Annotated in this window: 56 protein-coding genes and 1 other RNA gene (1 of these 57 running past the window's edge); 11 read left to right on the forward strand and 46 right to left on the reverse strand. The window is 38.3% G+C overall.

What is annotated here, in order from left to right; genetic code table 11:
- The 15 genes from dnaI to citZ all read right to left on the reverse strand — a co-directional run.
- A protein-coding gene (dnaI, locus tag IE222_RS03980; RefSeq protein WP_191269899.1) for a primosomal protein DnaI crosses the window boundary here: on the reverse strand, nt 1–262 show its beginning. The gene continues 668 nt to the left of window position 1, outside the view; only the first 262 of its 930 coding nucleotides appear in the window; it begins with the start codon at nt 260–262; its stop codon lies beyond the left edge, outside the window.
- A 13-nt stretch (nt 263–275) separates the two neighbouring features.
- Nucleotides 276–1661: a replication initiation and membrane attachment family protein gene (locus IE222_RS03985; protein WP_191269901.1), complete on the reverse strand. Its 1386-nt coding sequence runs from the start codon at nt 1659–1661 to the stop codon at nt 276–278.
- Between the two features lie 54 nt (nt 1662–1715).
- Nucleotides 1716–2177, reverse strand: a complete 462-nt coding sequence (gene nrdR / locus IE222_RS03990) for a transcriptional regulator NrdR (RefSeq protein WP_191269903.1) — start codon at nt 2175–2177, stop codon at nt 1716–1718.
- A gap of 107 nt (nt 2178–2284) precedes the next feature.
- Nucleotides 2285–2680, reverse strand: a complete 396-nt coding sequence (locus IE222_RS03995; protein WP_191269905.1) for a hypothetical protein — start codon at nt 2678–2680, stop codon at nt 2285–2287.
- Nucleotides 2681–2787: 107 nt separating this feature from the next.
- A complete protein-coding gene (locus IE222_RS04000) occupies nt 2788–3819 on the reverse strand; it encodes a glyceraldehyde-3-phosphate dehydrogenase (RefSeq protein ID WP_191269907.1) in 1032 nt (343 codons plus the stop codon).
- Nucleotides 3820–4003: 184 nt separating this feature from the next.
- On the reverse strand, nt 4004–4609 hold the full coding sequence (gene coaE, locus IE222_RS04005) for a dephospho-CoA kinase (RefSeq protein WP_191269908.1): 606 nt from the start codon (nt 4607–4609) through the stop codon (nt 4004–4006).
- Between the two features lie 21 nt (nt 4610–4630).
- A complete protein-coding gene (ytaF, locus tag IE222_RS04010) occupies nt 4631–5266 on the reverse strand; it encodes a sporulation membrane protein YtaF (RefSeq protein ID WP_191269910.1) in 636 nt (211 codons plus the stop codon).
- Nucleotides 5267–5362: 96 nt separating this feature from the next.
- A complete protein-coding gene (mutM, locus tag IE222_RS04015) occupies nt 5363–6196 on the reverse strand; it encodes a DNA-formamidopyrimidine glycosylase (protein ID WP_191269912.1) in 834 nt (277 codons plus the stop codon).
- Between the two features lie 14 nt (nt 6197–6210).
- Nucleotides 6211–8847, reverse strand: a complete 2637-nt coding sequence (gene polA / locus IE222_RS04020) for a DNA polymerase I (protein WP_223282571.1) — start codon at nt 8845–8847, stop codon at nt 6211–6213.
- Nucleotides 8837–10627: a two-component system histidine kinase PnpS gene (gene pnpS / locus IE222_RS04025; RefSeq protein ID WP_191269914.1), complete on the reverse strand. Its 1791-nt coding sequence runs from the start codon at nt 10625–10627 to the stop codon at nt 8837–8839. The genes polA and pnpS overlap by 11 nt, the downstream gene beginning before the upstream one ends.
- The gene (locus tag IE222_RS04030; protein WP_191269916.1) at nt 10624–11340 is read right to left on the reverse strand and encodes a response regulator transcription factor; all 717 of its coding nucleotides are present in this window, start codon (nt 11338–11340) and stop codon (nt 10624–10626) included. The genes pnpS and IE222_RS04030 overlap by 4 nt, the downstream gene beginning before the upstream one ends.
- Before the next feature lie 154 nt (nt 11341–11494).
- Nucleotides 11495–11971, reverse strand: coding sequence for a MaoC/PaaZ C-terminal domain-containing protein (locus IE222_RS04035; protein ID WP_191269918.1), 477 nt, complete (start codon nt 11969–11971; stop codon nt 11495–11497).
- A gap of 94 nt (nt 11972–12065) precedes the next feature.
- Entirely contained in the window at nt 12066–13004 is a 939-nt protein-coding gene (gene mdh, locus IE222_RS04040) for a malate dehydrogenase (protein WP_191269920.1), read from the reverse strand.
- 73 nt (nt 13005–13077) lie between these two features.
- Complete coding sequence (gene icd, locus IE222_RS04045) at nt 13078–14346, reverse strand: NADP-dependent isocitrate dehydrogenase (protein ID WP_191269922.1); 1269 nt, start codon at nt 14344–14346, stop codon at nt 13078–13080.
- Between the two features lie 132 nt (nt 14347–14478).
- Nucleotides 14479–15597: a citrate synthase gene (citZ, locus tag IE222_RS04050; RefSeq protein ID WP_191269923.1), complete on the reverse strand. Its 1119-nt coding sequence runs from the start codon at nt 15595–15597 to the stop codon at nt 14479–14481.
- Between the two features lie 532 nt (nt 15598–16129).
- On the opposite strand from citZ, the gene ytvI reads away from it, so the two are divergent.
- Nucleotides 16130–17245, forward strand: coding sequence for a sporulation integral membrane protein YtvI (ytvI, locus tag IE222_RS04055; RefSeq protein WP_191269925.1), 1116 nt, complete (start codon nt 16130–16132; stop codon nt 17243–17245).
- A 69-nt stretch (nt 17246–17314) separates the two neighbouring features.
- On the opposite strand, the gene pyk is transcribed toward ytvI, so the two are convergent.
- The 7 genes from pyk to dnaE all read right to left on the reverse strand — a co-directional run bounded on the left by pyk (nt 17315) and on the right by dnaE (nt 27832).
- Entirely contained in the window at nt 17315–19078 is a 1764-nt protein-coding gene (gene pyk / locus IE222_RS04060) for a pyruvate kinase (protein WP_191269927.1), read from the reverse strand.
- A gap of 68 nt (nt 19079–19146) precedes the next feature.
- Complete coding sequence (gene pfkA, locus IE222_RS04065; RefSeq protein WP_191269929.1) at nt 19147–20109, reverse strand: 6-phosphofructokinase; 963 nt, start codon at nt 20107–20109, stop codon at nt 19147–19149.
- A 310-nt stretch (nt 20110–20419) separates the two neighbouring features.
- Entirely contained in the window at nt 20420–21397 is a 978-nt protein-coding gene (gene accA, locus IE222_RS04070; protein WP_191269931.1) for an acetyl-CoA carboxylase carboxyl transferase subunit alpha, read from the reverse strand.
- Entirely contained in the window at nt 21391–22269 is an 879-nt protein-coding gene (gene accD, locus IE222_RS04075) for an acetyl-CoA carboxylase, carboxyltransferase subunit beta (RefSeq protein WP_191269933.1), read from the reverse strand. Before accD ends, accA begins: the two co-directional genes overlap by 7 nt.
- A 210-nt stretch (nt 22270–22479) precedes the next feature.
- Nucleotides 22480–23043: a FadR/GntR family transcriptional regulator gene (locus tag IE222_RS04080; protein ID WP_191270219.1), complete on the reverse strand. Its 564-nt coding sequence runs from the start codon at nt 23041–23043 to the stop codon at nt 22480–22482.
- Between the two features lie 56 nt (nt 23044–23099).
- A complete protein-coding gene (ystJ, locus tag IE222_RS04085; RefSeq protein ID WP_191269935.1) occupies nt 23100–24338 on the reverse strand; it encodes an NADP-dependent malic enzyme in 1239 nt (412 codons plus the stop codon).
- 128 nt (nt 24339–24466) lie between these two features.
- Nucleotides 24467–27832, reverse strand: coding sequence for a DNA polymerase III subunit alpha (dnaE, locus tag IE222_RS04090; RefSeq protein WP_191269936.1), 3366 nt, complete (start codon nt 27830–27832; stop codon nt 24467–24469).
- Between the two features lie 155 nt (nt 27833–27987).
- Between dnaE and ytrH the strand changes: the two genes are divergently transcribed.
- Nucleotides 27988–28326 carry a sporulation membrane protein YtrH gene (gene ytrH, locus IE222_RS04095; RefSeq protein ID WP_191269938.1) on the forward strand — a complete coding sequence of 113 codons (339 nt, stop codon included), beginning with the start codon at nt 27988–27990 and terminating at the stop codon, nt 28324–28326.
- Entirely contained in the window at nt 28323–28826 is a 504-nt protein-coding gene (gene ytrI, locus IE222_RS04100) for a sporulation membrane protein YtrI (protein WP_191269940.1), read from the forward strand. Before ytrH ends, ytrI begins: the two co-directional genes overlap by 4 nt.
- 67 nt (nt 28827–28893) lie before the next feature.
- Here the strand turns inward: ytrI and IE222_RS04105 are convergent, their stop codons facing one another.
- Nucleotides 28894–29826, reverse strand: a complete 933-nt coding sequence (locus IE222_RS04105; RefSeq protein WP_191269942.1) for a DHH family phosphoesterase — start codon at nt 29824–29826, stop codon at nt 28894–28896.
- A gap of 99 nt (nt 29827–29925) precedes the next feature.
- Here IE222_RS04105 and IE222_RS04110 point away from each other — a divergent pair, with 99 nt between their 5' ends.
- Nucleotides 29926–30231, forward strand: a complete 306-nt coding sequence (locus IE222_RS04110) for a YtpI family protein (RefSeq protein ID WP_191269944.1) — start codon at nt 29926–29928, stop codon at nt 30229–30231.
- Between the two features lie 224 nt (nt 30232–30455).
- Here the strand turns inward: IE222_RS04110 and IE222_RS04115 are convergent, their stop codons facing one another.
- The 3 genes from IE222_RS04115 to IE222_RS04125 form a co-directional block, all read right to left on the reverse strand.
- Complete coding sequence (locus tag IE222_RS04115; RefSeq protein ID WP_191269946.1) at nt 30456–31775, reverse strand: CBS domain-containing protein; 1320 nt, start codon at nt 31773–31775, stop codon at nt 30456–30458.
- Nucleotides 31776–31925: 150 nt separating this feature from the next.
- Nucleotides 31926–32159 (reverse strand): hypothetical protein, encoded by a 234-nt coding sequence (locus tag IE222_RS04120; protein WP_191269948.1) that lies wholly within the window; start codon nt 32157–32159, stop codon nt 31926–31928.
- 75 nt (nt 32160–32234) lie between these two features.
- Nucleotides 32235–32915 carry a metal-dependent hydrolase gene (locus IE222_RS04125; protein WP_191269950.1) on the reverse strand — a complete coding sequence of 227 codons (681 nt, stop codon included), beginning with the start codon at nt 32913–32915 and terminating at the stop codon, nt 32235–32237.
- A gap of 181 nt (nt 32916–33096) precedes the next feature.
- Here IE222_RS04125 and IE222_RS04130 point away from each other — a divergent pair, with 181 nt between their 5' ends.
- Nucleotides 33097–34194: a M24 family metallopeptidase gene (locus IE222_RS04130; protein WP_191269952.1), complete on the forward strand. Its 1098-nt coding sequence runs from the start codon at nt 33097–33099 to the stop codon at nt 34192–34194.
- A gap of 55 nt (nt 34195–34249) precedes the next feature.
- Nucleotides 34250–34446: non-coding RNA, 6S RNA (gene ssrS / locus IE222_RS04135), on the forward strand.
- Between the two features lie 58 nt (nt 34447–34504).
- Here ssrS and ald read toward each other — a convergent pair.
- A complete protein-coding gene (ald, locus tag IE222_RS04140) occupies nt 34505–35623 on the reverse strand; it encodes an alanine dehydrogenase (protein WP_191269954.1) in 1119 nt (372 codons plus the stop codon).
- Between the two features lie 128 nt (nt 35624–35751).
- A complete protein-coding gene (locus IE222_RS04145) occupies nt 35752–35910 on the reverse strand; it encodes a hypothetical protein (protein ID WP_191269956.1) in 159 nt (52 codons plus the stop codon).
- A gap of 104 nt (nt 35911–36014) precedes the next feature.
- Between IE222_RS04145 and IE222_RS04150 the strand changes: the two genes are divergently transcribed.
- Complete coding sequence (locus tag IE222_RS04150) at nt 36015–36467, forward strand: universal stress protein (RefSeq protein ID WP_191269958.1); 453 nt, start codon at nt 36015–36017, stop codon at nt 36465–36467.
- Nucleotides 36468–36575: 108 nt separating this feature from the next.
- On the forward strand, nt 36576–36890 hold the full coding sequence (locus IE222_RS04155; RefSeq protein ID WP_191269960.1) for a hypothetical protein: 315 nt from the start codon (nt 36576–36578) through the stop codon (nt 36888–36890).
- Nucleotides 36891–36923: 33 nt separating this feature from the next.
- Here the strand turns inward: IE222_RS04155 and IE222_RS04160 are convergent, their stop codons facing one another.
- The 9 genes from IE222_RS04160 to sppA all read right to left on the reverse strand — a co-directional run bounded on the left by IE222_RS04160 (nt 36924) and on the right by sppA (nt 44336).
- On the reverse strand, nt 36924–37436 hold the full coding sequence (locus IE222_RS04160; RefSeq protein ID WP_191269962.1) for a MogA/MoaB family molybdenum cofactor biosynthesis protein: 513 nt from the start codon (nt 37434–37436) through the stop codon (nt 36924–36926).
- Nucleotides 37433–38275 (reverse strand): EcsC family protein, encoded by an 843-nt coding sequence (locus IE222_RS04165; protein WP_191269964.1) that lies wholly within the window; start codon nt 38273–38275, stop codon nt 37433–37435. Before IE222_RS04165 ends, IE222_RS04160 begins: the two co-directional genes overlap by 4 nt.
- 191 nt (nt 38276–38466) lie before the next feature.
- Nucleotides 38467–39660 carry an acetate kinase gene (locus IE222_RS04170; RefSeq protein ID WP_191269966.1) on the reverse strand — a complete coding sequence of 398 codons (1194 nt, stop codon included), beginning with the start codon at nt 39658–39660 and terminating at the stop codon, nt 38467–38469.
- Nucleotides 39661–39879: 219 nt separating this feature from the next.
- On the reverse strand, nt 39880–40863 hold the full coding sequence (locus IE222_RS04175; protein WP_191269967.1) for a class I SAM-dependent methyltransferase: 984 nt from the start codon (nt 40861–40863) through the stop codon (nt 39880–39882).
- A 67-nt stretch (nt 40864–40930) separates the two neighbouring features.
- Entirely contained in the window at nt 40931–41431 is a 501-nt protein-coding gene (tpx, locus tag IE222_RS04180) for a thiol peroxidase (RefSeq protein ID WP_191269969.1), read from the reverse strand.
- Nucleotides 41432–41616: 185 nt separating this feature from the next.
- Entirely contained in the window at nt 41617–42096 is a 480-nt protein-coding gene (gene ytfJ / locus IE222_RS04185; protein WP_191269971.1) for a GerW family sporulation protein, read from the reverse strand.
- A gap of 17 nt (nt 42097–42113) precedes the next feature.
- Nucleotides 42114–42806, reverse strand: coding sequence for a DUF2953 domain-containing protein (locus tag IE222_RS04190; RefSeq protein ID WP_191269973.1), 693 nt, complete (start codon nt 42804–42806; stop codon nt 42114–42116).
- 84 nt (nt 42807–42890) lie between these two features.
- Nucleotides 42891–43313, reverse strand: coding sequence for an RDD family protein (locus IE222_RS04195; RefSeq protein ID WP_191269974.1), 423 nt, complete (start codon nt 43311–43313; stop codon nt 42891–42893).
- Nucleotides 43314–43325: 12 nt separating this feature from the next.
- The gene (gene sppA / locus IE222_RS04200) at nt 43326–44336 is read right to left on the reverse strand and encodes a signal peptide peptidase SppA (protein ID WP_191269976.1); all 1011 of its coding nucleotides are present in this window, start codon (nt 44334–44336) and stop codon (nt 43326–43328) included.
- A 166-nt stretch (nt 44337–44502) separates the two neighbouring features.
- On the opposite strand from sppA, the gene IE222_RS04205 reads away from it, so the two are divergent.
- Nucleotides 44503–45303 (forward strand): NAD kinase, encoded by an 801-nt coding sequence (locus IE222_RS04205; RefSeq protein ID WP_191269978.1) that lies wholly within the window; start codon nt 44503–44505, stop codon nt 45301–45303.
- A 43-nt stretch (nt 45304–45346) separates the two neighbouring features.
- Here IE222_RS04205 and rarD read toward each other — a convergent pair whose 3' ends face one another.
- The 7 genes from rarD to refZ form a co-directional block, all read right to left on the reverse strand.
- Nucleotides 45347–46267: an EamA family transporter RarD gene (gene rarD / locus IE222_RS04210; protein WP_191269980.1), complete on the reverse strand. Its 921-nt coding sequence runs from the start codon at nt 46265–46267 to the stop codon at nt 45347–45349.
- 172 nt (nt 46268–46439) lie between these two features.
- The gene (gene mbcS, locus IE222_RS04215; protein WP_191269981.1) at nt 46440–48023 is read right to left on the reverse strand and encodes an acyl-CoA synthetase MbcS; all 1584 of its coding nucleotides are present in this window, start codon (nt 48021–48023) and stop codon (nt 46440–46442) included.
- Between the two features lie 165 nt (nt 48024–48188).
- Nucleotides 48189–48392 (reverse strand): alpha/beta-type small acid-soluble spore protein, encoded by a 204-nt coding sequence (locus tag IE222_RS04220; RefSeq protein WP_191269983.1) that lies wholly within the window; start codon nt 48390–48392, stop codon nt 48189–48191.
- A gap of 100 nt (nt 48393–48492) precedes the next feature.
- A complete protein-coding gene (gene thiI, locus IE222_RS04225; protein WP_191269985.1) occupies nt 48493–49701 on the reverse strand; it encodes a tRNA uracil 4-sulfurtransferase ThiI in 1209 nt (402 codons plus the stop codon).
- Entirely contained in the window at nt 49702–50844 is a 1143-nt protein-coding gene (locus IE222_RS04230) for a cysteine desulfurase family protein (protein ID WP_191269987.1), read from the reverse strand.
- 112 nt (nt 50845–50956) lie between these two features.
- Complete coding sequence (gene ezrA / locus IE222_RS04235) at nt 50957–52645, reverse strand: septation ring formation regulator EzrA (RefSeq protein ID WP_191269989.1); 1689 nt, start codon at nt 52643–52645, stop codon at nt 50957–50959.
- Between the two features lie 158 nt (nt 52646–52803).
- A complete protein-coding gene (gene refZ, locus IE222_RS04240; protein ID WP_191269990.1) occupies nt 52804–53436 on the reverse strand; it encodes a forespore capture DNA-binding protein RefZ in 633 nt (210 codons plus the stop codon).
- A 156-nt stretch (nt 53437–53592) separates the two neighbouring features.
- On the opposite strand from refZ, the gene msrC reads away from it, so the two are divergent.
- Nucleotides 53593–54075 carry a free L-methionine (R)-S-oxide reductase MsrC gene (gene msrC / locus IE222_RS04245; RefSeq protein WP_191269992.1) on the forward strand — a complete coding sequence of 161 codons (483 nt, stop codon included), beginning with the start codon at nt 53593–53595 and terminating at the stop codon, nt 54073–54075.
- Between the two features lie 29 nt (nt 54076–54104).
- Here msrC and megL read toward each other — a convergent pair whose 3' ends face one another.
- On the reverse strand, nt 54105–55289 hold the full coding sequence (megL, locus tag IE222_RS04250) for a methionine gamma-lyase (protein WP_191269994.1): 1185 nt from the start codon (nt 55287–55289) through the stop codon (nt 54105–54107).
- Nucleotides 55290–55384: 95 nt separating this feature from the next.
- On the reverse strand, nt 55385–56377 hold the full coding sequence (locus IE222_RS04255) for a GGDEF domain-containing protein (protein WP_191269996.1): 993 nt from the start codon (nt 56375–56377) through the stop codon (nt 55385–55387).
- Between the two features lie 444 nt (nt 56378–56821).
- Between IE222_RS04255 and rpsD the strand changes: the two genes are divergently transcribed.
- Nucleotides 56822–57424 (forward strand): 30S ribosomal protein S4, encoded by a 603-nt coding sequence (gene rpsD, locus IE222_RS04260; RefSeq protein WP_191270002.1) that lies wholly within the window; start codon nt 56822–56824, stop codon nt 57422–57424.
- Nucleotides 57425–57671: the final 247 nt, after the last annotated feature.

Here is a 57671-nt window from a genome sequence, read left to right on the forward strand (position 1 = left end):
CCAATTCAGGATGGTAGCCCTTCATCATATTCACGCATCCCTCAAGACTCTCACATTTGCTGCATTCCTTGCTTTGATTGATATATTCATAAAGCTTATTTAAGCTTTTTTCTACCGTTTCCGCCGTGATATCACCTTGATTTTCTCTTATAAATGCTTTGATATCGGGATGTGTCAGGATTTCCTGACGCATTTTTTCATATCGCTTTTGAAAATTTTCATGAGAGGCTAGCCGTTTCAATGTTTGGTTTATTTTTTCCATGACAATTCACCACCTAGTCATCAAATGCCTTCAGCATTTCTTCAATTTCCCGTTTCTTTGCCTCTAAGTCAGTATTATTGGCCTTTGGCTGTTGATCCTGCTGCTTGGCTGGCTGTTCATCAAACCACTCTGGCAGGATTTCCGTTCGAATCGGTTTCTTTCTTGCGTTTTTACCACCGATTTTCCCTTCGTTTGTCCAGTTTTCATTTTTAGCCACTTCCATTGCTTCCTTAACCGTTTTTACTTGTTTTCTCGCCCAATGGCTGGCGATGGAATCAACTAATCCCTTTGTAAACTTCATATCTGCTTTTCTCATTACATAATCTATCAAGACATTTACCACACCTGGCGGAAGCTTATATTTAATCATCACTTCTTCTAATGTTTTCAAATCGGAATTTGCTGGCTCAACTCCGCCAGAAAGCTCTTTAAAAACAGTTAAAGGGGAGGTTGTTTCATAAAAACGAATTAATTTTTCCTTAGGTGTCTTCGGTTCTGTTAATTGAACATGATAAGCAGCCGGCTGTGTTCGACTAATAAGACTTGGAAGCTGATCATAATTAACAAATTGGTACCAATCACGGGCCCCTTTTCTCAATTCTTCTATGTCAATTTCGTCCTTTTCATCAAGGGCGCCTAAAATAAACTTTTTCATTTCTATTGGATCTATATTATATAGAAATGCCAAATTGCTAATAACATCTTTTACCTTTTGCGTTATGGCTTTTTTAGGTACAAGCGATTCATTTAATCCCGAAAGTAATAGGTCAAAATTAAAAGTATTGGTATCGATTTGAATTCCCTTTTGTTCATGTCTGCCAATAAATTGTTCATTAGCTTCTGACTCAAGCTCAGAAGAAATATCCTGCATGTATTGGAGACTTTCAGGAGAAGCAGCTGCAAAGACATCATGAAAAGCCCGTGTTACGTCCTGATACTCCGTTTCCTTAGGAGCTGATGGGACGGAAAAAAAACGTTTCAGCCGTGCGAAATGTTGTTTACCGATTTTTCGATATAGGAAAATATTTAACATACCGTCCATAAAAAATGCTTGAGGATTTAAGGGTGGAGACAATTCGTAGATAAAGGAACGTTCCCCTTCATCCGTTTTAGCATAAGTCTTCATTAATCCAATCGCTTCAAGCTTTAGTCGCGCTTCGTAAATCTCTTTTAAATTCATATTCAAAATGTTCATTAGCAAATGATGTGTAGATGTTTCGGACCAAAGGCGATTTTCTTCAAGCTCTGACCAAAGAGTCATATATAAACTAAAGCAGGTTGAACCAATTAAGGGCTGATATAAAAACGTCAGCACTTTACGGTCATATTCATGGAGCAGCCCATTTGCCGATACAATATAACGATCAATCGGAAGAATTTCCTGCCAATGCTGCGCCATACTTTTCACCTTTCCTTTTCGAATAAAAAAGGAGCCAAAGCCCCCTTTTGCTCCTTATGATTTTTCTCTTTTTATCAATTCTTTTAATTCTTCAATAAATACATTAATGTCTTTAAATTGGCGGTATACGGAGGCAAAGCGCACATATGCCACCTCATCGACATGTACAAGCCTGTCCATAACCATTTCCCCAATAGCCTCGCTTTTTATTTCTGAAATCCCCTGGCTGCGAAGCTCCTTTTCAACCCCATGAGTAATATCTTCTAATTCTTTAAGGGCAACAGGCCGCTTCTCACAAGCCTTAATCAGACCCCTTAATATTTTATCACGGCTAAATTCTTCCCTCGTCCCTTCCTTCTTTACGACGATTAAGGGAATTTCTTCGATTTTTTCAAAGGTAGTAAACCTATAGCCGCATTCTTCGCATTCCCGTCTCCTTCTTGTTGCTCGTCCTTCATCAACCGGTCGAGAATCTAGTACACGAGTACCATAGTGCTGACATGAAGGGCATTTCATTGTATGATCAACTCCAACTCTTAACTACAAAGTCCCTGACAATATCCGATAGTTTTCTTACTCTTATCTTATAAAAAAGTGAACGTTTGGACAAGTAGAAGTGTTTATTAATTTCTTTTTCCGCTAATATTCGTATGTAATTGATTAATCTTGTTAAAGTAGGAGTTGATTCGTCTTTTCAAGTCAGGATAAATGCCTAATAACGAAAACTTATCGGATGAAATCGCAAAATCAACCGCTGTTTCTAATGGTCTAACAGAAACGACCGTCACAACAAGAAAGCAGGAAAAGGGCTTACTGATTTCTATAGCAATTTCACCGTGTTCTTTTGAAACAGTGGTAATTCGGCAATCCGCATCATCTCTAAACATTTTTTCAACAGAATCGAAAACTTGATTAAAAGTTGCTTTGTAATAATGTGTTTTTAGAGCATCATCGTTTTGTTTGTCTGATGTCTCAATTTCCTTTTTAAAACGGGTAAATAAACCAAGTAATAAAGCCATAGGGGCCCTCCTCTAAAAAATATCAATTACTATGTATTATAAAGCATTAATGAAAAAAATAAAAAGAGGTGTACTCGTATACACCTCTTTATTAATAAAATATTTATTTAGCTAACTTTAACTTGAGACATTTTCGCCATTTCTTCAGCAACATAAAGACTTAAGTCAACTACTCGTGTAGAGTAACCCCATTCATTATCATACCATGCTAAAACCTTAACTTTTCTAGTTCCCATCACCATTGTGGATAATCCATCAATCGTTGCGGAATATTCGTTAGTATTGAAATCAATGGATACTAATGGCTCCATTGTAATATCTAAAATTCCTTTTAATGGACCATCAGCCGCCTCCATAAAGGCATTATTTACATCTTCAACTGTCACGTCTGTTTTAAGATCTACAACTAAATCAACAAGTGACACATTTGGTGTCGGAACACGAAGTGCCATCCCATGTAACTTTCCTTTCAATTGCGGCAGCACTAATGATAGCGCTTTAGCAGCACCTGTTGTAGTAGGGATAATAGATTGTCCGCATGCACGTGCTCTTCGTAAGTCTTTATGTGGGTTATCAATGTTCTTTTGATCATTTGTATAAGCATGAACAGTAGTCATTAATCCGCTTTCAATGCCAAACTTCTCGTCCAGTACTTTGGCGACAGGCGCAAGACAGTTCGTTGTACAAGATGCATTAGAAATTATTTCATGTTCTTCTATATTAAGTACTTCTTCATTTACACCCATAACGATTGTAACATCCTCATTTTTACCAGGTGCAGTTAGAATGACTTTCTTAGCACCAGCTTCTAAATGCAGTGCAGCCTTTTCACGTGAATTGAATTTACCTGTAGCCTCAATGACAATATCAATTCCAAGTTCTTTCCAAGGCAGCTGTTCTGGATTACGGTTGCTTAATAGTCTGACACGCTTGCCATTAACAAGTAATTCATCATCTAAAGGAAGTATTTCTCCTGGGAATGTTCCATGATTTGAATCATATTTAATTAAATGAGCTAATGTTTCTGCTGGATAGCTCGCATTAATTGCAACAACCTCAAGTTTATTTTCAAGGATTGCTTGTCTAAAAACCATCCTTCCAATTCTCCCAAAACCATTGATCGCAATTCTCGCTTTCATTTTTACGGCCCCTTCCGTATTAATGTTATACTTTTTATCTTGTTTTGTTGGTATTAGTATAACACATTAAGGTTTAATTGTGATGAATAAAAAGCATATTTTTTAAATGTTTTTTTATTCGAATAATTCCATTAGTATTACATAAAAAAAGAACCGTTTCCGGTTCATTTTTCATGATAGTAACCTATTCCATTTGAATTCCCCATTCAGCTAAGACGTTCATAAGCTGCTTTTTTGTGTCCTCACGCGTTCCATTATTGTTAATGACAGCATCTGCTAAGCTTACTTTTTCAGATAACGGCATTTGGGAATGGATTCTTGCTTGTGCATCCTGGACGGATAGATTGTTTCTATCCATTAACCGTTTCAATTGTGTATCCTTATCTACATAAACAAGGATGGTTTTATCTACCATATAGGTTAGTTTACTTTCAAATAATAAGGGGATATCCAGCACAATTACTTCCTCTTGAGCATGCATTGACTGGTCGATCTTTGCCTTCATTCTCCTTCTGACTTCTGGATGAACAATTTGGTTTAGAAGCTGTCTTTTCTCCTCTTGATGGAAAATAATTGAACCAAGCTTAGGTCTGTCGATTTCTCCATCTGCAAGTATAACCTCTTCACCGAATTCAGCAATGATTTTAAAATAGGCTGGCTCGCCTTTTTGTACGGCAAGACGTGATTCGATATCTGCATCAATAATGGTTATATTCATTTCCTTTAACATATTAGATACGGTGCTCTTCCCACTTGCAATCCCGCCTGTTAAACCGACAATTAATGTCATACTATTTTCCTTTCTAAGCCATCAAATTTTCCAAATTCCAATTACAATTAATAATATACCTGGCAGGAATGTCAACCGCTGAACCCATTCAAAGCGATATAATAAACTGCCGCTTTTGATTCCCATAAGAACAAATAAAGAACTCATAACAGCAACAGAACCAGCTAAATAGATTGGTGAAAAACCTAGCATTGCAGCTCCTATTCCAGCACCAAAGGAATCAAGTGATAACGCCAGCCCCAACATTAAGGCCTCAATTCCGGTAATCGTTCCTGATTGGTCAAAATCAGCCGACATTGGTTTTTTTAATATGTTAATAGCCAATCCAAGCGAACGAATTTCGAAATTGACAATCGTTTTCTCTTGTTTTAAAACTTCCTTTTCTTTTTCAGGGCGAAAAAATTGATACAACACCCAGGCGCCGAGTACGATTAGAATAAAGCCCCCAAGACTGGCCGTTACCCTTGGAGATAGGACCTTTTCAAGCCCATGTCCTATTGAGATGGCAATTAACAAAGAAAGAGCCGAGCAGGTTGCAATAATGATGACCGACTTTAGCGGCATGACCATTTTTCTTAATCCATAGGTTAAGCCAACGCTAAAGCTGTCAAGACTTAGAGCAAAGGCTAAAATGAGAAGTGAGAATAAATGACTCATGTAGTCTAGGACTCCTTCCTGCAAAATCACTACGATAGTATATGGCAGGAGCCTATCCGGTGTGTTTCATTATTCTTTTCTTCTCCAAATCTCCCTTTACTTCTTTAGCTTTTGACACTTCGGACAAAAGTGTGTGCCTCTGCCTCCGACTGTTGTTTTTACGAGGGGTCGGCCGCATTTTTTACACTCTTCTCCTTTACGCCCATAAACGAATAACTCAAGCTGAAACATGCCGATTTCTCCTTGGGAGTTCACATATGTGCGAATAGTACTGCCCCCCTTCTCCACTGCTTCAGACAGGGTAGCCACAATCTCGCGATGGAGAAGGTCAATTTCTTTTTTCTTTAGTGAACTTGCAATTCTTTCAGGATGAATGCCGGCACGAAAAAGGGCTTCATCCACATAAATATTACCTAAACCGACCAACAGTTTTTGGTCCAGCAGTGCTGGTTTTATCTTTCTATTTGTCGTTTTTAATTTCGCTTGCAAATAGGCTGCTGTAAAGTCCTCTGCAAATGGCTCAGGCCCAAGATCAAGAAGCGGCCGCTTTTCAAATTCTTCACCCTTCATATATAGATGCATTGTGCCAAATTTACGGACATCACGGTATCTTAACTCACTATCGTCTGTAAAACGGAATATCACATGCGTGTGCTTATCAAAAGGCTCGCTCTTAGGATATAGCCCATATTTTCCTTCCATCCTTAAATGTGACACTAGGGCATATTTATCGGTATAAATTATTAGAAATTTACCTCTTCTGCCCACATCAACAATCGTTTCTCCCTTTAAGGCGTCGATAAATTGTTCAACCTCTGCGGGATTTTTGATAATATTAGGCCAAAAAACAGAGATATTATCAATAGTTTTATTCAATACCAAGCTTTTTAATGTTTTACGTACTGTCTCAACCTCAGGTAGTTCCGGCATTGCCACTATCTCCCTTACTTTGCATCGAACCAAGTTGGGCCGTATGCATAATCCACCTTTAACGGAACATCTAATTCAATTGCATTTTCCATTACTAATGGGACTAATTCTTTTAGAATTTCAATTTCCTCTTCAGGTGCTTCAAAGATCAATTCGTCATGAACCTGCAACAATAAGCGTGATTTTAAGCCCTTATCTTTTAGAGCTTCATCCATATCGATCATCGCTTTTTTGATAATATCAGCAGCACTTCCTTGAATGGGCGTATTCATCGCTGTTCGTTCCGCAAAGCTTCTTAGATTGAAATTTCTGCTGGTTATTTCCGGAATATATCTTCTTCTTTGCAGTAAGGTCGATACATAGCCTTTTTCCTTGGCCGAATGAATGATTTCGTCCATGTATTCCTTAACACCTGGGTAACTGTTAAGGTAGCGTTCAATAAACTGCCCCGCTTCCTTTCTTGTAATCCCGAGGTTTTGTGAGAGTCCATAATCACTGATTCCATAGACAATCCCGAAATTAACAGCCTTTGCCTGCCGCCTCATATTGGAGGTTACCTCTCCTTTATCAACATGGAAGACCTCCATCGCCGTTTTCGTGTGAATATCCAGCTCATCTTTAAATGCTTGAATCAGTTTTTCATCTCCAGCAATATGTGCAAGGACCCGAAGTTCAATTTGAGAATAATCCGCTGCAAAAATAACCCAGCCTTTTTCTGACGGAACAAACGCCTGCCGAATCTTACGTCCTTCTTCCAGACGAATGGGGATATTTTGCAGATTTGGATCAATTGAGCTTAATCTGCCTGTGGCTGTTAATGTTTGTTGGAATCTTGTATGGACCTTCTCCGTTTTCGTATCAATCACTTTTAAAAGGCCTTCAATATAAGTTGACTGCAGCTTACCTAATTGTCTATATAGAAGAATGTGTTCTACAATCTCATGTTGGGGGGCTAATTTTTCTAATACATCCGCTGATGTTGAATAACCTGTTTTCGTCTTCTTAAACGAAGGCAGATTTAATTTTTCGAACAAAATGACCCCTAATTGCTTCGGAGAATTTATATTAAATTTTTCACCTGCTAATTCACAAACCTTCTCTTCAATTTCAATTAGCCTTAAGCCCAGCTCACGCCCCATGGATTCTAGACGTTTCCGTTCCACCTTAATTCCGTATGATTCCATATCTGCTAAAATCAGCGATAATGGCATCTCGAGCTCGGTAAATAATTCAAATTGTTCATTGTTTTTCAATTCATTTTCGAGCTTTTCTTTTAACTTGGACATGGCTATAGCTTTTCGTACTAAGTGTTCAGCAAGCATTGAATCCTCTGGAACCTTCTGCTTCGCACCTTTTCCATAGAAGGTTTGATCGGATTGGATATTAGAAATATCATATTTCTTCGCAATTGCTGCCAGGTCCTCCTGTGATTCTGAAGGGTTAATGATATAGGAAGCCATTAAAATGTCAAAGTCAGTCCCTTTTAAATGGATTTCAAACCTTCTTAACGAAACCTCTGATCGCTTAGCATCATATACTGTTTTTTTCCTTCCTTCATCCTCAGCCCAATTTTGAAATGCTTCTGACTTTAGGGCAAGTTCAGTTGGCAGGTAAAAAGCGCCCTTCTCATTGACCACAGAAAAGCCAATGATATCCGCTTGATGATAGTTGTCATCAAGCATCTCAACATAAAAGTAATTATCATCAGCAAATAAATCATCAGTTATTTCATCAGGGATTGTAAATTCGATATCTTCAAGCTTATCCGGTTCCGTCCCTGGTCCATCCTCACCTAACTTGTCTAATAAAGAGGTAAAGCCAAGCTCTTTATACAGGTCCACTACCTTAGCTCTATTCAAACCTTCATAGCCAATGTTCGACAGCTTTACTTCAATAGGAGCTTTTCTTTCTATCGTCGCCAGCTGTTTACTCATGATGGCCTGATCTTTAAATTCTTCGAGCTTTTCTTTCAGTTTATTCCCACTCACTTGATCAATCGATTGAACCAAATTTTCCAGGGTTGAAAATTCCTTTAATAGCTTGATAGCTGTTTTTTCCCCTACTCCAGGAACACCAGGAATATTGTCGGAAGCATCCCCCATTAACCCCTTCATGTCAATAATTTGTTCAGGCGTGAGTCCATATTTTTCTTTTATATGTGACGGGGTATATTCTTCAATATCCGTTATTCCTTTTCTTGTAATGCCAACAGTGGTTGTTTCTGATGAAAGCTGTGTTAAATCTTTATCTCCAGAAATGACTTTTACTTCAAATCCCTCTGTTTCAGCCATTAATGAAAGGGTTCCGATTATATCGTCTGCTTCATAATTTTCAAGTTCATATCTTGAAATCCCATAGGCATCAAGCAATTCACGAATAAACGGAAATTGTTCGGATAGCTCCGGCGGTGTCTTTTGTCTTCCGCCCTTGTACTCCTCAAACGTTTTATGACGGAATGTCGTTTTCCCGGCATCAAATGCTACAAGCATATGTGTTGGTTTTTCCTCTTCCAAAATTTTCATCAACATCATTGTAAAACCATAAACAGCATTGGTATGAATACCTTTATCATTATTAAGCAGGGGCAGTGCAAAAAAAGCACGATAGGCTATGCTGTTCCCATCTATAAGTACTAACTTTTTATTTTCCAATGATTTCACCATCCAAAAGTTCATTCTCATTTTGTAGCTCTATAATAAACTCACTGCCTTTTCCTAATTCGCTCCTAACAATGATATTTCCGTGATGCGCTTCGACCAAATGCTTTACAATAGCAAGTCCTAGGCCAGTCCCGCCTGAATTGCGGCTTCTAGCCCGGTCCACCCTGTAAAACCGTTCAAATATCCGTGGTATTTCTTCCTTTTCAATTCCTACTCCGGTGTCCAATACGTGTATTCGAACATGATCGCGATTGTTTTCTAGGACAACTTTTACAGACCCTCCGTCAGGGGTATAGTTGATGGAATTGCTCACTAAGTTGATAAACACCTGTTTTAAGCGGTCTATGTCACCCTTTATTAACACCTGCCCAGGAAAATTGTTATATTCTATCTTAATATTTTTAGCCTGTGCTTTTCCTGTGAGAAGTGCTATGACTTCTTCGAGTAAATGATCTAAATCCAGCCGCTGCAGGTTTAACTTAAATCCCTGCTGCTCAATTTTTGAAAGCTCTAATAAATCTTGAATGAGCGTTTGCAAACGTTCACTTTCCTTCAAAATAATAGAAAGGAAGGCCTCTAACGTTTCTTGATTGTTCTTTGCCCCGTCCATAAGGGTCTCTGCAAACCCTTTAATGGAGGTGACTGGTGTTTTTAATTCATGGGAAACATTTGCTACAAAATCCTTACGCATTTGCTCTAGTTTTTTTAATTCGGTTATATCATGAAAAACTAGTAATACACCTTTCCAAACATTGTTTGAGCCAATAATTGGAACACCGTAAACATCAAAATACTTTCTTTCAATTTGTAAAGGGATTAATAATTGTTTTCTAACCTTTTGCTCTGTCCGAAATACTTCGGCAACAATTTGGCAAATTTCCTTTTCATCAATTACTTCATAGTACAACTTATTTAAATATTGTTTGGGACTCACATGAAAGAAATCTATATACCCTTTATTAATTAAATTTATATAGCCGCGGCTGTCGATCAGGATTAATCCCGTACCAATATTTTCAATTAAAACTGTTAAACGGTCCTGTTGCATTTCCTGCGCTTTAACAAGCTCCTGTAAATTCATAGCAAGCCTATTAATAGATGTTCCTAACATTTCTGTTTCATCTAATTTATTTGCAGATGTTCTTGCACGATAATTTCCTTTCGCTAATTCAATCGCAACATTAGCAGCTTCTTCAATAGGTTTTGTATAACGGGAAGTAATACGAATCCCAAGATAAAGAATTACCACTAAAGCAATTCCCAGGCTGATGGACAGAATCCACCAAATTTGCCCATATGCCTGATTTAGTTCATTGGTTTTCGTACTTAGAAATATATACCCTTCTTTTTGTCCATTTTTCACAAGGGCCTTCCAATAATAGTGAAGATCATAGCCATCGCCTTCTTCAAAGCGATTCTCCTGCTGCGTCTTTTTCTTAATCACATCTTGTATAATTTGCTCTAATCCATTTGATTTGGAATCATTTATTTCACCGCTGTCATACAATATTTTTCCTTCTTTATCGGTAATTGTTGCCCGGACATTTAACATGTCACTAATTTGTGACACATCCTGTTTTTTAAATGACGATACCCCGCCATTTTCCTCAATATAGAAACTAAGGAGATTCTTTTCAACCTTTAACCGTTCATTAAAAGAATGTAAATAGTAGCTTTTAAATAACTGACCAAGCAAAATTCCTAAGCCGACCAAAACTGATATTATTAACGTTATGAGGGCAATTAGAAGTTTTGTCCTAAATTTTGTCATTCTCCTTTCGGCTCCTCGAGTTTATAGCCTAGTCCACGGACTGTTTTTATATAAACGGGTTTCCTAGTATCCTTTTCAATTTTCTCTCTTAAATGTGAAATATGTACATCAACAATTCTAGTATCGCCAGCAAAGTCATAATTCCAAACAGCGCTAAGCAATTGATCCCGAGTTAGTACACGGCCTTTGTTTTGGGCTAGATATAGAAGTAATTCAAACTCCTTTAAGGTTAGTTCTAGCAGTGTTTCCTGAAAATAGGCTTCATATTTTTCTGGAAAGATTCGTAAATTCCCAATTTCGAAAAGTAATTCTTCAGCTGTGTTTTCTCCTGGAGTTTCAAGTGGTACATGTGTCCTTCTTAAGATTGCCTTTACCCGTGCAATAACTTCCCGCGGGCTGAATGGTTTCACCATATAGTCATCTGCGCCAAGCTCAAGACCTAATATTTTATCAAGCTCATCATCTTTTGCCGTTAACATTAAGATAGGTGTCATGATTCGCTCCTGTCTAAGCTGCTTGCATACTTCCATACCATCTAATTTAGGAAGCATTAAATCTAAAACAATAATATCCGGTGATTCTAGTTCGGCCAGACGTTTTCCTTCTGCACCGTCCATCGCTGTTACTACTTCAAAACCCGCCTGCTCCAAATTATATTGAAGCAACGTAACAATTGACTGCTCATCATCGACTACAAGTACCTTTGTTTTCATCGTATCCTCCACTTTTCATTACTTAAAATTTTTCATATTATTATTATAATATAAATCAGGAAAGATTACTTTCTTGACCGTGTTCTATATACGCAAAAAGGAATGTACAGAAGGGGCAGCCCGCTAACCTGTACATTCCTTTCCTAAATGAATATTAAAAATTTTCTAATGCAGTGGGATGAATTTCATACAGCCGATGCGGCGGGCATACCTTTACCTTTCCAGTGATAACAGTATCCTCTTTTTCATTTGTTCCAACAATACTAAGTGTTATAAAATGTTCAATTGGATTCACTTCTACTACTTCAAATAAAAGCTCCACATTCCCATCATGATATACAGGTTTGGGGAATTCAATTTCTTGACTTACAATGTGACTTCCAGGGCCCGGTAAATATTTCGATATAGCTGATGTAATTATTCCTGTTATCAATATACTAGGGACAATCGGCTTTTGAAATGGAGTTTGCGAGGCATAGTCATGTTGTATATAAAGAGGATTGGCATCATCACTCAAACCTAAATAAAGAAGAAGATCTTTATCTTCGATTCTTTTTTTTATTGAAAGTTTCTCTCCCACAGTGATTTCATCAACTTTTCTTCCAAGCTTTCTCTTTTTTCCTAACAGCAAAAACAACACCCCTTTGAAGGCGATTTCAAGTACTAAAGTGAAAAATTCGGGAAAGAAATGGTAGAGACCCTCTCACCCGAATCTATTTTACTTCTTATGCTAAGACGTTCATTACATTTCGAACGGATTCAGCAGACTTGTCTAATGCAGCCTTTTCGTCTACAGTTAGGTCAAGCTCGATTACCTTTTCAATCCCGTTTGCACCAAGAATGGTTGGTACGCCTAGGTAAATGCCTTCATAGCCATACTCACCTTCTAGATAAGCAATGGATGGTAATACACGACGTTGGTCTTTCAAAATCGCTTCACACATTTCCACTAGAGAAGCTGCAGGTGCATAATAGGCACTTCCATTACCAAGCAGGTTAACAATTTCACCGCCGCCTTTTCTAGTACGTTCAACGATTGCTTCAAGGCGATCTTTGGAAATTAATGTTTCTAGAGGAATCCCGCCCGCATAGGAATAACGTACAAGGGGTACCATATCGTCGCCATGTCCGCCTAAAACAAAGCCGGTAATATCTTTAACGGAAATATTTAATTCAAGTGAAATAAAGGTGCGGAAACGTGCTGTATCCAGAACTCCTGACTGACCAATTACACGATTTTTTGGGAATCCTGATTCTTTAAATACAGTATAGGTCATTGCATCAACAGGATTCGTTAATACAACAATTGTACAAGTAGGGGAATATTTTACGATTTCAGAAGTAACTGCTTTCATAACCTTTTGGTTTGTCTGTACTAAGTCATCGCGGCTCATGCCAGGTTTACGAGCAATACCAGCAGTGATGACAACAATATCAGAATCCTTGGTATCTTCATAGTTTGAAGTACCAGTTATCTTTGCATCAAAACCTTGAACAGGGCTTGCTTCCAGCATATCTAATGCTTTTCCTTTTGTAGGGTTTTCCATTTGTGGAATATCAACTAAAACAACATCAGCTAATTCTTTCTGTGCGAGTAAAAATGCAGTAGTAGCACCAGTAAAACCTCCGCCAATTACAGAAACTTTTTTACGCTTTAATGACACAGTCATCATCCCCTATTGTTTAGTTTTTAAATATGGGCTGTTAGGAAAACAGCCCATACATATGAATAATATTTTATTCCATATTCTTGATTAACTCATCACCAAATTCAGAAGTTTTTACTTCTGTTGCACCATCCATTAAACGAGCAAAGTCATAAGTTACAACTTTAGATGCAATTGTCTTCTCTACTGATTTAATAACCATATTCGCTGCTTCATTCCAGCCTAAGTGCTCAAGCAGTAATACACCTGATAAAATAACAGATGAAGGGTTTACTTTATCGAGACCTGCGTATTTAGGCGCAGTACCATGTGTAGCTTCGAAAATGGCATGCCCAGTTTCATAGTTGATATTAGCTCCCGGAGCAATCCCGATACCTCCAACTTGTGCTGCAAGCGCGTCGGAAATGAAGTCTCCGTTTAGGTTCATTGTAGCTACTACGTCAAACTCGCGTGGGCGAGTAAGGATTTGTTGTAAGAAGATGTCAGCGATCGCATCTTTAACAATAATTTTTCCAGCAGCTTCTGCTTCAGCTTGGGCCTTGTTTGCAGCATCAGCTCCCTGCTCAGCCTTAATACGATCATATTGAGACCATGTAAACACCTTATCGCCAAATTCCTTTTCAGCAAGTTCATAACCCCAATTTTTAAACGCGCCTTCAGTAAATTTCATGATATTACCTTTATGCACAAGTGTAACAGATTTGCGGCCTTCTTTAATCGCATAATTAATGGCTGCACGTACAAGACGAGTGGTACCTTCTTGGGAAACTGGTTTAATACCGATACCTGAAGTTTCAGGGAATCTGATTTTATTTACACCCATTTCAGTTTGAAGGAAATCAATAACCTTTTTAGCTGCCTCAGTACCTTTTTCATACTCGATTCCAGCATAAATGTCTTCAGTATTTTCACGGAAGATTACCATATCTGTATCTTGCGGACGCTTAACCGGAGAAGGAACACCTTCAAACCATCTTACTGGACGTAAGCAAACAAAAAGGTCCAACTCTTGACGAAGAGCAACGTTTAAAGAACGAATTCCGCCGCCAACAGGAGTTGTTAATGGTCCTTTGATGGCAATTAAATATTCATTGATTACATCTAGTGTTTCTTTAGGAAGCCATTCGCCAGTTTGATTAAAAGCTTTCTCACCTGCTAGAACTTCCTTCCAGACTAATTTACGTTCACCTTTATATGCTTTTTCAACAGCTGCATTTAAAACTCTCTCGGAAGCTGCCCAAATATCCGGTCCGATCCCGTCACCCTCAATAAATGGAATAATTGGATTGTTTGGAACATTTAAAACTCCATTTGTTACTGTAATTTTCTCACCTTGCATGTTGTGTCTCCCTTCTGCTTATGTAAAAAGCCTAAAAATAAGATGTGTAGACTGAGCCTAAGGTTAGAGGCCTCAGCCCCTAACCTTAACATCCATATCTATTGAATCAATTTTTGAAGTAAAAGTAAAATATTATCCTCTTTGGTCAATTGGAATATAATTTTGCATCCCAGGACCAGTGTATTCTGCACGAGGACGGATTAAGCGGTTGTTTTCATATTGCTCTAGAACATGAGCCAGCCAGCCGGATACACGGCTTACAGCAAATATTGGTGTCATTAGGTCATGATCTATACCTAAGCTATGGTAAACAGATGCCGAATAGAAATCTACGTTAGGCGGGAGTTTCTTCTCACCGGTAACAATCTTTTCAATATTAACGGACATTTCATACAGCTCTGGTGCACCAGTAAGCTCCGTTAATTTCTTAGACATTTCTCTTAAATGTTTAGCACGAGGGTCTCCTTGACGGTATACTCTGTGTCCAAATCCCATAATTTTTTCTTTCTTGTCAAGTTTACCGCGGATATACGGCTCAACATTTTCAAGTGTGCCAATTTCCGTCAGCATTTTCATAACGGCCTCATTTGCCCCGCCGTGAAGCGGTCCCTTTAACGCTCCAATTGCAGCTGTAATACCGGAATATACATCGGATAATGTAGCTACGCAAACGCGAGCAGTAAATGTAGAAGCATTCAATTCATGATCCGCGTGCAGCACAAGTGCCTTATTCATTGCTTCAACAGCAATTGGTGCAGGTTCTTTACCTGTTAACATGTAAAGGAAATTTGCTGCAAAGCTTAAATCATTTCTTGGTGCTACAGGTTCAAGACCCTTTCTTACGCGGGCAAAAGTGGCTACAATTGCAGGCATTTTTGCCTGTAATCTAATTGCTTTGCGGTAGTTTGCTTCGGGATCCATAACATCAGCTTCTTCATCATATAAGCCTAATAAAGAAACTGCTGAACGAAGTGCTGCCATAGGATGTACTTTTTGAATTGGGTACATGTTAAAATGCTCAATAATTTCCTTTGGAAGGGCTGCATTTTCAGCCAGCTGCTGCTTTAATTCTGCCAGCTGTTCTGCATTTGGCAGTTGAAGGTGCCACAAAAGGTAAATTACTTCTTCAAAACTAGCATTTACAGCTAAATCATCAATGTTATAGCCAACATAAGTAAGCGTGTCATCAATAATTGAACTGATGGAGGAAGTTGTTGCCACTACCCCTTCAAGACCACGAGTTACTGTCATAATAAATCTCTCCTTCGCTTTCTAAATTTCCCCATTACCCATATTTTATTAAAAAAATGGTTTATCGAAGCTGTAATGGCTTCAATTATTGTTTGAATGAAATGGCTTTACAAAAATTCCTTCTAAATAAATCCTGTCGACATGAATGCTTACAGCGACTGAGCGGTTGCTCGGGATTGGAACAAATAAATGACTGCCCTTTCATTCACAAATAAATAATTATTTCAAAAGTATCCACCATAAAAAAGTTGCTTATGTACCAAGGATACGCTTACAAGCTTATTATAAACAATAATCAGACTTTTGTGAATGGAAAGGAACTCAAAATACAAAAAAATATTTAACCATTCCACCATGTAAATTATTTTACCATAACATTTTAAAAAAGTAGCAATGAGTATTTTATTAATTTTGAAACCTTCTTTTCTCACTAACCGTATATCTATCAGAAAAATCATCTTGGTAAATTATGCAGAACTATTAAACAAATGGTAAAATAAGTGATAGTGACTTGAATTTAGGGGGTCTCCTGTTGAATACAAAGTACCTATACCGGACGCTAAGGTTTTTTTTCGTTGTTGGTGTTGTCGTATTTTCATTGCTTGCACTTTTTTATATCTCAAAAATAACCTACCCATTTATTATTGCGCTAGTTATTGCCTTTACGATTAACCCGCTTGTTAATTTTTTTGAAAAAAGGGCTAAAATGCCGCGGGCATTGGCGGTGGTAGTTGCACTTATCATTCTGATTGCTGTATTCGCTGGATTGGTGACTCTTTTAGTCGCAGAAGTTGTGTCTGGGGCAAACTATTTAGCAAAAGTAGTACCTCAGCATCTTGATACTTTAATTGATTATATTGAAACTTACTTTACTGCCCAAATTATTCCGTTTTACAATCAATTGACATCTATTTTCAAACAGCTCGGTACCGGACAGCAGGATACGATTATAGAGAATATCCAAAATGTAGGTAAAACGATCGGTACAACGGTCGGTACTTTTATTAAAAATCTATTTGGCAATATTCCTAATTTTTTCTCTTGGATTCCAAATGCAGCAACAGTTCTTATTTTTTCCCTATTAGCTACTTTTTTCATCAGCAAGGACTGGCAGCGATTTGCTACAATTGGACGCAGACTTCTTCCAAAGAAAGCTCAAACTAGCGGCAGAACAGTTTTTGTTGATTTAAAAAAGGCATTATTCGGCTTTATCAAAGCACAGTTGACACTTATTTCGATTACTACGGTGATTATTTTAATTGGTTTGCTGATTCTTAGAGTCGATTATGCGATTACCATTGCGTTACTAACAGGAATTGTCGATATTATTCCGTACCTTGGTACAGGAGCTGTATTTGTTCCTTGGATCATATATGAGGCAATTGGAGGGGATATGGGACTTGCAATCGGGTTAGGAATCCTCTACATAATTGTGCTCGTTCAAAGACAAATTATGGAGCCTAAAATTTTGTCGTCAAGTATTGGGCTGGATCCGTTAGCAACATTAATTGCCTTATTTGTCGGTTTTAAATTGTTTGGCTTCTTAGGATTAATTATAGGTCCTGTTACGCTTGTAATAATTAATACCCTTTATCGTGCTAATGTGTTTCATGATTTATGGGCTTTCATTAAAGGAAAAGAAGCATAAAAAAAACGTCAGCTTATCAAGTGTGAGCTGACGTTTTTTTGTCATTTTTTAGAACTTCGGCTTTCTTAATTAAAGGACGCTTGCATGTCCGTTATAGATAATTCCTCTTGCTGCATCGACAGTTACTTCTTGTCCCTCTTTAAATAAGCTGAGGGCATTCTCTACTCCTACGATTACCGGAATACTTAAGTTTAATCCAACAACAGCTGCGTGGCTTGTCAGCCCGCCCTCTTGCGTTATTAGCGCGGCACATTTTTCAATAGCAGGCACCATTTCGCGGTCAGATCCAATCGTAACGAGGATGGATCCAGGCTTTACTTTGTCTAAAGCTTCGGCTGCATTATTAGCAATAACTACTTTACCAAAAGCAGATTTGCGGCCAATTCCTTGTGCTTTTGTAATAATATCGCCAACAACATGAATCTTCATTAAATTCGTCGTTCCTGCTTCTCCAACCGGAACACCCGCTGTAATTACTACTAAATCTCCGCGTCTCACAATACCGCTGTTCAAGCTTTCTTCTACGGCAATTTCAAGCATTTCATCTGTTGTCGAGCAGAACTTTCCAAGCTGAGGATACACGCCCCAAACAAGTGATAAGCGGCGGCAAACTGATTCGTTAGCTGTAACAGCCACAATCGCTGCCTTTGGACGATACTTAGAAATCATTCTTGCAGTATGTCCGCTTTCTGTCGGAGTAATGATTGATTTAACCTCTAAATTTAATGCCGTATGAGCTACTGATAACCCAATCGCATCTGTTATATTATGTTCTGTATTTTTACTACGGTGGGATAAAATTTCTTTATGATCTAATGCTTGTTCAGCTCTTGAAGCAATGTTATGCATTGTCTGTACAGCCTCAACTGGATAAAGCCCAGCAGCTGTTTCTCCAGAAAGCATTATAGCATCTGTACCGTCAAAAATTGCATTCGCTACGTCACTAGCTTCCGCACGGGTAGGTCGTGGATTTCTCTGCATTGAATCAAGCATTTGGGTAGCTGTAATAACAGGTTTCCCGAGTGCATTACATTTCTTAATTAACATTTTTTGTACAAGAGGCACTTCTTCAGCAGGAATTTCAACACCTAAATCACCGCGGGCAACCATCAGGCCATCTGAAACCTCTAGAATTTCGTCGATGTTATCGACACCTTCTTGGTTTTCAATTTTAGGAATGATGTGGATATGTGTGGCATTGTTTTCTTCTAATAGTCTGCGGATTTCGAGCACATCTTTTGCCCTGCGCACAAAGGAAGCAGCAATAAAATCAATTCCTTGTTCAATTCCAAACAGAATATCATTTGTATCCTTTTCAGTAATTCCCGGTAAATTAACCGAAACACCCGGGACATTGACGCCCTTTTTGTTCTTCAGTGTACCACTGTTAAGAATTTTTGTATAAATTTCTTTAGCTTCTTGGTCCACTTTTAATACTTCTAGTCCAATTAATCCATCATCGAGAAGTATTTTTGATCCTACGTGAACATCATCAATTAATCCAGGATATGTAACGGAAAATTTTTCAGTAGTCCCTTCGACTTCTGTCATGGAAATAATAATATTTTCCCCAGCTTTAAGCTCAATCGCACCATTTTGCATATTATTTGTCCGAATTTCTGGCCCTTTAGTATCAAGTAAAATGGCAATGGTCTTTCCTGTCCGGTTAGCTGCTTCACGAATATTTTGAATACGAATACCGTGCTCTTCATAATCACCATGAGAAAAATTTAAGCGGGCTACATTCATACCTGATTGTATTAATTGTTCTAATTTTTCAATAGTTTCACTTGCAGGACCAATCGTACAAACAATTTTTGTTTTTCGTAACATTCCTTTTCCTCCCTACATGAGCTGGTCATATTGTTAAAATTTTTCTTTATTCATACAATGTTAAAAAGTTAAATAGATAGTTCTTTTGATAGCTTATATAGTTCTAGATCCAATTGATGGCGTTTGTGATTAAGCGCCTCTACAATATCGTAATCAACCAATACATTCTTTTCGATGCCAACAGCACGGCCGCCTTTTCCTTCAATCAGCAGTTCCACAGCCTTAGCCCCTAATCTGCTTGCAAGAACTCGGTCTTGTGCTGTCGGAGATCCGCCGCGTTGAATATGACCTAATACAGATACCCTCGTGTCTAAATTAGTAGCCTCTTTGAACTGTTTAGCAAACTCTACGCCGCTCGAAACACCTTCAGCAACAATGATAATACTATGCTTTTTACCGCGTTCCTGCCCTTTACGCAGTCTTTCTGCAATTTCATTCATATCATAATTTTCTTCAGGAATTAATATCGTTTCTGCACCGCCGGCAAGTCCTGCCCAAAGGGCGATATCTCCCGCATCGCGGCCCATTACTTCAATAATAAATGTTCTTTCATGAGAAGTTGCAGTATCACGAATTTTATCAACAGCATCTAGCACCGTATTTAAAGCAGTATCGAATCCAATTGTAACATCTGTTCCTGGAATATCATTATCAATTGTTCCCGGTACACCTATACAAGGGAAGCCTTGTTCTGTTAATGCCTTGGCACCACGATATGACCCGTCACCGCCGATTACGACAAGACCTTCGATTCCAAAAGCTCTTAATTGATTAATTCCTTGCTGCTGTCCTTCTTTTGTTTTAAATTCAGGGCAGCGTGCAGAATGAAGCATGGTGCCCCCGCGATGTATAATATCGCCAACAGAACCCAGTTCAAGCTTTTTAATATTACCAGAAATTAATCCAGCGTATCCTCCATAAATCCCGTATACCTCTATATTATGATAAATAGCCTTTCTGACAACAGCCCTTATAGCTGGGTTCATCCCTGGGGAGTCGCCGCCGCTCGTAAGTACCCCAATTTTTTTCATGATCCTCACCTCAAAATGGAATTAAAAAATTATGTAAACCATTATTAATTTAAGATTGCATTAGAGTTTGTACTAGATTTAAACCTTTATTTATTATTAACATAAAACCCTTGAATATTAATAAAATAACATGAAGGCAGGACCTTAACAACCTTATTACACCGGTATTTTAAATTCGCAGAATAGTTAATAAATTGGAAACGTTTTATCATAAAATGGAAACGTTATCTTTATCTTTTTTGTGAACTTTTTCATATTAGCTGAAAATAATTTTCCCCCAAATAAAAGCGTGCTCATTACGAGCACGCTTTTATTTAACTCCAGCATATTCATTAATGAAGTCAAATTCTCCAATCGTTCTAAAACGATTGTATCTGTCTTCTACTAATTCTTCTGGAGACAATTTCAATAGTTCCTTTAAGGTCGCCAGCAAAGTATGTTCAATTTGTTCAGCTTGTTTTTTGACATCTCTATGGGCTCCACCTTTAATTTCCGGAATAATTTCGTCAATAATTCCCAATTCTTTTAAGTCTGGAGCCGTTATTCTCATCGTTTCAGCTGCACGTTTAGCCTGTGCTGCATCCTTCCATAGAATTGCTGCAGCACCCTCAGGAGAAATAACTGAATAAGTAGAGTTCTCCAGCATATAAATCCGATTGCCTACTCCTAGACCAAGCGCACCGCCGCTTCCGCCTTCACCAATTACAACACAAATAACCGGTACCTTTAGGCCCGCCATTTCAAACAGGTTATGAGCGATCGCTTCACTTTGACCTCGTTCTTCTGCTGCCTTTCCAGGATAAGCACCCTTAGTGTCAATGAAACAAATAATCGGCCGCTTAAATTTATCTGCCTGATGCATTAGCCTTATTGCCTTTCTGTATCCTTCCGGGTGCGGCATACCAAAGTTTCTACGGATATTTTCCTTCGTATCTTTCCCTCTTTGATGACCGATTACAGTAACAGGAAGACCTTTAAATTTTGCAATACCGCCTACAATTGCCTCGTCATCAGCAAATCTTCGATCACCATGACATTCAAAGAAATCTTCAAATAAATATGAAATATAATCGAGTGTTGTTGGTCTATTTGGGTGCCGAGCTATCTGTACTCGATCCCAAGGTTTGATATTTTCATATATATCCTGCTCAAGTTTGACTAACCTGGCTTCTAATTTACTTATTTCAGAACTTAAATCTACATCCGTATTTAGAGTAAACTCTTTTAATTCCGCAATCTTTTTTCTTAACTCAATAAGCGGACGTTCAAATTCCAATTCCCCTACCATGTGATTTCACCCCCTGGTTGATGAATTTCAAGGATATTCGCAATCTTCTCAGCTAGGTCCAGCCTTGAAATAATGGCATCTAATTGACCATGTTTCAAAAGAAATTCAGCTGTCTGGAAATCCTCCGGCAATTTTTCACGAATGGATTGTTCAATAACTCTCCGCCCTGCAAAGCCAATTAGGGCCTCTGGCTCCGCAAAATTATAATCTCCTAAAGAAGCAAAGCTTGCTGATACCCCTCCTGTAGTTGGATGGGTCATAATGGATATAATCAGACCGCCATTGTTGCTAAATTTCTTTAATGCCACACTTGTTTTAGCCATTTGCATTAAACTAATTGCGCCCTCTTGCATTCTCGCGCCGCCTGATGCCGTAAAAATAATAAACGGTACAGAAAGCTCGTCTGCTTTTTCAATTGCAAGCGTTATTTTCTCACCTACAACCGAGCCCATACTCCCCATACGGAAGGAGGCATCCATAATCGCTACAACCACTTTGCAGCCCCCTACAGTTCCTATTCCGGTTACTATGGCCTCATTCAACTTACTTTTTTGTCTATCTTTTTCTAATTTTTCCAAATAACCAGGGAATTGAAGTGGATTTTTTGAAATCATATTTTCATTTATTTCTTCAAAACTGCCTTCATCAATAAAGCTTTCAATTCGTTCTCCCGCATTCATTTGAAAATGATGTTGGCAATGCAGACATACCTTATGGTTTTTTAGAAGTTCTTTTGTATACATTATTTTTTTACATGAAGGGCATTTTGTCATAATTCCTTCGGGAACATCCTGTTTAGCAGCTTCCGTAGGAATGGTTGCATATTTTTTCTTTTTGGTCTGATTTTTTGTAAAAAGATCTTTAAGCGCCAAGTTTTAAGCCTCCCTTGTATAACACCTGCATGATAGAAAGCATCCCGGATAAATCTATTCAGCAGTCTTTCTATCTAACTTAAATCTCATACGTACTGTGATGAAGAAAAGTGGTCAGACCACTACTGTATTTAAAACGCCCATATTTTAGGGCTTGTATCATTCACTATAAAATAAAAAGAGTTCAAAATTTGTTAGTATTTGTCGGCCCTAAACAGACAAATTTCGTAATTTCCAGTAAGCAGCAACTGTCAGTTCTTCATTTTTTTCTTCTAAAGCTTCCAATAAAAATAAATAATCCTCTCGTTTGTATTTTGGAGGAGTTTGAACTAATGAATAATAATAATCCTTTAAAATTAACCAAATTCTTAAAAACAGGTGATTATCTGCTAATAAAATGATTTGATAGAAAAATTCATCATCTTCAAAGCTTTCAATTTTTGTAATCCAATTTCTTAATTTCACAATGTTTTTTCGGTCTATTCTTTTTAAAGCTAAACGCAGGCAATCAATTTCAATTATATATTTCGTTTCAAAGACATCCCTTTTGGCCTTTTCATCCTGTAATATAAATGTACTGAGAATTTGTACCAGCTGATTACCGCGAAAGTCCCGAAGAAAGGTTCCTTCCCCTTTCTTTGTTTCAATTAAGCCAAGCAATTCTAAGGCCCTAAGAGCTTCTCTAACGGAAGAGCGCCCGACATCCAGGCGCTCCGATAAATCCCGTTCTGAAGGTATTTTATCACCAGGCTTCAGCCCGTTATTACTAATCATTACTCGTAAATGTTTAACTATTTCCAAGTATATCTTTGAAGTTGACACTTACAAAATCACTCACTTTTACCAATAAGTGCGAGCCTCTTTGTTTTTTCCTTCACTTCTTCTGGATCCACTTTTATGCGGGCTACTCCTGTTTCCATAGCTGCTCTAGCAACCGCTGCAGCTACATCTGGAGCAACACGCGGGTCGAATGGTCCCGGAATGACATAATCTGCATTTAATTCATCGTCCTTGATTAAGTCGGCGATTGCTTGTACTGCAGCAATTTTCATTTTTTCATTAATATGTGTGGCGCGTACATCAAGTGCCCCGCGGAAAATGCCAGGGAACGCAAGAACATTATTAACTTGATTTGGGAAGTCAGAACGCCCTGTGCCAATAACCCTTGCTCCAGCTGCCTTTGCCTCTTCAGGCATAATTTCAGGGACAGGATTAGCCATTGCGAAAATGATAGGATCTGAATTCATGGATTCAACCATCTCTTTTGTCAATGCGCCAGCGACGGAAACACCAATGAACACATCTGCACCTTTAATAACTTCTTCCAGACTTCCTGTAAGATTGTCACGATTAGTAAACTTCGCTACCTCAGCTTTTACTGCATTCATTCCATTAGGACGTCCCTCATATATAGCACCTTTTGTATCACACATGACGATATCTCTGACACCGTAGCTATATAATAATTTGATAATGGCAATCCCAGCCGCACCGGCCCCATTGGCAACAACTTTTATTTCGGTTATTTTTTTTCCAATAAGTTTCAGAGCATTAACTAGACCGGCAACAGTAACAATAGCTGTACCATGCTGGTCATCGTGGAAGATAGGGATATTTGCTTCCCTTTTTAATCTTTCTTCAATGACAAAACAATTTGGCGCAGCAATATCTTCTAAATTCACACCGCCAAAAGTTGGTTCAAGCAGCTTAACTGTTTCAATAATTTTGTCTACATCCGTTGTATTCAAGCAAATTGGAAAAGCATCAACACCAGCAAAGCTTTTAAATAATACTGCTTTTCCTTCCATAACCGGTAAAGCTGCCTCCGGACCGATATTACCCAGCCCTAAAACAGCAGTACCATCAGAAACGACTGCAACCATATTTCCTTTCATCGTGTAGTCGTATACTGTTTCCGGCTTCTCATAAATATCTTTACATGGTTCAGCCACACCAGGTGAATATGCTAAACTTAAATCATGGGCATTCCGGACAGGCACCTTTGATTTCGACTCTAACTTACCTTTATGAATTCGATGCATATGTAACGCTTCTTCTCGCAAAGTCAAGAAATGTCACCCCTCAAATTATTACACATTTTATAAACACGCCGATACTAAAAAACTGCAATGAAATAGTGGTCAGACCACAATTTTTCTCTTTAACAATATAACATATCTCTAATAGTTGTAAAGAATTAATCTTTAAGAACTACATTTTGCGGACCCAGAATATCTTGTAAAGAATGAAGTAAATCAGGGGTTGGGTTAATATTTTTTGCTGTTCCTAATTTAACGGTTTTCCGATTAGCTTCATAATGTAAAACCACACTTATATTTCCCTTATTGTTTTCAAGAAGCTGATTTATTTGCTGAAGATATAGATCTTCATGCTTCTCTTTACTGACTTTCAGATATAACACCGGCTGTTTTAACGAATTTCTTTGTATCCATTCATCGATTTCGTACACTTGCTGAATAATAAATTGCAGCTTTTCATCTCTTTCCTCAATCTTTCCTTCAAGTACGGCAAATTTCCCTTGTTGCAAAAATGATGATGATTTCTTAAATACATTTGGGAATGCAATGGCTTCCATTTCCCCGCTTGAATCACTGATTGTTAGAAACGCCATTAATTCCCCTTTTCTTGTACGAATCGTTTTTATCTCTGAAAGATAAACACCTGCAGCAGCTTTAAGCATACGGGTTTTAATTTGGAATAATGGCTGTGCGCCTCTTTGGATCAGATCTTTCTCGTATACGGAAATAGGATGATCGGAGAGATAGAGTCCTAATACCTCCTTTTCAAATGAAAGTTTATGCCCTTGACTTATTGGGTCCACTATTACATATTTCGGCTTAAGATTAAATTCTCCTTCAAATAAATCAAATTGATTGGAATCATCCGGTTTAAATATCTGTGCATGCTCAACAGCCACATCTAGGCTTGCCAGCAAGACAGCGCGATCCATACCAAAATCATCGAAGCTCCCGGAATGGACAAGTACTTCAAGTGTCCTGCGATTTATAGCTTTAGTTGAAACACGTATGCAAAAATCGAATAAGTCCTTAAATAACTTTTTCTTTCTCGCTTGAAAAATTTCCCTTAGCGCTGCAGCTCCGACGCCTTTAATTGCTGCTAAACTATAGCGGATTTCACCATTTTCAACCTGAAAAGGAAAACTGCTATGATTAATAGATGGCTGTAGGATTGGGATTCCCATTTGTTTGGCTTCCATGAGATACTGTGCAATTTTCGTTTCATTGCCTATCGCAGAAGTTAATAATCCTGCCATAAAATAAACTGGATAATTCGCTTTTAAATATGCCAATTGATAAGCAATCATACTATATGCAACCGCATGGGACCTGTTAAACCCATAATTTGCAAAGCGAACGATCAAATCATAAATTTCATTGGCAGTTGCCACTTCATAACCTTTTAAAAGTGCCCCATTGACAAAGTGATTCCGCTCCTTGTCAAGCACTTCCTTTTGCTTTTTTGAGACAGCACGTCGTAAGAGATCTGCTTCACCAAGTGAAAATCCTGCCATTTTCGAGGCAATCTGTATTATTTGCTCCTGATAGACGATGACACCGTACGTATTTTCAAGAATAGGCATAAGGTCTGGGTGAGGATATTCAACCGAAATACGCCCGTGTTTTCGATCAATAAAAAGCGGAATATTCTCCATTGGTCCCGGGCGATATAGGGCATTAACCGCAACAATATCCTCAAATCGTGATGGTTTAAGCCGTCTTAATACCTTTCTCATTCCATCTGATTCCAGCTGAAATATACCTGTGGTTTCTCCCGCGGCTAATAAGGTAAATGTTCTAGTATCACTTAATGGAATAGAGCGAATGTCTAATGTTTGCCCCGTATGTCGTTTTATTGTGGTCAAAATCGTCTCTATTAAGGTGAGATTTCGAAGCCCTAGAAAATCCATTTTGAGCAGGCCCATCTCTTCCAAATATTCCATTGAATATTGGGTTAAATAAACATGAGCAGAGCCCTGCTGAATGGGCACTAAATCAACAAGCGGCTTATCGCTTATTACCACACCTGCAGCGTGTGTTGAAGTATGCCGCGGCAGTCCCTCTAATTTCAGAGCAGTTTCAAAAAGCTTTTTATTTTGCGGTGTGTCTGATATAAATTTCCTTAGCCCCTCTGACTCTTTATAGGCTTCCGCTAAATTAATCCCTATCCGAGAAGGTATTAATCTAGATAAATAATCCAATTCTTTAGTATTTAATCCAAAAACCCGACCGACATCTCTTAAAGCAGCCTTTGAGGCAAGCGTTCCAAATGTAATGATTTGAGCAACATGGAGCTCACCATATTTTTTTGCTACATATTCAATAACTTCGTCCCGGCGGTGGTCTGGAAAATCTATATCGATATCAGGCATTGAGATTCGTTCTGGATTTAAAAAACGCTCAAATAATAGATTATGTTCAATCGGGTCAACATCTGTAATGTATAAACAAAAGGAAACCAGTGAACCAGCCGCAGAACCCCGGCCTGGCCCAGTTAAGATTCCGTTCTCCCTTGCAAACCTCATAAAATCCCATACAATTAAAAAATAATTGCTGAATTTCATTCTCTTGATTACCGCTAATTCATAATTCAACCGGTCCATATATTCTTTGGAAGGGGAAGAAAAACGTTTTTCAAGGCCAGTTAAACACAAACTTTCAAGGTATTCATCGGCCGAAATGTCCTGGTTTTCTGTTGGAAAAGCAGGAAGGTATGTCTTATTTAATTCAATATTGACGTTACATCTTTCGGCAATTAGAAGAGTATTTTCTAATGCTTCCGGAAAATCCGCAAAGCAATCTGCCATTTCAGCTGCCGTCTTTAAATAGAATTGGTCGTTTTCAAATTTCTCCCGATGTTCATCCTGTAATTTATCCCCATTCTTTATCGCTAAGAGGCATTCATGCGCAAACATATCATCTTTGTCTAAATAGTGGACTTGATTCGTTGCAGCAAGAGGGATGTTCAATTCTTTTGACAACAGCAGCAAGTGAGGTCTTATGCTTGCCTCTTGATGCAAATGATGAATTTGCATAGCAAGATAAAAATTTTTCTTTCCAAAGATTGCAGCATATTTTGCGATTAGCTCTCGGGCAAAATCTAAATCACCCTTTGTCAGCGCTTGTTCAATTTCTCCTTCATCCCCTGGTGTTATGGCAATAAGTCCCGACCCATAATGCTGCAGCCATTTCAATGGTATTCCATTTTCCGATTTAGTTAGAACAGCGCTGGAAATTTTCAATAGATTCTTATATCCTGCTTCATTTTCAGCCAGCAGGACAAGCGGAAATGCTTCATTCTCACTTTGAATCCCTGCCACATCCACGGTCAAGCCAACAATCGGCTTAATTCCCATCTGTTTACATAGTTTATAAAATTCAATTGTACCGTACATTACATTTCTGTCAGTCAGAGCAAGTGCACGAAACCCCTTTTCGTACGCAGTTTTAACTAATCCGGGTACAGAAGCCGTGCTTGTCAATAAACTATAAGCGCTATAAACATGCAGGTGAATAAAAGACATTTCATCACACCCTCATTACATGATTTCATAACCTATTATAGAACTTTACGAGATAAAAAGAAAATATGTTCTCATTTAAAAATTCATATTTATCCGCGACTGTCCATATAAATGATAGAAACAACATTTATTTAAATGTAAGGACTGAGGAAAGTATGAAAGAAATTGGTTTTTTTCCTGCTTTTATTGAAAGTTACTTTATTGCTTTAGGAGTTTTGCTCGGAGGCTCATTAATAGGGGGAATTGCCTCCTTTTTAACTGGACATCCCCCTCTTACAACCGTCTACCGCTTATCATCAGCACTAAGAATTTGGGCAATTGTTGCAGCCATAGGCGGCACATTTGATGCCGTTTATACTTTCGAACGTGGGTTTCTAAATGCTGATACAAAAGATCTTTTCAAACAATTTTTATTAATCCTTTCAGCTTTAGGCGGTGCACAGACTGGGGCCCTCATTATAAATTGGATGACTCAGGAGCATATTTCATCATGAGAATCCCGCCATATTACCGAAGACCATCATGGCAGCGTTTTTTTGCAGGAATGGCTGTAGGAGGAGCCATCAGCTGGTGTATTTTTTTATATATTTTCGGGGTCTGGCAGGAGGATAACGCAAAGCTGATTCGTAAACAGCAGAAGGATATAACCGAGCTGAATAACGATCTTAAGATATGGCAGGAAGACTATGAAGAACTAAACAAACGTAATTTAGCGAAGATTACGGTTCAGAAAATTAACATTAAAATAATCAACTGGGAAAGGTATAAACTGGATGATTTCAGTGTCTTTGAAACAGAAGAAGCCGTCCGCGATGACATTAAAATGGTACTGGCAAAAGATTTAGAAACCGTCGCCAAAAGTAAAGACCTGGTAAAAAAAATAATTGAAAACAAACCAATAAAAATTAATGAGAAAAGATATAAACTTAAGGTGAAAGAAATGACTATATTCACCACACTTACCATCCAGTTGGAAATTCAATTTGATAAATGATGAAAGGTGTCAGGCACCATGTGAAAAATTCACATGATGGTCTGACACCAAAAACCTGACACCAAAACTATTCACATACCTTGTTTAACTCATTTAAAACATCCTCTACTTCATCCCATGAGAAGATTGAAGCACCTGCTGCAAGCGGATGTCCTCCTCCTTTGAACCTTCTGGCAACTCCATTAATGACCGGTCCCTTGGAACGAAGCCTTACTCTTATTTGGTCTTTTTCTTCAATGAAAAATACCCATGCCTTTATGCCTTTTACATCCCCTAAAACACTTACTAAAAGGGACGCTTCAGCTGCTCTTGCCTGATATTCCTCCAGCAGTTCTTTTGTCAATTTAACAGATGCAACGCCGTTTTGCATAAATTCGAAGTTTTGTAATACATACCCTTTAAGCTTAATAATATTGGGCTCTAGTTCGTACATTTTGTCAAATAATTCAGGACGTGAAAACTGGTAATGAATTAATTCCCCAGCATAAACAAATGTTCTTTCTGTCGTACTAGGAAAAAGGAAGCGGCCGGTATCACCAACAATTCCGGCAAATAGCAGTCTTGCTGCCTCATCATTCAATTTTAGCCCTTTCTCTTTTCCAAATAGATAAAAATCATAAATCATTTCACTGCAGGAACTTGAAGTTGTATCTACCCACAAAAGATCCCCATATGGGTCTTCATTCGGATGATGATCAATTTTAATCAATTTATCACCTAATTTATAACGGGAGTCACATATTCTTTCTTCATTAGCCGTATCGCAAACGATGACCAATGCTCCCTTATACACATCATCTTCAATCACATCAAGCATCCGCATATATTGGAGTGTTGGTTCATCCTGACCTACTGCATAAATTTGTTTTTCAGGAAAGGATTCCTTTAAAATTTCCACAAGGCCGCCTTGTGATCCGTAGGCATCTGGATCCGGACGAACATGTCTGTGAACAATAATGGTTTCATAATGTTTAATAGTTTCTAGTATTTTCTCTTTCATAAGCGCTCCTTAAAATTTATAATTTGAACCATTTGTAGCATTTTCCTTTAATTGAAGTTACAATAATAATGATTTCGAAATTTGGAGGAGTAATTAATTATGTTTATCTTTGTATTTCTAATTATTATTTTACTTGTCTTTTATTTATTTTATAAAACAAAATACTTTCGAAGCAACCGTCCAGTAGAAAAGAAGTGGCTTTCAGCTAAATCCAACATTGCCCTCGGCTTATTTGTTAGTTTATTTGGGATAAATCACTTGATTTTCATTGCCGAATCTACTGTTAATTATATCATTGCTGCTTTATTTACCCTATATGGAGCCTACTTTGCCTGGATTGGGTTTAAAAAATATAAACACTATCTTCCGTTCGCAATCAAAGAGGCTGAAGAACTTGACATGTAAAACTAAAAAAATTTAGCCGCTTCTCATAAGGAAGCGGCTTTTCTTTATTATTCAGCTCCAGCGCCTAGCCACCCGGGACATAAGCCGCCCCGCTGTGGTGGCTGGGGAACTGCCTCCTCGCGGTTCGTCCTATGCTTGTGGGGGCTGACCACTAAGGAAAGCTCCTAAGAGAATAAGCTGCGCAGGAACAAGCTGTGCTTGTTCCGAAAGAGCTTGCGCTTTTATTATTGCCTATCAATTAACTGACACATCATCATCGCTTTTCCTACAAGAATTCCTCCATTGAAAACTTCTACATCGACTTTTCCAAATTTCCGGCCGACTTCCAGGATTTTTGGATAAATTTCTAGTCTGCTTTCCATTTGAACAGGCTTTATAAAGTAAATCGTCATATTCTCTACAACTAAGTCGCCTTTCTTATAGCTTCTTAGTACCCGATTTGCCGCATCAGAAACGATTGTTGTAAATACGCCATAGGAAATTGTACCAAGATGGTTCGTCATTTGAGGAGTAACTTCCAACGTAAAAACGTCGTCTCCTTTCGCTTTTTCAGTCAGCAGCTCCATTTGATTGGTGATGATATCATCTAGCGTTTCCCCCACCTGCGGCTGCCTTTGATTCATTTGCAGAGCCTTCAAAACATCCTGCCTGCTGATAATCCCCTCTAAACGGCTGGAGTCATCGGAAACAGGGAGTACTTCAATCCCCTCCCAAACCATCGTGTGTGCAGCAGAGGCAACGCTTGTTTTTCCCGTAACTGTCATTGGATGTTTGGTCATAATCTTATCTATCGAAGTGTCTCTCTCTTGACCTAGTATATCCTTGCTTGTCACCATCCCTTGAATCTTCAGGTTTTGATCAACGACTGGGTAACGGCTATGGGTTGTTTGCTCGTTTAATTCATGCCAAGTTGAGACTTTATCGGTTGTTTTTAAATAATAGGTTTCCGTGAGCGGTGTTAATATATCTTCCACCAAAATGATTTCCTTTTTGATTAATTGGTCATATATAGCCCGATTAATCATTGTTGCAGTTGTAAACGTATCATAGCTGGAGGAGATGATAGGCATTTCGAGCTCATCTGCTAGTTTTTTAACATGCTCTTCTGTATCAAATCCTCCCGTTATTAAAACAGCCGCTCCTGCTTTTAAGGCCAATTCATGTGCCTGTATACGGTTGCCGACTATCAAAAGACTATCTGCGTCAGTGTAACGCATCATTGCCTCTAATTTCATGGCGCCAATAACAAATTGCTTCAGTGTTTTATGCAATCCCGTTCTCCCGCCTAAAACCTGGCCATCCACAATGTTTACGACCTCAGCAAACGTTAACTTTTCAATATTTTCCTTCTTCTTTCGTTCGATTCGGATCGTTCCTACCCGTTCAATCGTGCTGACATATCCTTTGTTTTCTGCCTCTTTAATTGCCCGATAAGCTGTCCCTTCACTTACATTCATCGCTTTGGCAATTTGTCTGACTGAAATCTTTTCCCCAACTGGAAGTCCATCAATATATCGTAAAATTTGTTCATGTTTAGTAGCCAAGACCTTCACCCTTTATACTTTCAAATTCGTACCATTCCAGTTACCTTACCAGAATTGTGGCTAAATTTCATTATAAAGTTTTAAAAGTCCTGATTCAATGCGGTTTCTCACATTTTATAAAGCCGAAGCTAGGGTTCATTCATAATTTCATCAGTAAGAGCGAGATTTTCGTTTTAATCCTTGAGGCTGTGTTCCTTGAACCTGCCTTTTCGGTGCATAAAGGAGGGCGGTAAGATTACCGGCTATAACCATTAAGGCAAACGCAAGCCAGACAATCCCAAAAACCCCTTGAGCCCCCTCTGCTGTTACCGAAAGCCGCGGTACTGCAAAATAAAGCATAAAGCCGCAAAGTAATAAACAAAGTAAATACCGGTTTTTTTTCAATGTTATTCCCCCTATTCATACTGCTTGTTCTATATTTTATGCTAGCAGGGGGCAAAAAAGTATGTGATTTGATGATTATAATTCGATTATATTTCCAGGATTCATTACTTGGCCGTTTTTGTCTTCCAGCATATCAATAAATTGATACGGGTCCTGTTTAATTGGCGGGAATGTATTGTAATGAATCGGCACGACCAGCTTTGCTTGTAACAGCTTTGCTGCGTAGGCAGCATCTTCTGTCCCCATGGTAAAATTATCACCGATCGGAAGGAATGCAACATCGATTGGATGACGATCACCAATCAGCTTCATATCAGAAAATAACCCTGTATCTCCAGCATGGTAGATTGTCTTGCCTTCACTGCTGAACAAAATCCCTGTAGGCATTCCGCAATAAATGATTTCATTTTTGTCCGTGGCATAGCCTGAACCGTGAAAAGCCTGCGTTAGTTTTACCTTTCCAAAATCAAACTGCCAAGCACCGCCGATATTCATCCCATGTGTTCTGACCCCCTGCCAGCTAAGGAATGTAGTCAGGTCTGCATTAGCGACAACAAGGGCATCATTTCGTTTCGCAATTGAAACCGTATCTCCGACATGATCATTATGTCCATGTGTTAAAAGAATTGCATCTGCTTTAACTTCCTCTGCCTTTAAATCAGTTAAACTATTACCTGTTATAAAAGGGTCAATCAAAATTGTTTTTCCATTTGTATGAATTTGAACAACTGAATGTCCATGGTATGAGATTTTCATCATTCCATCTCCTTGTAAAAAATTTGTCCCACATATGTACTTCAATATAAAAATGAAAATTCCTTCTCTTTTTTATACCCATTTCCTGCTCCTTTTAGGCCATTCTTGACGTGAATAGTTTACTTTTCATTTTGAAATTGATAATCTCAAATAGGATTTATAAACAAAGGAGGCAGAATAAATGAATCAACGATTACAAAAACTGCAAACCTGGATGAAAGAAAATGAAATAGAAGTTAGCTTCCTAACCTCTTCAGAGAATGTTTTTTATTTAACAGGTTATTATACAGACCCGCATGAACGGCTGCTTGCGCTGGCAGTATTCCAAGAGGCAGAGCCATTTTTAGTCTGCCCGGCTATGGAAGTTCATGATGCTAGAAAAACCGGCTGGGGCCAAGAAATCATTGGCTATAGCGATATTCAAAATCCATGGGAACTGATTCACCAATCCATTAATAAGAGAATGAACGGTGTGATGAAGGCCGCGATTGAAAAAGAGCATATGAATGTCGAACGCTACGAACAGCTTCAACATTTATTCCCGAAAGCAGTTTTTGTTTCTGCCGAAGAAAAAGTAAGAATGCTGCGGATGATCAAAGATGCGAAAGAATTAAAAACCATCGAAGAGGCATGTGCGCTTGCCGATTATGCTGTTCAGTTTGGAGCCAGCGAAATTAAAGAAGGCAAAACTGAGCTTCAAGTCCTAAATGCCCTTGAATACGCTTTAAAGCAAAAAGGCGTGACCGAAATGTCTTTTTCAACAATGGTTTTAACAGGTGCTAATGCTGCATCACCACACGGAAACCCTGGGGAAACGAAAATTCAAAAAGGAGATTTCATCCTTTTCGATTTAGGAGTAGTTGTTGACCGATATTGCTCGGATATCACAAGGACAGTTGCCTACGGTGATATTAATGATAAACAAAAAGAAATCTACGATACGGTTTTAAAGGCACAATTAGCTGCTATCGAAGCAAGCAGGCCGGGTATCACAGCTGCCGAGGTTGACCTGACAGCGCGAAAAATTATTGCGGATGCTGGATACGGGGAGTATTTCCCGCATCGTCTTGGCCATGGCCTTGGAATCGGGGTGCACGAATATCCATCCATGACGGAAACCAATCAGCTCGTTATAGAAGAAGGTATGGTATACACCATTGAACCCGGAATCTACGTCCCTAATGTAGCAGGCGTCCGGATTGAGGATGATGTCTATATTACAGCTGATGGTGTAAAGGTATTGACGAAATTCCCGAAAGAACTGCAAATAATTAAATAACACACTTTACAATTATTTATATTGAATTTTTGAACGTATTGCAGTAATATACTTATATAAGCTGCGTTGTACGTAATGATAATAAAGTTTTAACCTTTAAGCTGTAATAGGGAGTTTTTTAAACAAAGCCAAAATGACATACCTCTGTCTATCAGACTGGGAGGACATGCAGGAAGCTTTGTGCGAACACCCACTTTGAGGAGTGGTGGTTTAAAACTTTCTTATAGTAAGTACGGCAAATGCGGCTGCCCTTTTATTTCAAATTTAAACCAGCATCGATTGATGCTGGTTTTTTCATGTAATCTACTGCTTATGATTGAAGCAATTCCCTTGTATCCCTATATTCTACTCCGTGAGCTTCCGCGACAGCCTTATATGTTACATAACCGTCAAGCGTATTAATTCCTTTCAATAATGCCTCATTATCTAAACATGCTTTTAGATATCCCTTGTTAGCAATTTCAACAGCATAGGGAACAGTAACATTTGTCAGCGCAATGGTTGAAGTTCTCGGAACCGCACCAGGCATATTTGCTACCGCATAATGTACTACACCGTGCTTCACATATGTTGGATTGTCATGTGTCGTAATTTTATCTGTGGTTTCAAAAATACCCCCTTGATCAATGGCAATGTCAACAACCACACTGCCAGGTTTCATAGACTTGATCATCTCTTCCGATACAAGCTTAGGGGCTCTTGCTCCCGGAATAAGAACAGCACCAATGACTAAATCAGACTCCTTCACAGCTTCGGCAATATTATAAGGATTTGACATCAATGTCGTTACATCTGAACCAAATATATCATCTAATTGCCTTAACCGTTCCGGATTTAAATCGATGATCGTTACCTTTGCGCCTAAACCGATTGCCATTTTTGCTGCATTAGTTCCTGCTATACCGCCGCCAATAATCGTAACTGTCCCTCTTTGCACTCCAGGGACACCTGAAAGCAGAATACCCTTCCCGCCATGTATTTTTTCTAAAAATTGAGCACCAACCTGTGCCGCCATTCTACCCGCAACCTCACTCATTGGGGACAATAAAGGCAGGCTGCGATTTGACAGCTGTACTGTTTCATAGGCAATACCAACTACCCTTGAATCTAGCAATGCTTTCGTTAATTCAGGCTCAGGTGCCAAGTGTAAATATGTAAATAAAATCAAACCATCACGAAAGTATTGATATTCACTCGGAAGTGGTTCTTTCACCTTCATAACCATTTCCATTGACCAGGCATCTTTAGCACTTTCTACCAGCTTTCCACCTGCAGACTTAAAATCCTCATCAGAAAACCCTGAACCAAGACCGGCTCCTTTTTCGATGAAAACTTCATGACCGAATTTTGTAAGATTCACAACCCCAGCTGGTGTCATTGCTACGCGGTTTTCATTATTTTTAATTTCTTTTGGTACCCCAATCCGCATGTAATTCCCTCCAAAGATCATTGTAAACATTTAAATCATATCTAAATTTTACCAAATGTTTAAATATAATAAAAGGTAAACATAGAAAAGGCCGTCCAAAATATGGACAGCTCTTTAAGTAACCATACTCAGCCCTCAGCTGAAAAAAAATCATCACCTTCATCTGCGTTTTTTTCGTCGTCAATAAAACCGCTATTATATGAATCCATGATTTGTTCGCTTATCATGTTTGTTCCTTGCTCATCAAACTCAAATGAAAAATGTTTATTAGGATCTCTCATTCCCATTATATATAACTCCCTTTCAATATGATTACTCCATTATTGTTCGAAAAGTTGCAACAGTTATACGTTGTTAAATATTGTATAATCAAGGTAAGGAGATGATGATCATGGGACTTCAATATCAAAATATTTTAGTCGCAATTGATGGTTCAAAAGAAGCCGATTGGGCATTCAAAAAAGGGATTGAGATTGCCAAAAGGAACAATGCAAAACTGCTGTTAGTCCATGTAGTTGATACGAGATCATTTGCCCTGATAGAAGCATATGACACTGTAATTGGCGAACGAGCTGAAAAGCTTGCTAAAGAGATGCTGGAAAATTACAAAACACAGGCTGAAGAAGCAGGATTATCAAATGTTCATTATGAAATTGATTTCGGTTCTCCTAAAGTAATAATCCCTAGACAACTTGCAAAGAAACATAAAACAGACTTAATACTTTGCGGAGCAACAGGACTAAATGTGGTGGAACGATTCTTCATTGGAAGTGTTTCTGAACATATCGTCCGTTATGCCCCATGCGACGTCCTCGTAGTCCGAACAGAAAAGGATCCAGAATAAAGTTTTAGCACGGAAGCATTTGCTCCCGTGCTTTTTATTAATTTTGCCCAATACCTTGGCAATCTGTAGTACAATGAAAATAACTACACGAATTTTGGAGGCATACCAATGAAAGAACATTTTTCTTTCGACCAGCGTTTAGGCATTTATATTCCTGATTTAACGCTGGAATGGGACGAGTTTAGTAAAGATACACAGGAGGAGGTCCTCTTTCATTGGGAGAAAATCCGCGGTTCAATACCCGACCGTATTGCTGAACTTGAAAAAGAAATAAATCATAAACAAGCACAGCTTAACGATGAAAGTGATTTCCCGCGTTCCTGTCAATTAAATAGCAGCATAGCCGAACTCGCATCCATTATAAATGATTTATGGCTGTGGTACCGGGCCAACCAAACAATATCAACGAAGGTTCACCATTAAAGAAAAGCTCCCCTTATTTCATAGGGAGCTTTTCTATAGATCCTTCTTTAATTCTCTTACTACATGGCCAATCTCAGGCAGTATTAATTTATTCATGGCAAGTTTTACAGCACCGGATGAACCCGGGGTTGAAAATATCGCTTTATTATGAACAACTCCAGCAATCGCCCTTGATAATAGAGCTGCTGACCCAATATCCTCTTGATAGCTTAACATTCTAAACAACTCTCCAAAACCTACGATTTCCTTATCAATCAGCTCCTGTACAGTTTCAATCGTAACGTCCCGCTTAGCAATCCCCGTGCCGCCGTTGGTAAGTATTACATCTATATCCTCCCTGCCAGCCCCTTGCAAAATCGCATTTTTAATATCCTCAACTTCGTCTTTCACGACACAATAGTCCACTATTTGATGTCCTGCTTCTTCAAGAAGTTCAATCATAAACCTGCCGCTTTTATCCGTATCCTTATCACGTGTATCACTTACTGTAATCACTTTGCAATTAACCGTCTTCGGTGCTTGCATTTTATGTTCTTTCGTACTCATAGTTCTAACTCCTCTTTCGCTTTTAAATAACGATATTGATAGTATTTATGAGCCAGGTCTGTTACTTTCCTGGTTAACTGATAATTAGCACCCGCCCCAATCGCCATACCAACAAGCGGAATACCTTGAATCATTTTTTTTCTAAACAAGGCAATCACCATTGCCTTTAATAATTGCTTAACAGGCTGCTCAATCCAGGAAATATCCGTGACCTCTTCCTTCCCCTTATAAAAATAATGACTGTTATCACCTGCTAATTCTTCCATTAATAAAGACCAGCCATCTTTCTTCATCCTTGGCGGCAATGTACCTGTATGAAAAACCTTTAATGAAGTCATCATTTCGTAAGGTGTATTTATTTCATACCCATATGTCATGGCGATGAGCTGTACTGCTCTCAAATTAATAACCGCCATCGCTGGGATATCAGTCCCTAATAGAAGTGTTCCTCCTGTACCTGCCAGCCCGCCCTGGGCAAAAGAATAAATGCGGTGTCTGGCAATTTGCTGCTCGGCTATGTATTGCAATTGATCAATTGTCAAACTCCTCATATCCTCTATTTCATGGATTTCTTTATGAAAAATTCTCCCTGATTGCTTGATTCGTTCTTTTGCATCCATTTGAAGCTGAGATCCCTGAATGATACCATGTAAGTGAAACAGCCAAGTATCAATAATAGAAAAAAATTGACTTTGAACTTTTTCAGGTAACAAGGAAAAGGAACGCTCCAAGTATTTTTCATAGGTTAATTGAAAATCATTTGGCTCGTAACTTACAAGCTTACTTTCCCAGTTCTGTATTTCATCCAAGACAACTCTTTCCCGATCAGTTAGCGGCATCGCTAATCCCCCTCTAAATGGTTCTATTTCCAGTATATCACAAAACCAAAAGATAACGAAAAATCACTGATACCGCTAGCCGTTAGTTGAAGACTAAGGCTCAGTTGCCCTTATGCCTGATCAGAACGTTTAACCTCCGATCGACCAACAAAAAAGCAAAGGCTGTATTAGCCTTTGCTCTTTTATTAGGTTTAATGATTTTCCGTGAGTCTGACCACATCGCGGGCGATCATTACCTCTTCGTTTGTTGGAATAACTAATACTTTTACCGGAGAGTGCGGGTAGTTGACAAACGTTTCTTCGCCTCGTACTTTGTTTAGGGCAGGATCCCAGTAAACCCCCATAAATTCTAACCCTTTTAACACATTTGCACGAATGACATCACTGTTTTCACCAATGCCAGCTGTAAAGATAATTGCATCGACACCATTCATGCGGGAAGCATAAGAGCCGATGTACTTATGGATTCGATTCGAGAAAACATCTAAAGCCAGCTGCGCCCGTTCATTTCCTTGGTTCGCCTGAATTTCAATATCTCTTAAATCACTCGAAAAGCCAGATACAGCTAGCATACCGCTTTTTTTATTCAATACTTCAAGTACTTCGTCTGCCGTTTTACCTGTTTTCTCCATGATATATGGGATAAGCGCCGGGTCAATATTTCCTGACCTTGTTCCCATTGTTACACCTGCTAATGGAGTAAAACCCATCGATGTATCAATCGATTTCCCACCTTGGATCGCAGCAATACTTGCTCCATTTCCTAAGTGGCATGAAATCAAGCGCAGCTGTTCCAGCGGTCGTCCCAAAAGTTCAGCAGCCCTTTTAGAAACATATTTATGACTTGTTCCATGAAATCCATATTTTCGAATACCATATTTTTTATAATACTCATACGGAAGGCTGTATAGGTAGGAACTTTCAGGCATTGTTTGATGGAAAGCTGTGTCAAATACAGCAACAGCAGGGACATTAGGAAGAACACTTTTAAATGCTCTTATTCCCGTCACATTAGCCGGATTATGCAATGGTGCCAGCTCTGATAGTTCGTCAATTTTCTTTAAAACCTCATCTGTAATAACCACAGAATCACTAAACTCCTCACCACCGTGTACGACACGGTGGCCAACCCCTTGAATTTCATTTAATGATTTAATAATCCCGAGAGATGTCAGTTTATCTAATAGCATTTTAACAGCAACTTCATGGTCAGGAATATCAAGAGTTTCCTGAACTTTTTTACCATCTACTGAAATTGTAAAAACAGAATCATTTAAACCAATTCTTTCGATCAATCCTTTAGTAATGACTTCCTCACCGGGCATTTCAAACAATTGAAACTTCAAAGAAGAACTTCCAGCATTAATCGCAATTATTTTTGCCATTTTACTACCGCTCCTTTTATATAGCACATTGATTACATATACCCACTTATATATACCGTCTTATTTTGTGTAATTCAAATTTAAATTAAATCCCCAAGTTCTCATTTAATCACTGTCAAACCCACATTTCAAGCGACAATTTATTGTAAAACGATTACATAGGAAATATAAATGTATTCTGAGTTTTCATACAAAAAAAGAATGACAACCATTTTGGCGTCATCCTTTATTGTCTTTAAACCACTTATCAATTTTAATTAAAATTTTGTCCATTTCAAGCTTATTTGACAAACTTGGCAAGTCTACGAGCAAAGCCTGCTTAGGTGGTTTAATACCCTCGCCTTTTTTTTGCACAATAAAAATGCTTTTGGCGGCATTCTTATTTTTAAACATACTAGTCGGGAGCTGGAGAAGTCCTTGGATGATGAGATGTTCCTTCATAAAAGCATGAAGCTTTCCCGCCTGTTCACTTTCAAACAGACCGTTTGGAATAATGAAAAATAAATATCCACCGGGCTTTGTATAGTGAACGCTTTGTTCTATAAATAAATGATGTGCATATGTATGCCCATTCTCCGCTTTCATTTGGAATTCCGCAGCCCTGACATCATTAGGGTAAAACCCTACAGGTAAGTCTGCAACGACAGCATCGACAAGATCAATAAAGAGTGGCTCTAAACTATCCTGATTATACAGCTGTACTGGCTGCTCCTGCAGATTTGCATTAACATACGCAAGCTTTATTAACAAGTCATCAATATCTACCCCAACAGCATCTGCTTTTCTATCGATATAGTTTAACACCGTCATTAATAAATTTCCCGTGCCGACTGCAGGGTCAAGCAGAGAGAAGGATGACTCTTTAACAAACTTCCCTACGAGAAACGCTGTTAACATTCCTACAGAATCAGGAGTCATTTGGTGATTTGGCTGGGCAATTTCTTTCATTCCTTTTAAAATAGCCAATTGAAAAGACTTGCGGATTTCTTCCTTTGTGTATTTGTCTATTTGAATCTCTTCATATTGCTTTTTAAGCCACTTAGCCGTTAATTCGCTTATTTCCTCTTGGAGGATTGAACCTTGAAATAAATTCTCTCCTGATTCAGCTAACGCTTCTAGAAAAGAACTGCCCAATTCCTCCTGTAAGCGAAGCGAGGTTTCATTAAATACCGTAAATAAATGTTCAACTGGAGATATTTTCATTATTCCCCTCCTTTTCAAGTTAAAAAAGACCCCGCCAAATGACGAGGCCCGAGATTGTTATAATTTTTTACTTCGCACTTTTAGCTGCTTCAAGGGCTGCTTCGTAGTTCGGATGGTTCGTTGCTTCACTTACATACTCAACATATGTAACAGTATCAGTAGAATCAACAACAAATACTGCACGTGTTAATAATCTTAATTCTTGGATAGTAACACCATATGCTTCACCAAATGAAAGGTTACGATGGTCAGATAATGTTTGAACATTTTCAATTCCTGCTGCAGCACACCAGCGCTTTTGTGCAAATGGCAAATCAACACTGACCGTTAATACTTTCACGTTACCTAAGCTATTAGCTTCTTCGTTAAAACGGCGTGTTTCAGCATCACATACACCAGTGTCAAGTGATGGTACAGAAGTAATTAAACGAACCTGCCCCTTTGTATCGTTTAAAGTTACTTCCGATAAATCATTAGCTAAAACGGTAAAATCAGGTGCTTTGTCTCCAACCTTAACTTCATTTCCAAGTAGAGTGACAGAATTCCCCTTAAATGTAACATTTGCCATTTTTATATCCTCCTTTGTTCTTTCGAGCAATATGGATTGATCCAAAAGAAGCTCGTTTCCAATATGTACAGTGTTAATATATCCTGTCAGAATTATTTTTGCAATTAATATGACTTTTGTAAAAACCATAGACTTCTAGCCCCAATCGCAAAGAAAACTCGCCGACTGGCGAGCAAGTTGCTGTTTTATTGAATGACATCAATATCTAAATCCACTTTAGGTTTTGTATTTGTTGACTGATTCCCTGATTGTTGATTTGATTCATTTTTCTTTGAAAACATTTGTTGAATTTTATCAACAGCCTGCGGAGCTAGCTCTAAAATCTTCTCATATAAATGTGTGCTTTCATCCAAATGAAGCATTTTTACTCCTTGAGAGTTAACAATTAAAAAGGCAATAGGTGTAATCGAAACACCTGCACCGCTGCCCCCGCCAAACGGAAGCTGAGGGCTTTGACTTTGCCCTTGGTTTTGGTTCCCCGAACCACCGCTCATATTAAATTCACTTCCGCCTGCAGCAAATCCGAAACCAACCTTTGAAACCGTTAAAATAACACTTCCATCTGGGGTTTCAACAGGGTCCCCAATAATAGTATTTACATCAATCATTTCCTTTAAGCTTTCCATTGCAGTTGTCATCATCCCTTGAATTGGATGGTCCGCCATATTTATTTCCTCCTTCTTCAAACGTATTTCGTTTTATCATTTAAAAAATTTGATTTGTCGGAAACGCGAGATTTTTCGCCTTTCCAGAATTTAATCAACTTTAATCCTGCTAAAATAGCATGCCCGATTCGAAACTGAAAAATACATGATAAACGCGTCTGAATGACTGCAACTTGAAAATGAGGCGTTATTGTAACTTTAGGAATGACGGTTAGTTTTAAATAATGGCTGAGAATCCCTATTATACTAGCCTTTAATGTCCATAATGCACCAGCGGCAATCGCTGTATGTGCAGCATCACCGACACCGACATAGGTTTGCCATTCAAACTTTTTAATACTAATCTTGCGAAAAAACTTCCTAATAATGATATGCATTCCTATAACCTTCTGTAAGAGGTCCTTAGCCTTCTCAACATTTTTCACCACTTTTTGTTTGGTGATTTGTTCCACCTTTTTATCCGGTTTTCCGTCGGGAGCTTCCCCCATATGAGAATGATGTTTCACAACCAGACTTGGGGAATCATCATCAATTTTGATTAATGGTACTTTGATTTTATATTTAATCAACCCAAACCAAACCCGAAACTCAATGTTTAAATCATCATTATCATTATGATGATAATAGTTTACGATGATGGATAATTTAGTAAAAATAATAAGTAATAATAAAAACACAAAAACAGTTAAGATACTATAGAGCCAGATCATTTTTTCACACCCTTTCCGCCTGCTAGTATCCCCCCAAACAAAAAAAATAAACCTGCCAGCTTTTCCTTGGCAGGTGAATAGGTTTTAATCTATATGAATGACTGTCGTATCTGTAAAAAGGTCATGCAATCCTTGTTTTTTTGGAAGGAAGGCTACGATTAAGTATCCTAGAATCACAGTTGCTGATATAAACCTTCCGATCCATTCACGAAAGAGAATCGTTCCCCAAGTTAATTGATCATGTTTTAAGTCTATTACTTTTAGACCGAAAACCATCTTCCCTAGTGTTTGGTTAAAATATTTGGTCATTAATACAAAATATAAATAAAAAATTACAGCCGAGGCAATGGAGATTGGTGCAAAAATATTAAATTCCGAAAGTGGAATATCCAGCATACGAAATATCGGATTAATTAAAAGCCGAACAATGCTTCCTATAACAATTAAGTCAAGAAGATACGCCCAAAACCGCATCCAAAAACCAGCATAGCGAACATTTGTATCCATCAATATTCACTCCTATTCCGCATAAAGATACATAAGCCGGGGTGAATTTGGTTTTGATAGTACTTTCATCAGGCCGGCCATTTCTGCGCTGTCACCCATCCATTTTTTTGCTTGAAGTGTGAATAAGGAGCCGAGACCAAGCGACTCTGAATAGCGGACAACCTTTGCCCCTTTAAGCTTTTCATTCTTTTTCATTTGGTTAATGACATCATCAATATAGCCAAATCCATCAATAAGATTTAATTCCTTTGCCTGTCTGCCGTCGTAGACCCGGCCATCGGCAATCTGTTTTACCTTCTCCATGCTCAGCTTACGGCCATCGGATATCACTTTAACAAAGCCTTGGTAGGAGTTGTCAATCATCGATTGTAAAATTTTCCGCTCTTCTTCCGTCATTTTACGTGTCGGACTCATAATATCTTTGTATTTCCCGCTTTTTATCGTAACAAAATCAACGCCATATTTATCAGCCAGCCCCTTGTAGTTGATCCCCTCCATGATGACCCCGAGGCTTCCAGTCAATGTTTCTGGGCTTGCATAAATCTTTTTCGCCGCAGTTGAAATATAATATCCACCTGATGCTGCCATTGAGCCCATTGAAATATATACCGGCTTTTTACTATTTTCTTGAAGCTCCACTAATTTACTATGAATTTCTGCACTTTCAACCACACCGCCGCCAGGGGAGTTAACTCTTACGATCACCCCTTTAACCGCATCGTCCTCCTTAATATACTTGAGCTGCTTTAAAAACAACTGGTGATTGTAACCGGCACTTTGAAATATAGAGCCAGAGTCACCGGTATCTTGAATAACACCATCCACCTCAAGAACGACAATTTTCTTAAGCTCGCTCCCATCATCAACAACCTCTTCCGTGAAAGGCTGTTCGGCCGCAGCAAAAAAATCGCTGATATCTGTTTCGATCCCTTTAAAAGCAAAAGCCGATAAAAAATTGATGACAACTGAAACAAAAAATAATCCTGCAGCTATCCCAAGTGCTGCCCAACGTTTTCCATTCATATATTAGTCCCCCTTTTTCTCCATTTTCGTTAAAAATCAAAGCATTATCATATTGTTTGAAAAAAGTGCTAAACTAAATTCAGGTCAAGCCTTATTTTATCAAAAATTAATGGTAGAATGGGTAAAAATGATATGTTTTTTCACCATTTCCCAGGGGGTACAGTTAATGGCAGAAAGGCAGAATATTTATTATTACTATAAGCGCGATGAAGAAATATTGAAAAAGGCAGAACCGTTATTTGAAGTAACTGAGCGTTTCGGTTTCACCATTGTTAACGATTTCCGTAAAGCCAACATAATTGCCAGCATTGGAGATGACGGGGCATTTCTTCAAGCTGTCAGAAAAACTGGGTTTCGTGACGATTGTCTCTATATGGGCATTTCTACAAAAAACCACTTAAATATGTACTGTGATTTTCATATCGAAGACTCTACAAAAATGATTGAAGCAATGCTGAATGAACAGCTGGAGGTACGCCGGTATCCTCTTATTGATGTAACGGTCGACGGACAAGGAACCTTCAAATGCTTAAATGAATTCAGCATCGTCTCTTCGATTATTAAAACGCTTGTGATTGATGTTTTTATTGACGAGCTCCATTTTGAAACCTTTAGAGGCGATGGTTTAATTGTAGCTACACCGACTGGAAGTACGGCTTATAATAAATCAGTAAAAGGTTCAATCGTTGATCCGCTTCTTTCGTGCATGCAGGTAAGTGAAGTAGCGTCAATTAATAATAATAGCTACCGAACACTTGGCTCCTCGTTTATTTTAAGCAACGATCGAAAGCTGACGCTTAAGGTCGCTTCCGAAACGAACGACCACCCAACAATGGGCATGGACAATGAAGCTTTAAGCATCCGGGAAGTAGATAACATCCAAATTCAATTAAACGATAGTAAACTTAAAACTTTAAAATTAAAAGATAATTCCTTTTGGGAAAAAGTCAAAAGAACTTTCCTATAGAAAAAAACCTTATCCGAGTTTATTCCTGGATAAGGTTTTTTCATTATAAAGCTTGATTTTCCTTTAATCTCTTTTCGGAAAGAAATTTTGTTTTAGAAAGAGAATAAATCATTAAAGCTGACCAAATAAATAGAAATGAAATGAGCTGTACTTTGGAAAAATGTTCATGGTAAACAAATATACCAAGGAGCAGCATTAAGGTTGGGGCAATATACTGCAAAAAGCCAAGTAAGGATAACGGTATTTTTTGCGCTCCTTTCGCGAAATAAAGAAGCGGCACTGCGGTTGCAGCCCCTCCTCCTATCAACAGCCAGATGGTTCCAACTCCCGCTTCTTGAAACGCATTGGTTCCTTGAACAAATAAATGAACCATATAAATCACAGCAACTGGTGTAATCGCTAAGGTTTCAAGTGCCAATCCTACAGATGAGTCTACATTTATCATTTTTTTTACTAATCCATATAAACCAAATGACAGTGCCAAGGCTATTGCGATCCATGGAAACCTTCCAAGTGAAATAGTAATGATTAACACACCAATCGCGGCTAATCCGAAAGAAATGTATTGGTATAATGATAATTTCTCTTTTAGAACAATCATACCTAATAAAATACTAACAAGCGGATTGATGTAATATCCTAGACTTGAATCCACAATATGTCCATTATTTACTGCCCAAATGTATATATACCAGTTTCCGCTTATCATAATAGAAGCAAATATCAAAGCGTATAGCTGCTTTTTATTTCTAGCAAACCCCTTTATGGTGTAAAGAAACAATCCCCACTTTTTTGTAAATAAAAGGATAAGCAGCATAAAGATAAAAGACCAAAAAATCCGGTTAGCAAGAATTTCCTTTTCATTTATATCATCTAAAAGCTTCCAATAAATCGGCAATAATCCCCAAATAAAATAAGAAAAGCCAGCATAGAGAGCACCAAGCTGTGTTTCATTTTTTATCATTATTTCTAGCCCCTATTCTTTCTAGTATCGAAATACTCTTTATTATACCTTGAATTTATTGTAATAGGGGAATCTTTTTCTTCCAATTTATTACTTTACTTCTTTTAAAAAAAGGCAGGCGATATCATGGCCGCCCGCTCTTTTATGCTCTTTAACAAGTTTTAATGACTTACTATTTTTTCACTGCCTCTATTTCTTTTTGCCGCAATTCAATTCTGCGGATTTTACCAGAGGTTGTTTTAGGCAGCTCTGGCACGTATTCAATCTTTCTTGGATATTTATATGGTGCTGTCAGCACTTTAACATGCTCCTGCAGTGTTTTAGTTAATTCCGGAACATCGGCATTTACACTTTCTTTTAAAACAACAAAAGCCTTGACAATAAAACCGCGGATTTCATCGGGACTTGCAACAACAGCACATTCTTTTACGTAAGGATGTTTAACAAGGGCATCTTCAACTTCAAATGGCCCAATTGTATAGCCTGAGCTAATAATGATGTCATCACCGCGTCCCTCGAACCAGAAGTAACCTTCCTCATCGCGTTTTGCTTTATCACCTGTAATATAATAATCGCCACGGAACTGCATTGCTGTTCTTTCAGGGTCTTTATAATAATTTTTAAATAAGGCAGGAGTTTCAGAATGGACAGCAATATCGCCTACTTCACCTACGTCACAAACTTCGCCTTCATCATTTATGATCTCTACTCGGTTTCCTGGAGTTGGTTTTCCCATAGAACCTGGTTTTAGTTCCATTCCTTTTGTTACACCAACAAGTAAAGTATTTTCGGTTTGACCATACCCATCCCTAACATCTACGCTAAAATATTTTCTAAACGTATCGATGACTTCACGATTCAACGGCTCACCTGCAGAAACCGCACTATGAAGATTTGATAACTGATATTCTGCTAAATTGTCTACTTTTGCCATTAAACGATATTCTGTCGGTGTACAGCAAAGCACATTTACATCATACTTATCAAGCAAACTTAAGTACTTATTCGGCTCAAATTTTCCGTTATAAACTAATCCAGCGGCACCGGAGCCAAGGACCGATAGAAACGGACTCCAAATCCATTTTTGCCATCCAGGACCTGCGGTTGCCCAAACGGTATCTCCATCTTCAATACAGAGCCAATTGGACGCTGCAGTTCTTAAATGAGCAAATGCCCACCCGTGAGTATGAACAACTCCTTTTGGATTACCTGTTGTACCGGAAGTATAGGACAAAAAGGCCATATCGTCCCTAAGCGTATCTGCAGTGGTAAAGTCATCACTTGCGACTTTCATTTCGGCATCCAAATGAATCCAGCCTTTTTCACTAGCTCCCAGTGAAAATTTCACAAGCGGCTGTACAGAAGTAATATTGCTAAATTGATCCACATATGGATAATAGCTGACGACAGCCTTTACATCCCCATGGGAAATACGGTACTGTAAATCTTTTTCCCGTAACATTTCGGAGCTTGGAATTACTACCATTCCAGCCTTTAAAGCAGCTAGATAAACAACATAGGCTTCAATAAGACGCGGTACAATTACAAGAACAACATCACCTTTATTTAAACCACAAGATTTAAAAACATTTCCAGCTCTGTTCACCTGTTTTATTAATTGCTCATATGTAACCTGTTTGGTTTCCCCGGACTCATCTTCCCATTTTAAAGCAATTTTGTTTGGGGCGTTGGCAAAACGCTCTACCTCTGCAACTAGATTATAATGTTCCGGTGCAATTAAATCTTCCCGCTCCATACTTCTCCCCCTTTTTTAATTATGTCCTACATTAAATTATACAAAATTGTTCCAAAATTTAAAAATATTATTCCGCAAAAAATTATTTTTTCTTAAGATAAAAAACAAAAAAATGAGAGCGAAGGGGTACCTTCGCTCTCTGTAGCCATTATATTTTATTGATGTTTAGCGTGAAAAACCGCTTAATTGCTGCTGCGCCATAGAAACGAGACGCTTAGTGATTTCACCACCAACAGATCCGTTAGCACGTGAAGTTGTGTCAGCACCAAGGTTTACACCAAATTCTTGAGCAATTTCGTATTTCATTGACTCAAGAGCTTGCTCAGCCCCAGCAACTAATAATTGGTTTGAGTTGTTGTTGTTTGCCATGTGACTTTCACCTCCTTGTGAGTATATAATGTGTAAAATCACATGGCATAATTCTTAAATTTATTTGGTAATTGTTCACAATTTATTCAAAAAAACACTACTAAAATAATTCTTCGAATTCTTGGCGAAGTTCCTTGCCAGGTTTAATTGTGATGGTCTCTACTTCTTGAACAGCTTCCTCAATCAGTGGTTCAAAATCAAAGTAGCTTTCGTATTGATTTACCTTTTCTCGCTTTGGTTTTGTCTTTGGAGATGCCGGCACAAAAATCGTGCAGCAATCCTCATATGGCCTGATGGAAATATCCATTGTATCAATTTCCTCAGCGATTTTTATAATATCGTTTTTATCCATTGAAATCAATGGACGTAAAATTGGCGTATTGGTTACTTCATTAATAGCATACATGGATTCCAGCGTTTGACTGGCAACCTGACCTAGATTTTCTCCCGTAATAATCGCTAAACCTTCACGTTTTTTTCTAATTTCATCCGTAATCCGAAGCATCATTCTTCTTGTTGAGGTCATCGTATAATTTTCCGGGACCTGGTCGCGAATCGCCTGCTGGACATCGGTAAATGGCACGATATGCAATGTAATGGAACTTCCGGCAATTTCAGCCAATTTCCTTGACAAATCCACTACTTTTTCTTTTGCCCGCTCACTTGTAAATGGAGGACTGAAGAAATGGACGGCTTCAATGTCTAAGCCACGTCTCATTGACAAATAACCTGCTACAGGACTGTCTATTCCCCCGGACAGCATAAGCATCGCCTTACCCCCAGAGCCTGCTGGAAGCCCGCCAGCACCAGGAATGGTTTCACATGACAAATAAACCGCATCACTCCGAACTTCGACCCTTAAATTAATATCGGGCTGTTTCACATTAACTTTTAAACCAGAGATATTTTGCAATAAATGCCCGCCAATGGAATGATTAATTTCATCAGTAATTAATTCAAATGTCTTATCAGAACGTTTAGCTGTCACTTTGAAGGTTTGACCTTCCGTGTACATGTATTGCACTAATTCAAGTGAGGCTTGTTTTATTGTATTAATTTCTTTCTCCACTTTAATAGCCGGACTAAACGATTGGATACCAAAAATATGCTTTAATTTTTCGATCACTTCTTTCGCATTTTCACCATTTAAAACTACATACATCCGATCGCGGCTGGCTTCTATTTTAATATTTGGAAATGAAGTGAGAGCAACGCGTACACTTTTCCTTAGCTTATCAACGAATTTATTACGATTCCTGCCTTTTGTAGATATTTCCCCATATCGTATTAATATACGGTCATAATTCATTTATTTCATTACCCTCTCTAATTGTTTTACTGTGCCTTCAATCGCTTTGATGACTTCTATAGCTTCTTCTAACGTATTGTCGAAGGAGAGACTAATCCTTATGGCAGTTTCTGCTATTGCCTCCGGTACTCCCATTGCGATTAACGTTGAACTCGCTGATTTCTTTTTAGACGAGCAAGCACTGGTTGTTGAAACAAAAACCTTTTTCTCCTCAAGTGCGTGAACGAACACTTCAGATTTTATTCCTTTTAAGGAAAAATTTAATATATGCGGCGCAGCATGATCAACCGGTGTATTTATTTGGATAAACTCATTTTTGTATAATTCTTTTCGCAGCAGGTTTTGGATTTTCCGGATGCTCTCAATTCCCTTTTCACCTTTTGTCAGTGTCATTCTAAGTGCCTTAGCAAGGGCAACTGCCCCGGCAACATTTTCTGTCCCGCTCCTAATCTTTCGTTCTTGGTTTCCGCCCGAAAATAAAGGGGTAATTCTAACTCCATCTCGAATATATAGGATGCCTGTCCCCTTTAGTCCGTGAAACTTATGGCCCGATAAAGAACATAAATCAATTCGATCTTCATTTAAGCAAAACGGTACCTTTCCAATCCCTTGAATTCCATCGACATGAAATAGAATTGTCGGATGCTTCTTTAACATTTCACCGATTTCTCTAATTGGCTGAATGGTGCCAACCTCATTATTTACGAGCATAATGGAAATTAATATCGTGTCTTTTCGAATTGCTTCTTCTACATCAGCAACCGATACCCTTCCTTTTTCATCTACTGGTACATAAGTAATATCGAATCCTTCTTGTTCCAGCTGTTCCATTGCCAGACGAATGGAGGGATGTTCAACACTTGAAGTAATTAAATGCTTGCCTCGGTTTCGGCTGCTAAGAGCTGCGCCCTTAACTGCTAAATTGTTACTCTCAGTCCCTCCTGAGGTAAAAAAGATTTCACCTGCTTTGACATGTAAAAGCTGACCAACTTGTTCACGCGCTTGTGATAACAGTTTTTCAGCCTGTCCTCCCAAACTATGCAACGAGGATGGATTCCCGAAAAATTGACTGGAAACCGTGACAAAGGAATCCAATACTTCTTTATAAGGTTTCGTGGTTGCACTATTATCAAAATAAATCATAGTCTTCACCTTTCTCTTTACCGAAATAAATCTTAACACAAAAGTACAAAATTTTAAAAATGAAAACAAAAAAACCGGTCAACCAATATTTGGTCTAACCGGTTTCTTAACATTAGGCTGATTCAATTGCCGCTTTAATTTTTCGTAAAGCTTCTGGGTCAATCCCTTCAAGCGATACCGCTACCTGCTCTAATGCTTCTTGATAATCATAGCGTCTGAAGGCCATTTCAGCTGCCAATAGACCTTTGGCAACCGTCGGATAATGTGTCCGATAGCGATTTCCATATTGGATTGCCTGCTCAGCAAGCATAACATTTTCAATTAACTCAACCGTCGAATTCACCAGCTTTTCTACCGTTAAGACCGCCATTTCTAAGTATTGATTCAGCGCAGAAATATTGAGCGGCTTTTCTTCAAGCTGAACCCTGACATTTTGAATGCCTTCATTCGCATCTTTAAAAAGATATTTGTAATCTTCAGGAAGTCCCGGAACATTGCTTTTCTGAACGAGCCTGACTGTTTCTGCAATTTTTTTCGATAGTTCCTTCACTTTTTCTCGTGCTTCGAATTCATCCTTGCGAAGCGCCTGCAGCTTTTGAGCAAAGGTTTGCTGTTCCTCACGAATTAAATCCAGCTGTTCTTTAATCTCAGCAAGTTCCTCACTAATGACAGATTGCGCCGTTTCATTTTGTTTTAATTTCTCCATCAAAATATAATAGCGTTTGTAAACAGCTGCCAGTTCTCTTTCCAAATTACTTTGAATCTCAAGGTCCTGATCAGACACTTGATAGCTCGTTTGAACATGCAGGACTTCCTCTGAAAGACTTTTATTTTCAGCTTCAGCTGAAGCAAGCAGTCCGTCAGCTTGCTCTTTATGTTTTAACACAAAATGCCTGGCATGTACTTCTTTTTCCAATAAATCCAAAAGAATATCAATTCGTTCCTTAACCTCTTTTGTCCCTTCGACAGCTTTTTCAATTTCTGCTGTTTCAATAAACCCGATATTTTCAGCAAGCTTTTCCTGGAGCCGTGTTGTTTCATCTTCTACCTGGATATGTTCTAAATAATATTCCTGCTCTGTCATCTCACGGTAACCGCCTTGAACCTCCGTAAGCTGATTAGGTAGAAGTGATTGATTTTCAATCAGGAGCTGCGGAATTAAATTCATGTTATTCTGTATCGTTTCAAGCTTATTATGAATCAAAAGGACAACTTCACGGGCTTCGAGATAATTTCCATGCTCTGTTTTCTCATCAAATTCGTGAAACTTTTGGGTAACCTCTTCAAGACCCGACTCCAATTGTTTTTCCGCTTTGCCAAAATTATGACGATGGGCTAATAGTCTCTTCTTTGAATCACGATATAATTCCTTCAATTGTTCAATTTCTTCGCGATTTTTCTCTTCACTTCCAACAAGCTCATATAATTCTTCCAAAATACTATTGATCAGATTTTCAGTCTCTCGCAGCTGGTTCGCAATGTTTTGCTGAACTTCTTTCGCTTTATTGAAACGGTACTTGTCTATGTACTCTTCGGCATCAAATAGCATTTCTTCTAAATTTGGAAGCTTGATTGTTACTACTTCATCCCATTGATTCCGCCAGCGTTCAAAAAGCTCCTCCGTCTGTCCCGTCATATTGAGCTGCTTCACCTTCGACATCTCATCAGGTACAGGACGATTAAATAAGTCAATTTTCCAAGCCTCTAAGCGATCCATTTCTTTAAAGTATTTTTTCTTTATGATATATCCCACTAAAAACAATGCAAGTAAGAGGATAAATGGTCCAATGATATATATCACGTGTAAGCCTCCTATTCCAACCAACAATAAGTCCATTATTAAAAAAAATCTATATATAAATCTGGTAAGGTTTGTTCAATGCCTTTATGATACCATGTTAACGACAATTTTTGACTATTATTTTCAATATTTTTGTAAAAAAAAATAGCGAATGATCGCTATTTGATTACTGCGCCTTTTTTTATTGGTATTTCTGAACATAATGTTTGATCAATCCAGAAATAAATATCTTTTAAATATTTTTGCACAAAGAAGGCCTCATTTGGAAAAACATATAACACTTCTCGCATGTAATGCGTGTTTAAAAACGGCATCATAAGTAAAGCCTTGAACTGCGTGATTAAATAGGGAATGGAGTGTGGGCGGAATTCGTTCCATTCAAATCCTCTTTCAAAGATCTTCTGAAAATAATATTTTTCCTTCAACGAGTACGTCGACATAACTTCCCTGACCACTTGAGAATCTACTGACATTTCCCGATAAACAAAGCTGGTAAGGTGAATGTTTTCACACTGAAACTGAAGCAAATCACTTGCAACTTGCTTTAGGCAGACCCTAGCACCCTTATCAATGGAAAAATAAGCTTCCTCCATTTTTTGAATATATTGCTCAAAGAAATGGGTAAAACAATATTCTAATAGTCCCGCTTTATTTTCAAAATGGTACGCAATGCCAGCTATATTTACTTTTGCCAGGCTGGCAATATCCCTCACCGAAGTTCCCGAATATCCTTTTGAATTAAACAAAAGTATAGCCGCCTTGACAATCGCTTCTTTAGCATTTTTTTTCATTGTTTTTCCCCCTTTTGGAGCTTCCATCTTCCCTTACTATTAAAAGTTCTTGTTGTCACAATTGATTCCTTCATGAAAATGTCGACAAAGTCTGCTCATTTTCTTTTATTTTTGATAAAATAGACTATAAACTTTAGAAGAAAAAGGTGAAATATCATGTTTAACGTCGAAATGTACACAGGAACACGTGAAGAAAATTATGAGCTTGTAACGAAACAATTGCGTGCTCTTTTGCACGGCGAAAAAAATCAAATTGCCAATCTTAGTAATGCATCAGCCTTATTAAATCAATTTCTAGATAGAATTAATTGGGTTGGTTTTTATTTAATGGATACAAATAATGAACTTGTTTTAGGACCGTTTCAGGGACTTCCTGCCTGTGTAAGAATTCCAGTCGGCAAAGGAGTCTGCGGTTCCGCAGCGCTTAGAAAGGAGACGCTGCGTGTCCAAGATGTTCACCGATTTCCAGGTCATATCGCCTGTGACGCAGCCTCTCAATCCGAAATTGTCATTCCTATCATAAAAGGAAATCAATTAATTGGGGTGCTAGACATTGATTCACCAGAATCAAACCGCTTCGATGAACTTGATCAAGCAAAGCTGGAAGAATTTGTTTCCGTTTTAACTGAATTCATTTAAAAACTCGCCCTTCAAAAGGGCGAGTTCTTTTATATTTTATCTAATGCCTGCTCCAGATCTTCTTTTATATCCTCCCATGCTTCAAGACCTGCCGAAAGCCTTAGCAATGAATTTTCAATTCCCATTTTTCTTCGTTCTTCTTCCGGTACAACTGCATGGGTCATTGTGGCCGGGTGCTGAATTAATGTTTCTGCATCCCCAAGGCTTACTGCAATTTTAATCAACTTTAGTTGATTCATAAACTGCTGTGCTGTTTCTTTAGTCCCTTTTACCGAAAAGGAAATCATTCCTCCCGGCTGTCTCATTTGTTTAAGCATGATTTGATAGTCCGGATGTTTATCGTCACCAGGATAGTAGATGGTGTCGATTTTAGGATGTTGTTTCAAAAATGTAAAAATCCTGCTGGCGTTTTCAGAATGGCGGTCCATCCGGACAGGCAGGGTTTTCACCCCACGAAGCAGAAGCCAGGCATCAAATGGAGAAATAATGCCGCCCATATCTTTTTGAGTTGTGAAGGCAACATGCCTAATCCACTCTTTATCGCCTATTACTAATCCAGCTATTACGTCACCGTGGCCGCAAATATATTTTGTAGCACTGTGAATGACGATATCACACCCTTTTGTAATAGGTGTTTGTAAAAACGGGGAACAAAAGGTATTATCAACAACCACTGGGATCCCCTTTTCTTTAGCGACTTTCGCCACCATTTCTAAATCAACAAGCTTCATGGTAGGATTAATCGGTGTTTCAATATAAATAACAGTCGTATTTGGCAAAATTCCCTTTTCTACTGTTTCAATTGAATCCATCGCCGAAAAACCATGGGTTATTTCATATTTTCCTTTTAACAATTGCAGCAGGCCAAATGTACAACCATAAATCCCTTGTGAACATAGAATATGATCACCACTTTTAGTTAAATTTGTGAGAACCGCACTAACCGCAGCCATTCCAGACGAAAAGGCAAGTGCCGCTTCACCTTTTTCAAGTGCTGCAACCCTGTCTTCAAGTATTTTGACTGTTGGATTTCGTAATCTCGAATAAATATAGCCATCCTCTAGTCCGGCAAATCTTTTTTCACCCTGTTCGGCATTTGCAAATGTAAAGGTTGAAGATTGATATAAAGGCGGCACTAAGCTTCCATGAAACTGTTCTTCCTGATACCCGGTATGAATGACCTCGGTCTCAAACCGAGCTTTCTTTTCTTTCATCTTGGCAGCTCCCCTCTTTTGAAAACGCCTTCATTTTTTCTATATTATATGATTGCTTTTCAATTAAAGTTAAGTTACCAGTAAAATTGACCAGCTTAACTTACCTTACTATCGTCTTTTTGTGTAACCACCTTATTTTTCCCCGTGGATTTTGCTGAATATAACGCTTCATCGGCACGCTTAAATAAGTATTTATATGAATCAGCAATTTCTTTCTGCCAATAAGAAACACCGCACGAAACTGTAATTCTGGGCTTTGATTTTTCTGCAACTTTCTTAGCTAATCTTTTAGCAATGGCTGCTCCATCTTCTAATGATACCTTCGGCAAATAGATCGCTAATTCTTCGCCGCCCCAGCGTGCCCCGATATCATTTTCACGAATGCTTGTTTTAATTAAGTTAGCTACTTGAACCAGTACCTCATCCCCAATTTGATGTCCATATGTATCATTTATATTTTTAAAATTATCAATATCGATTAAAATGAAACTGCCTTGTTCATCCTCTTTCATAGAGCGATGAATTTTTTCATCCAATAGCCTGCGTGAATGGAGCTTTGTTAAGTAATCGGTAATGACTAATGTTTTAGCGGCCTCGTTTAACATTGTTAAGGTAGAAATCAGCTGTTGTGACTCTTGGTAAATCTTTGCATTATCCAGCGCATTTCCCGCACTTTCCAGCAGGGTTGAAATAAATTCAATTTCAATATTCATTAGTGCAAACGTGTCTGGAACAACAAGCTGCAGCACCCCATATACCTCTTTATTCCCCTTTATCGGTGCATATATTGTGGTATGTAAATTTACTGATGAATGTTCAAATTGAACTTCTCCAGAAGCAAAGGATTGAGCTAAGGCTATATTTTTACTGTCGTATTCCAGCTCAATAATAGGGAAATCCCCCTTGGAGCAAGCAGCACTTGAAAGATGCAGATAGTATGAAAAGTTAGGAAAAGTCTCATTAAGTATAGTAGTCAATTCACCAATTAAGGCTTCTACATTCATAAAAGAATGAAGCTTTTCACTAATTAAAAATAAGCTTTTATAAAGTTTTACTTTTGATAATAAATCTTTCTCGAGAGAACCCATTCCATCTCCACCTATTTTTACAAACATTTATAAATTCCAAATATATACACTACACCCTTATTATAGCCAATTTTGTAGTAGGTTTGGTATAGTATTTTCAATAAAATATTAAATTTTCTATTACAATTTTAATATAAGAAAAGGATTAGAAAATTTGATTGGCGGAAATTTTCTTGACTTTAACAGTATAAAAATTATATAATACTTTTTGTGTAAAATATTGCAGCCTAAGAGAACAACTTTAATTGTTTCATTTTGTTCCTCGTAAGAAAAGCAACGTTTTTTGGTCTGGATAACAGTTCTCGAAGAAACCGTTCTTGCGATGGTGCATCGTGTAACCCTCTGCTGCTAGGGCGATGGTGCATGAAAACAAAATGACTGTTAGTGTAGTTTCTTAACGGTTTTTATTTTACCAAAATAAAAACACGAAGGAGGAGTCATATTATGGCTCGTTACACCGGCCCAAGCTGGAAAATATCTCGTCGTCTTGGAATTTCTCTAAGCGGTACAGGTAAAGAATTAGAAAAGCGTCCTTACGCTCCTGGACAACACGGTCCAAACCAACGTAAAAAGATTTCTGAATACGGATTGCAATTACAAGAAAAGCAAAAACTTCGTCATATGTACGGAGTAAATGAGCGTCAATTCCGCACTTTGTTTGTTAAAGCAGGTAAAATGGGCGGCGTTCACGGCGAAAACTTCATGATCCTTCTTGAGGCTCGCCTTGATAACCTTGTATACCGTTTAGGTCTTGCTCGCACTCGCCGTGCAGCACGTCAATTAGTTAACCACGGGCACATCATGGTTGATGGTTCTCGCGTTGATATTCCATCATACCGTGTAGCACCAGGACAAACAATCAGCGTTCGTGAAAAATCACGCAGCCTTGATGTAATCAAGGAAGCAATCGAAGCTAATAACTTCGTTCCTGATTATTTAACTTTCGATGCTGACAAATTAGAAGGTACTTTCACTCGCTTACCAGAGCGTTCTGAATTACCTGCTGAAATTAACGAAACATTCATCGTTGAGTTCTATTCACGTTAATTAATTCGCTTTTTAAATAGCGATACCAAACACCCTAGAATTGTTGATAAAACAACGTTTCTAGGGTGTTTTATTTATCTCTTGGTTTGTAATCTAATGTATTCCTCACCACCCTTAATTGGGGGAGGTTTTGGGGGTACTTTTTATAACGTATCGTGGACGGACGCTTTTTAAAAAACATGCTTTTAATATATCTTGTTTAAATTTCAAGTAGACAAAACAATTAATTTCTTCAAAAAATATAGAT

Source organism: Neobacillus kokaensis (assembly GCF_014656545.1).
Taxonomy (GTDB): domain Bacteria; phylum Bacillota; class Bacilli; order Bacillales; family Cytobacillaceae; genus Neobacillus; species Neobacillus kokaensis.

Bases quoted from the DNA above. Each gene is read 5' to 3' on its own strand.
- IE222_RS03985 (WP_191269901.1), bottom strand. From the start codon at position 1,661: ATGGCGCAGCATTGGCAGGAAATTCTTCCGATTGATCGTTATATTGTA.
- nrdR (WP_191269903.1), bottom strand. From the start codon at position 2,177: ATGAAATGCCCTTCATGTCAGCACTATGGTACTCGTGTACTAGATTCT.
- IE222_RS03995 (WP_191269905.1), bottom strand. From the start codon at position 2,680: ATGGCTTTATTACTTGGTTTATTTACCCGTTTTAAAAAGGAAATTGAG.
- IE222_RS04000 (WP_191269907.1), bottom strand. From the start codon at position 3,819: ATGAAAGCGAGAATTGCGATCAATGGTTTTGGGAGAATTGGAAGGATG.
- coaE (WP_191269908.1), bottom strand. From the start codon at position 4,609: ATGACATTAATTGTCGGTTTAACAGGCGGGATTGCAAGTGGGAAGAGC.
- ytaF (WP_191269910.1), bottom strand. From the start codon at position 5,266: ATGAGTCATTTATTCTCACTTCTCATTTTAGCCTTTGCTCTAAGTCTT.
- mutM (WP_191269912.1), bottom strand. From the start codon at position 6,196: ATGCCGGAACTACCTGAGGTTGAGACAGTACGTAAAACATTAAAAAGC.
- pnpS (WP_191269914.1), bottom strand. From the start codon at position 10,627: ATGACAAAATTTAGGACAAAACTTCTAATTGCCCTCATAACGTTAATA.
- IE222_RS04030 (WP_191269916.1), bottom strand. From the start codon at position 11,340: ATGAAAACAAAGGTACTTGTAGTCGATGATGAGCAGTCAATTGTTACG.
- icd (WP_191269922.1), bottom strand. From the start codon at position 14,346: ATGCAAGGTGAGAAAATTACAGTAACAAATGGAGTTTTAAATGTTCCA.
- citZ (WP_191269923.1), bottom strand. From the start codon at position 15,597: ATGACAGTAACTCGTGGTCTTGAAGGGGTAGTGGCAACAACTTCCTCC.
- pyk (WP_191269927.1), bottom strand. From the start codon at position 19,078: ATGTTACGAAAAACAAAAATTGTTTGTACGATTGGTCCTGCAAGTGAA.
- pfkA (WP_191269929.1), bottom strand. From the start codon at position 20,109: ATGAAAAAAATTGGGGTACTTACGAGCGGCGGCGACTCCCCAGGGATG.
- accA (WP_191269931.1), bottom strand. From the start codon at position 21,397: ATGGTAGGGGAATTGGAATTTGAACGTCCGCTTATTGAGTTAAGAAAA.
- IE222_RS04080 (WP_191270219.1), bottom strand. From the start codon at position 23,043: ATGATTAGTAATAACGGGCTGAAGCCTGGTGATAAAATACCTTCAGAA.
- dnaE (WP_191269936.1), bottom strand. From the start codon at position 27,832: ATGTCTTTTATTCACCTGCATGTTTATAGCGCTTATAGTTTATTGACA.
- ytrH (WP_191269938.1), top strand. From the start codon at position 27,988: ATGAAAGAAATTGGTTTTTTTCCTGCTTTTATTGAAAGTTACTTTATT.
- ytrI (WP_191269940.1), top strand. From the start codon at position 28,323: ATGAGAATCCCGCCATATTACCGAAGACCATCATGGCAGCGTTTTTTT.
- IE222_RS04105 (WP_191269942.1), bottom strand. From the start codon at position 29,826: ATGAAAGAGAAAATACTAGAAACTATTAAACATTATGAAACCATTATT.
- IE222_RS04110 (WP_191269944.1), top strand. From the start codon at position 29,926: ATGTTTATCTTTGTATTTCTAATTATTATTTTACTTGTCTTTTATTTA.
- IE222_RS04125 (WP_191269950.1), bottom strand. From the start codon at position 32,915: ATGAAAATCTCATACCATGGACATTCAGTTGTTCAAATTCATACAAAT.
- IE222_RS04130 (WP_191269952.1), top strand. From the start codon at position 33,097: ATGAATCAACGATTACAAAAACTGCAAACCTGGATGAAAGAAAATGAA.
- ald (WP_191269954.1), bottom strand. From the start codon at position 35,623: ATGCGGATTGGGGTACCAAAAGAAATTAAAAATAATGAAAACCGCGTA.
- IE222_RS04145 (WP_191269956.1), bottom strand. From the start codon at position 35,910: ATGGGAATGAGAGATCCTAATAAACATTTTTCATTTGAGTTTGATGAG.
- IE222_RS04150 (WP_191269958.1), top strand. From the start codon at position 36,015: ATGGGACTTCAATATCAAAATATTTTAGTCGCAATTGATGGTTCAAAA.
- IE222_RS04155 (WP_191269960.1), top strand. From the start codon at position 36,576: ATGAAAGAACATTTTTCTTTCGACCAGCGTTTAGGCATTTATATTCCT.
- IE222_RS04160 (WP_191269962.1), bottom strand. From the start codon at position 37,436: ATGAGTACGAAAGAACATAAAATGCAAGCACCGAAGACGGTTAATTGC.
- IE222_RS04165 (WP_191269964.1), bottom strand. From the start codon at position 38,275: ATGCCGCTAACTGATCGGGAAAGAGTTGTCTTGGATGAAATACAGAAC.
- IE222_RS04170 (WP_191269966.1), bottom strand. From the start codon at position 39,660: ATGGCAAAAATAATTGCGATTAATGCTGGAAGTTCTTCTTTGAAGTTT.
- IE222_RS04175 (WP_191269967.1), bottom strand. From the start codon at position 40,863: ATGAAAATATCTCCAGTTGAACATTTATTTACGGTATTTAATGAAACC.
- tpx (WP_191269969.1), bottom strand. From the start codon at position 41,431: ATGGCAAATGTTACATTTAAGGGGAATTCTGTCACTCTACTTGGAAAT.
- ytfJ (WP_191269971.1), bottom strand. From the start codon at position 42,096: ATGGCGGACCATCCAATTCAAGGGATGATGACAACTGCAATGGAAAGC.
- IE222_RS04190 (WP_191269973.1), bottom strand. From the start codon at position 42,806: ATGATCTGGCTCTATAGTATCTTAACTGTTTTTGTGTTTTTATTATTA.
- IE222_RS04195 (WP_191269974.1), bottom strand. From the start codon at position 43,313: ATGGATACAAATGTTCGCTATGCTGGTTTTTGGATGCGGTTTTGGGCG.
- sppA (WP_191269976.1), bottom strand. From the start codon at position 44,336: ATGAATGGAAAACGTTGGGCAGCACTTGGGATAGCTGCAGGATTATTT.
- IE222_RS04205 (WP_191269978.1), top strand. From the start codon at position 44,503: ATGGCAGAAAGGCAGAATATTTATTATTACTATAAGCGCGATGAAGAA.
- rarD (WP_191269980.1), bottom strand. From the start codon at position 46,267: ATGATAAAAAATGAAACACAGCTTGGTGCTCTCTATGCTGGCTTTTCT.
- mbcS (WP_191269981.1), bottom strand. From the start codon at position 48,023: ATGGAGCGGGAAGATTTAATTGCACCGGAACATTATAATCTAGTTGCA.
- IE222_RS04220 (WP_191269983.1), bottom strand. From the start codon at position 48,392: ATGGCAAACAACAACAACTCAAACCAATTATTAGTTGCTGGGGCTGAG.
- thiI (WP_191269985.1), bottom strand. From the start codon at position 49,701: ATGAATTATGACCGTATATTAATACGATATGGGGAAATATCTACAAAA.
- IE222_RS04230 (WP_191269987.1), bottom strand. From the start codon at position 50,844: ATGATTTATTTTGATAATAGTGCAACCACGAAACCTTATAAAGAAGTA.
- refZ (WP_191269990.1), bottom strand. From the start codon at position 53,436: ATGAAAAAAAATGCTAAAGAAGCGATTGTCAAGGCGGCTATACTTTTG.
- msrC (WP_191269992.1), top strand. From the start codon at position 53,593: ATGTTTAACGTCGAAATGTACACAGGAACACGTGAAGAAAATTATGAG.
- megL (WP_191269994.1), bottom strand. From the start codon at position 55,289: ATGAAAGAAAAGAAAGCTCGGTTTGAGACCGAGGTCATTCATACCGGG.
- IE222_RS04255 (WP_191269996.1), bottom strand. From the start codon at position 56,377: ATGGGTTCTCTCGAGAAAGATTTATTATCAAAAGTAAAACTTTATAAA.
- rpsD (WP_191270002.1), top strand. From the start codon at position 56,822: ATGGCTCGTTACACCGGCCCAAGCTGGAAAATATCTCGTCGTCTTGGA.